The sequence below is a fragment of the Aquamicrobium sp. LC103 genome, from assembly GCF_001014615.2.
GTDB lineage: Bacteria > Pseudomonadota > Alphaproteobacteria > Rhizobiales > Rhizobiaceae > LBCQ02.
The window spans coordinates 221,673-279,343 of sequence record NZ_LBCQ02000006.1; the positions used below are offsets into that span (position 1 = coordinate 221,673).

At 64.3% G+C, this 57,671-nt stretch carries 44 protein-coding genes and 1 tRNA gene (2 of these 45 cut by a window edge); 25 read left to right on the forward strand and 20 right to left on the reverse strand.

Going from position 1 to position 57,671, the window contains the following annotated elements:
- A protein-coding gene (locus XW59_RS13730) for a rhodanese-related sulfurtransferase (protein ID WP_047145890.1) crosses the window boundary here: on the reverse strand, positions 1-677 show its 5' portion. It extends 253 nt beyond the left edge of the window; only the first 677 of its 930 coding nucleotides appear in the window; the start codon lies at positions 675-677; its stop codon lies beyond the left edge, outside the window.
- A gap of 157 nt (positions 678-834) precedes the next feature.
- Between XW59_RS13730 and XW59_RS13735 the strand changes: the two genes are divergently transcribed.
- Both XW59_RS13735 and XW59_RS13740 read left to right on the forward strand, forming a co-directional pair.
- Positions 835-1,731 (forward strand): N-acetylmuramidase domain-containing protein, encoded by an 897-nt coding sequence (locus tag XW59_RS13735; RefSeq protein ID WP_047145891.1) that lies wholly within the window; start codon positions 835-837, stop codon positions 1,729-1,731.
- Between the two features lie 80 nt (positions 1,732-1,811).
- The gene (locus XW59_RS13740; protein WP_136068250.1) at positions 1,812-2,453 is read left to right on the forward strand and encodes a 2-dehydro-3-deoxy-phosphogluconate aldolase; all 642 of its coding nucleotides are present in this window, start codon (positions 1,812-1,814) and stop codon (positions 2,451-2,453) included.
- Between the two features lie 14 nt (positions 2,454-2,467).
- Here XW59_RS13740 and XW59_RS13745 read toward each other — a convergent pair whose 3' ends face one another.
- Entirely contained in the window at positions 2,468-4,270 is a 1,803-nt protein-coding gene (locus XW59_RS13745) for a DUF882 domain-containing protein (protein ID WP_246666087.1), read from the reverse strand.
- 294 nt (positions 4,271-4,564) lie between these two features.
- The gene (locus XW59_RS13750; RefSeq protein WP_047145893.1) at positions 4,565-6,076 is read right to left on the reverse strand and encodes a sigma-54 dependent transcriptional regulator; all 1,512 of its coding nucleotides are present in this window, start codon (positions 6,074-6,076) and stop codon (positions 4,565-4,567) included.
- Positions 6,077-6,224: 148 nt separating this feature from the next.
- On the opposite strand from XW59_RS13750, the gene XW59_RS13755 reads away from it, so the two are divergent.
- The 4 genes from XW59_RS13755 to XW59_RS13770 are packed head-to-tail and all read left to right on the forward strand — an operon-like array spanning position 6,225 to position 10,830.
- Positions 6,225-8,087: a M3 family oligoendopeptidase gene (locus XW59_RS13755; protein WP_047145894.1), complete on the forward strand. Its 1,863-nt coding sequence runs from the start codon at positions 6,225-6,227 to the stop codon at positions 8,085-8,087.
- A gap of 26 nt (positions 8,088-8,113) precedes the next feature.
- The gene (locus tag XW59_RS13760; protein WP_047145895.1) at positions 8,114-9,274 is read left to right on the forward strand and encodes an aminodeoxychorismate synthase component I; all 1,161 of its coding nucleotides are present in this window, start codon (positions 8,114-8,116) and stop codon (positions 9,272-9,274) included.
- On the forward strand, positions 9,223-9,876 hold the full coding sequence (locus XW59_RS13765) for an aminotransferase class IV family protein (protein WP_047146055.1): 654 nt from the start codon (positions 9,223-9,225) through the stop codon (positions 9,874-9,876). The genes XW59_RS13760 and XW59_RS13765 overlap by 52 nt, the downstream gene beginning before the upstream one ends.
- 45 nt (positions 9,877-9,921) lie before the next feature.
- Positions 9,922-10,830 carry a DUF3445 domain-containing protein gene (locus tag XW59_RS13770; protein ID WP_047145896.1) on the forward strand — a complete coding sequence of 303 codons (909 nt, stop codon included), beginning with the start codon at positions 9,922-9,924 and terminating at the stop codon, positions 10,828-10,830.
- 12 nt (positions 10,831-10,842) lie between these two features.
- On the opposite strand, the gene ilvD is transcribed toward XW59_RS13770, so the two are convergent.
- A complete protein-coding gene (gene ilvD / locus XW59_RS13775) occupies positions 10,843-12,678 on the reverse strand; it encodes a dihydroxy-acid dehydratase (protein WP_047145897.1) in 1,836 nt (611 codons plus the stop codon).
- Positions 12,679-12,968: 290 nt separating this feature from the next.
- On the opposite strand from ilvD, the gene XW59_RS13780 reads away from it, so the two are divergent.
- The 7 genes from XW59_RS13780 to XW59_RS13810 all read left to right on the forward strand — a co-directional run bounded on the left by XW59_RS13780 (position 12,969) and on the right by XW59_RS13810 (position 20,683).
- Positions 12,969-14,414 (forward strand): homospermidine synthase, encoded by a 1,446-nt coding sequence (locus tag XW59_RS13780; RefSeq protein WP_047145898.1) that lies wholly within the window; start codon positions 12,969-12,971, stop codon positions 14,412-14,414.
- 83 nt (positions 14,415-14,497) lie between these two features.
- The gene (locus XW59_RS13785) at positions 14,498-14,896 is read left to right on the forward strand and encodes a hypothetical protein (protein WP_348639314.1); all 399 of its coding nucleotides are present in this window, start codon (positions 14,498-14,500) and stop codon (positions 14,894-14,896) included.
- Between the two features lie 32 nt (positions 14,897-14,928).
- Positions 14,929-15,609: a zinc metallopeptidase gene (locus XW59_RS13790; protein WP_170990153.1), complete on the forward strand. Its 681-nt coding sequence runs from the start codon at positions 14,929-14,931 to the stop codon at positions 15,607-15,609.
- 156 nt (positions 15,610-15,765) lie between these two features.
- Positions 15,766-17,883: a 5'-nucleotidase C-terminal domain-containing protein gene (locus XW59_RS13795; protein WP_047145900.1), complete on the forward strand. Its 2,118-nt coding sequence runs from the start codon at positions 15,766-15,768 to the stop codon at positions 17,881-17,883.
- A 135-nt stretch (positions 17,884-18,018) separates the two neighbouring features.
- Positions 18,019-19,083, forward strand: a complete 1,065-nt coding sequence (gene hemH / locus XW59_RS13800; protein WP_047145901.1) for a ferrochelatase — start codon at positions 18,019-18,021, stop codon at positions 19,081-19,083.
- 175 nt (positions 19,084-19,258) lie between these two features.
- Positions 19,259-20,206: an SPFH domain-containing protein gene (locus XW59_RS13805; protein ID WP_047145902.1), complete on the forward strand. Its 948-nt coding sequence runs from the start codon at positions 19,259-19,261 to the stop codon at positions 20,204-20,206.
- Positions 20,207-20,221: 15 nt separating this feature from the next.
- Positions 20,222-20,683 carry an NfeD family protein gene (locus XW59_RS13810; RefSeq protein ID WP_047145903.1) on the forward strand — a complete coding sequence of 154 codons (462 nt, stop codon included), beginning with the start codon at positions 20,222-20,224 and terminating at the stop codon, positions 20,681-20,683.
- A gap of 29 nt (positions 20,684-20,712) precedes the next feature.
- On the opposite strand, the gene XW59_RS13815 is transcribed toward XW59_RS13810, so the two are convergent.
- Positions 20,713-21,711, reverse strand: a complete 999-nt coding sequence (locus XW59_RS13815; protein ID WP_047145904.1) for a KpsF/GutQ family sugar-phosphate isomerase — start codon at positions 21,709-21,711, stop codon at positions 20,713-20,715.
- Between the two features lie 163 nt (positions 21,712-21,874).
- Here XW59_RS13815 and XW59_RS13820 point away from each other — a divergent pair, with 163 nt between their 5' ends.
- The gene (locus tag XW59_RS13820) at positions 21,875-23,536 is read left to right on the forward strand and encodes an outer membrane beta-barrel protein (protein WP_047145905.1); all 1,662 of its coding nucleotides are present in this window, start codon (positions 21,875-21,877) and stop codon (positions 23,534-23,536) included.
- A 13-nt stretch (positions 23,537-23,549) separates the two neighbouring features.
- Here the strand turns inward: XW59_RS13820 and galU are convergent, their stop codons facing one another.
- The gene (galU, locus tag XW59_RS13825; protein WP_047145906.1) at positions 23,550-24,428 is read right to left on the reverse strand and encodes a UTP--glucose-1-phosphate uridylyltransferase GalU; all 879 of its coding nucleotides are present in this window, start codon (positions 24,426-24,428) and stop codon (positions 23,550-23,552) included.
- Positions 24,429-24,617: 189 nt separating this feature from the next.
- On the opposite strand from galU, the gene XW59_RS13830 reads away from it, so the two are divergent.
- Both XW59_RS13830 and XW59_RS13835 read left to right on the forward strand, forming a co-directional pair.
- On the forward strand, positions 24,618-25,841 hold the full coding sequence (locus XW59_RS13830; protein ID WP_047145907.1) for a lytic murein transglycosylase: 1,224 nt from the start codon (positions 24,618-24,620) through the stop codon (positions 25,839-25,841).
- Positions 25,842-25,885: 44 nt separating this feature from the next.
- A complete protein-coding gene (locus XW59_RS13835; protein WP_246666088.1) occupies positions 25,886-27,112 on the forward strand; it encodes a DUF459 domain-containing protein in 1,227 nt (408 codons plus the stop codon).
- A gap of 40 nt (positions 27,113-27,152) precedes the next feature.
- On the opposite strand, the gene XW59_RS13840 is transcribed toward XW59_RS13835, so the two are convergent.
- Complete coding sequence (locus XW59_RS13840; RefSeq protein ID WP_047145909.1) at positions 27,153-28,607, reverse strand: glutamate synthase subunit beta; 1,455 nt, start codon at positions 28,605-28,607, stop codon at positions 27,153-27,155.
- 69 nt (positions 28,608-28,676) lie between these two features.
- A complete protein-coding gene (gene gltB / locus XW59_RS13845; RefSeq protein ID WP_047145910.1) occupies positions 28,677-33,398 on the reverse strand; it encodes a glutamate synthase large subunit in 4,722 nt (1,573 codons plus the stop codon).
- Between the two features lie 502 nt (positions 33,399-33,900).
- Here gltB and XW59_RS13850 point away from each other — a divergent pair.
- Positions 33,901-34,950, forward strand: a complete 1,050-nt coding sequence (locus tag XW59_RS13850) for a low specificity L-threonine aldolase (RefSeq protein WP_047145911.1) — start codon at positions 33,901-33,903, stop codon at positions 34,948-34,950.
- Between the two features lie 112 nt (positions 34,951-35,062).
- The gene (locus tag XW59_RS13855) at positions 35,063-35,458 is read left to right on the forward strand and encodes a nuclear transport factor 2 family protein (RefSeq protein ID WP_170990154.1); all 396 of its coding nucleotides are present in this window, start codon (positions 35,063-35,065) and stop codon (positions 35,456-35,458) included.
- Positions 35,459-35,514: 56 nt separating this feature from the next.
- On the opposite strand, the gene XW59_RS13860 is transcribed toward XW59_RS13855, so the two are convergent.
- Complete coding sequence (locus XW59_RS13860; RefSeq protein ID WP_047145912.1) at positions 35,515-35,979, reverse strand: Hsp20 family protein; 465 nt, start codon at positions 35,977-35,979, stop codon at positions 35,515-35,517.
- 425 nt (positions 35,980-36,404) lie between these two features.
- Between XW59_RS13860 and XW59_RS13865 the strand changes: the two genes are divergently transcribed.
- Complete coding sequence (locus XW59_RS13865) at positions 36,405-37,349, forward strand: alpha/beta hydrolase (RefSeq protein WP_047145913.1); 945 nt, start codon at positions 36,405-36,407, stop codon at positions 37,347-37,349.
- A gap of 21 nt (positions 37,350-37,370) precedes the next feature.
- Here XW59_RS13865 and hisN read toward each other — a convergent pair whose 3' ends face one another.
- Both hisN and XW59_RS13875 read right to left on the reverse strand, forming a co-directional pair.
- Complete coding sequence (hisN, locus tag XW59_RS13870) at positions 37,371-38,144, reverse strand: histidinol-phosphatase (protein WP_137327025.1); 774 nt, start codon at positions 38,142-38,144, stop codon at positions 37,371-37,373.
- Between the two features lie 202 nt (positions 38,145-38,346).
- Complete coding sequence (locus tag XW59_RS13875; RefSeq protein WP_047145915.1) at positions 38,347-39,237, reverse strand: N-formylglutamate amidohydrolase; 891 nt, start codon at positions 39,235-39,237, stop codon at positions 38,347-38,349.
- A gap of 222 nt (positions 39,238-39,459) precedes the next feature.
- Here XW59_RS13875 and XW59_RS13880 point away from each other — a divergent pair, with 222 nt between their 5' ends.
- From XW59_RS13880 to XW59_RS13890, 3 genes are all read left to right on the forward strand, one after another.
- A complete protein-coding gene (locus tag XW59_RS13880; protein ID WP_047145917.1) occupies positions 39,460-39,822 on the forward strand; it encodes a response regulator in 363 nt (120 codons plus the stop codon).
- Between the two features lie 105 nt (positions 39,823-39,927).
- Positions 39,928-40,002: transfer RNA gene (locus tag XW59_RS13885), tRNA-Val, on the forward strand.
- A gap of 154 nt (positions 40,003-40,156) precedes the next feature.
- Complete coding sequence (locus tag XW59_RS13890; RefSeq protein WP_281406230.1) at positions 40,157-40,951, forward strand: glycosyltransferase family 25 protein; 795 nt, start codon at positions 40,157-40,159, stop codon at positions 40,949-40,951.
- A 50-nt stretch (positions 40,952-41,001) separates the two neighbouring features.
- Here the strand turns inward: XW59_RS13890 and XW59_RS13895 are convergent, their stop codons facing one another.
- The 7 genes from XW59_RS13895 to XW59_RS13925 all read right to left on the reverse strand — a co-directional run bounded on the left by XW59_RS13895 (position 41,002) and on the right by XW59_RS13925 (position 49,366).
- On the reverse strand, positions 41,002-42,063 hold the full coding sequence (locus XW59_RS13895; RefSeq protein WP_047145919.1) for an ABC transporter ATP-binding protein: 1,062 nt from the start codon (positions 42,061-42,063) through the stop codon (positions 41,002-41,004).
- Between the two features lie 3 nt (positions 42,064-42,066).
- Positions 42,067-42,849, reverse strand: coding sequence for an ABC transporter permease (locus XW59_RS13900; RefSeq protein ID WP_047146058.1), 783 nt, complete (start codon positions 42,847-42,849; stop codon positions 42,067-42,069).
- 2 nt (positions 42,850-42,851) lie between these two features.
- On the reverse strand, positions 42,852-43,691 hold the full coding sequence (locus XW59_RS13905; RefSeq protein ID WP_206077713.1) for an ABC transporter permease subunit: 840 nt from the start codon (positions 43,689-43,691) through the stop codon (positions 42,852-42,854).
- Between the two features lie 137 nt (positions 43,692-43,828).
- Positions 43,829-44,935, reverse strand: coding sequence for an ABC transporter substrate-binding protein (locus XW59_RS13910; RefSeq protein WP_047145921.1), 1,107 nt, complete (start codon positions 44,933-44,935; stop codon positions 43,829-43,831).
- A gap of 215 nt (positions 44,936-45,150) precedes the next feature.
- Positions 45,151-46,323 (reverse strand): iron-containing alcohol dehydrogenase, encoded by a 1,173-nt coding sequence (locus tag XW59_RS13915; protein ID WP_047145922.1) that lies wholly within the window; start codon positions 46,321-46,323, stop codon positions 45,151-45,153.
- A 265-nt stretch (positions 46,324-46,588) separates the two neighbouring features.
- Positions 46,589-47,974, reverse strand: coding sequence for an aldehyde dehydrogenase family protein (locus tag XW59_RS13920; RefSeq protein ID WP_047145923.1), 1,386 nt, complete (start codon positions 47,972-47,974; stop codon positions 46,589-46,591).
- A gap of 21 nt (positions 47,975-47,995) precedes the next feature.
- Complete coding sequence (locus tag XW59_RS13925) at positions 47,996-49,366, reverse strand: glutamine synthetase family protein (RefSeq protein ID WP_047146059.1); 1,371 nt, start codon at positions 49,364-49,366, stop codon at positions 47,996-47,998.
- Between the two features lie 334 nt (positions 49,367-49,700).
- Here XW59_RS13925 and XW59_RS13930 point away from each other — a divergent pair, with 334 nt between their 5' ends.
- From XW59_RS13930 to XW59_RS13940, 3 genes are all read left to right on the forward strand, one after another.
- Positions 49,701-50,534: a MurR/RpiR family transcriptional regulator gene (locus XW59_RS13930; RefSeq protein ID WP_047145924.1), complete on the forward strand. Its 834-nt coding sequence runs from the start codon at positions 49,701-49,703 to the stop codon at positions 50,532-50,534.
- A 179-nt stretch (positions 50,535-50,713) separates the two neighbouring features.
- A complete protein-coding gene (locus XW59_RS13935) occupies positions 50,714-51,838 on the forward strand; it encodes an efflux RND transporter periplasmic adaptor subunit (protein ID WP_047145925.1) in 1,125 nt (374 codons plus the stop codon).
- Between the two features lie 63 nt (positions 51,839-51,901).
- On the forward strand, positions 51,902-55,030 hold the full coding sequence (locus tag XW59_RS13940) for an efflux RND transporter permease subunit (RefSeq protein WP_047145926.1): 3,129 nt from the start codon (positions 51,902-51,904) through the stop codon (positions 55,028-55,030).
- 76 nt (positions 55,031-55,106) lie between these two features.
- On the opposite strand, the gene XW59_RS13945 is transcribed toward XW59_RS13940, so the two are convergent.
- Positions 55,107-56,288, reverse strand: coding sequence for an ABC transporter substrate-binding protein (locus XW59_RS13945; RefSeq protein WP_047145927.1), 1,182 nt, complete (start codon positions 56,286-56,288; stop codon positions 55,107-55,109).
- Positions 56,289-56,326: 38 nt separating this feature from the next.
- Positions 56,327-57,671 carry the 3' portion of a long-chain fatty acid--CoA ligase gene (locus XW59_RS13950; RefSeq protein WP_047145928.1) on the reverse strand. 545 nt of this gene lie beyond the right edge of the window, so the window shows 1,345 of its 1,890 coding nt (coding positions 546-1,890); the start codon falls outside the window, past its right edge; its stop codon occupies positions 56,327-56,329.

The following is a 57,671-nucleotide window of genomic DNA, read 5'->3' on the forward strand; positions in this document are numbered from 1 at the left end:
TCCCAGAGGCTGTCCTGGGCAGGCACTTCCTCGAGATATTTCAGGATGCCGCCCTTGAGGTGGAAGACGTCGTCCACGCCGAGCGACTTCACATAGGCCGTGGCCTTCTCGCAGCGGATGCCCCCGGTGCAGAACATCGCCACCTTGCGCCCGGCAAGGTCGCCGCGATGCTGCTCGACCCACTCGGGAAACTCGCGAAAGCTTCTGGTTCCCGGATCGACGGCGTTGCGGAACGTGCCGATCGCCACTTCGTAGTCGTTGCGGGTGTCGATCAATATGGTGTCGGGATCGGCCAGAAGCGCGTTCCATTCGGACGGCGCCACATAGGTGCCCGCGCTTCGCTCGGGGTCGACATCCTCGACGCCCATGGTCACGATCTCCTTCTTGAGCCGCACCTTCATGCGGTGGAAGGGCATAGCCGCGGCGGCGCTGAACTTGACGTCCAGCTCGCCGAGTTCCGGCATCGAACGGAGATGGGCGACGAGTTCGTCGATCGCCTCCGGGGTGCCGGCGACGGTTCCGTTGATGCCCTCATGCGCAAGCAGCAGCGTTCCGCGGATGCCGAGCCGGTCGCACAACGCCAACAGCGGTTCGCGCAGCGCGCGCCACCGCTCCAGCCGAACGAATCGGTAGAGGGCAGCGACCCGGAACATGTTTGCGGACGTGGATGAATTCATGGCGCGGCATGTACGATCTTGCGCGAGATCGCGCAACCATCGGCAGATTCCCGAACGAAATCAACGGTGGCAACGCGAGCGTCGAGAATCTTCCCGACAAATTCGTCCACGGGTATGCCGGGCGCCACGACAATCGGCTTCCGAACGGAGGCTTCAGATGTTTTCACAGGCAGTTTTCAAGGAGATGGAAATCGCGGCGCGCCGGCTCGGCGTCGAACCGGCCGCGATCGCCGCCATTGCCCATGCCGAAACCGGTGGCAAGACACATGCGATCGTCAATGGCAGGGCCGAGCCGCTGATCAGGTTCGAGAGCCATTATTTCGATCGGCGGCTTTCCGGCGCCAGGCGCGACCGCGCGCGCCGCGAGGGCGTTTCCTCGCCCATCGCCGGAGCGATCGCAAATCCTCCGAGCCAAACGTCGCGGTGGCGATTGCTGCGGCTCGCCGCCGGGATCGACCATAAGGCCGCCCATGAATCCGTATCCTGGGGCATGGGGCAGGTGATGGGCGCACATTGGGCGTGGCTCGGCTACGGCAGCGTCGATCAACTGGTCGAAACCGCCCGTTCCGGCGTTGCCGGGCAGTTGGAGCTGATGGTGCGGTATATCGAAAAGGCCGGCCTTTCGCCTGCCCTGCGCGACAGGAACTGGACCGCCTTTGCCCGGCGCTACAATGGCCCCGACTACAGGAAGAATGCATATCACACCAAGCTTGCTCGCGCCTATGCGCGCTATGCGTCGGTGAGCGCGGCCTCGATCCCATCGCAGTCGCTGCGGCGCGGCGCGCGCGGCGACACGGTCAGCAAGCTGCAGGCGGCACTCGTCGCGAAGGGAGCCGAAATCACCGTCGACGGCATTTTCGGCCACGCGACCGCTGCGGCTGTGAAGGCGTTTCAGAGAGAAAACGGCCTGACGGAAGACGGAATTGCGGGCCCTCGGACCTTGTCGATCCTATATCGGGAAAACTCAGCCGAAGGCAGCCTTCCATCCTTTCTGGGCAGACTGCTTGCCCGGCTGACGCGGCGATGGTTTGATGGCGCGGCGCGCGTCTCCTGATGAGATGGACAGCAGCAGGCCGCTTTGATAGACGCAGGACTAAATCGATTAGATACCGGATGGAACGACCGATGACTACAATTGAGCAGAAGACCGAAAATCTCCTCGGGGTCCTGGAGGGGCAACCGGTCATCCCGGTGCTGAAGATTTCGCGCGTCGCGGACGCTGTCCCGCTCGCCCGGGCACTCGCCAGGGGCGGCCTTCCGGCGGTGGAGATCACCCTGCGTACGCCCGCCGCGCTCGAAGCGATAGAAGCGGTCGCTGCCGAGGTGCCCGAGGCGATCGTCGGAGCAGGCACGATCCTCAATGGTGCGCAGTTCGCTGAGGCAGCCGCCGCCAAGGCCCGCTTCATCGTCAGCCCCGGCTCGACGGCGGAACTCCTTGAGGCCGCGAGTTCCTCGGACATTCCGCTCCTGCCGGGCGCCATCACGCCGGGCGAGATCATGGCCGCGCAGGCAGCCGGCTATTCCGTGCTGAAATTCTTCCCTGCCGAGCAGGCCGGCGGCGCGGCTTTCCTGAAGTCTCTCGCCTCGCCCTTCGCCGGCGTGAAGTTCTGCCCCACCGGCGGGATCGGCCCCGCCAATGCGGGCGACTATCTTTCGCTCGGCAACGTGGTCTGCGTCGGAGGTTCGTGGGTCGCGCCGGACGATCTGATCGCGGCCGGCAGGTGGGACGAGATCGCCGAGCTTGCCCGCGGGGCAGCCGGCATGGCGCGCCGCTGACGCGGCACGCTTTCCTAGTTGAACTTCGCCACCGAGAGGAAGGTAACGGCCTTGCCGGTGAAGCGGTTCGCGTCGGCCGTGTTCGTCGCGCCCTGCTGGAAACCGGCCGTGTAGACTTCACGCGGCGCCGTGCGCACGATGTTGTAGGCCATCGCGGGCATCCTGGTGCCTTCGGACGCATTCGTCACGGATTCGGGCTGGAGAGCCCAGCGCGTAAGCTCGTGCTGCACCGGCACGACCATCGGCTTTGCCTCCGGTCGGGCCTGGTTGGCGCGCGGCTTGGCGGATTTCGCCGTGGTCCTGACGCCTGAATCGAGCGCGGCAACCGCATCCGAGCCGGCTTGACGGCCAAGCACCGCAACCCTGGGCGAAGCCTGCGAGGAAGCCTCGGCAAGCGCTCGTTCCTTCGCCGCGATGCTCGGCGCGACTTCGGACGTGGCGGCTGCACCGGCGCCGCTGGCTCCCACGATCTTGGCCGGAGAGGCATCGGGAAGCGACGCGAGAACGAAAACGTCCCCGTTCGAGGCATCGCTGCGCTCGGCATTCCGGCTTATCGCCGCGACCTCGACATTCTCGTCCGCGACATTCGCGGCCAGATCGACATTCGGGCGGGCTTCGGGCACCGGCGTGTTGTTGATCACGACGTCCGCCCTCGCTTCGGCCGCCGACATCGACAGGAGCTCGGTGATCGCCTCGGACGCGACCGGGCGGTCGCCGCCTCCGGCGATCGCCGCGAGCGCGACATTGTCGGTCCCGGCATTCGCGTTCGCCTGCGCAACATTCGCGTTCTCCGCCGCGGGAGGCGAATAGCTCGGCCGGCGGGTCGGCAGCGGCACGTTGAGGGCAACCTGCGTTTCGGCGGGAACGTTCGGCACCGCTTGTTGCGCGGCCGGCGCGGTGTCGAGCAAGATCGGTTCGCCGATCTCGACGCGCGGGCGGGGCGCCTCGCCCGGAACGGGAACCGCGCGGGCGGGAAGGGCCGCGATGATGGTTTCGGGCGTCTGCGGAGCCGGCGCCCGCTCGGGCGCGGCCACCGGAGCGGCGGGCGTGGGCACCGCGCGGGACGGAGCCGGCCGTGCCGACGCGGCCGCGACCTGCGGAGCGCTGTCCTCTTCCTCGTCGGCGCCGCCGCCGCGACCGAAGAGAGCCGCGAGAAGGCCGCTGCCGCCGCGCGAATTGGGCGCGCTGGCGACCTGTACGCTCGCACCGGTGCGCTTGCGCTGCTCATAGGCGGCAAGGGCCTGATTGAAGCCCGGCAGCGGCTTGCCGTCGCTGGGCACGTGGATCGTCTTGCCGTCCGGGAACAAGGCGAGCAGTTCGCTGCGGCTCATGCGCGGCCAGGAGCGTACGTTGCCGACATCGAGATGGACGAAGGGCGATCCGGATTTCGGGTAATAGCCGACGCCGCCGCCCTCGGCCCTGAAGGCCGCGGCGCGCAACCTCGAAAGCGGCACGCCGGGAATGTAGAAATCCATCGCCTTGCCAAGCGTGTGCTGGCTCTTCTCGGCCACGCCGGAACTGCGGCTGCGCAGCATCTTGTTGGTCGTCGGCGAGCGGTAGGCGGAAACGACGTGGATGTAGTCTCGCGCGCCGACCGAGCGATAGACCTCCCAGACGAGGTCGAGCAGCCGCGGATCCATCTTGGCCGGCTCGTTGCGGCGCCAGTCGCGCAGGAAGCGGTTGATCTTCTGGAGCCCCGCGGCGTCGTAGCGCCCGTTGCGCTTGTAGGTGATCTCGGCCCGCTCCTTCGTATGGATGAAGTAGAGCTTGAGGCTGCGGGTCTCCGCGCTCGCATGGGCGGTGGCGCAGAGGGTCAACAGGAAGGCGAAAAATGTGCCCCCTAGCGCGTTCCGCCAGGAGAATCCATTCTTGCGTCCCCCATTTTCGGTCCGGTCGAAAATGATCAAAACGAGTGGCCTTATCGGCTGTTGATTGCGTCCCCAGAACAGATGACTGGGCGTGATTTGCGCCCAATAATCGATCCTAATGGTTAATCACCTCTTATTGAAGTCGGAATGCGGTAGGACCGTGGCGATATCGTGGCGCTTGTCCACAAAGGATTGCATGGTAAACGGTTGCCTAACGCCCGAAGAGCGCAATCGAACTCGCCGTCAGGACACCAGCCGCTCGGGGCGCCCGGCTTCCGGATCGATCCCCATTTCCTTCAGCTTGCGGTAGAGCGTCGAGCGGCCGATGCCGAGGCGGCGGGCGACCTCGCTCATCTGGCCGTCGTAGTGATCGATGGCGAGCTGGATCATCTCGGTTTCCACATCCGCCAGCGGCCGCACATTGCCGCGATCGTCCAGTGCCTTCAAAATCCCGAAATGCGGACCGTGATCGCTTGCCACATTTGATGGGGCAACCGGCGAGGGAAAATGCGGCACGGCGCCATCGCTCGACGGCACTGCGCCGGCCGGCTCCCCACGGAATTCGGATATGCCTTCCACCTGCGCCCTGATCTGGGGGAACTCCTCGACCGTCAGCACATCGCCTTCGGCAAGCACGACGGCGCGAAAGATCGCGTTTTCGAGCTGCCGGATATTGCCCGGCCAATCATATGCCTTCAGGAGGTTCAGCGCCTCGGCGGTGATGCCGGCAACACGTCCCTCGGCGGGCGCGACGCGGGCGATGAAATGCTGCACCAGCCTCGCAATGTCCTCGCGCCGGTCACGCAGCGGCGGCACGTGGATCGGAAACACGTTGAGCCGGTAGAACAGATCCTCGCGGAAGAGCCCGTCCTTGACCCGCTGCAGCAGGTCGCGGTGGGTCGCCGATATCAGCCTGATGTCGACCTTGATCGTCGAGCGCGCGCCGACCGGATCGACCTCCCCCTCCTGAACCGCGCGCAGGAGCTTGACCTGCACGTCGAGCGGCAGGTCGCCGATCTCGTCGAGGAACAGCGTGCCGCCATTCGCCTCGACGAACTTGCCGGTGTGCTTTTCCGTGGCGCCCGTGAACGAGCCCTTCTCGTGGCCGAAAAGGATGCTTTCGACGAGGTTTTCCGGGATCGCACCGCAATTGACGGTGACGAAGGGCTTGCCGCGCCTGTCGCTTGAGCCCTGGATGGCGCGCGCCACCAGCTCCTTGCCGACACCGGATTCGCCCTCGATGAGGATCGGGATGTTGGATGCGGCCGCTTTCTTTCCGAGCCCGAGGACCCGTTCCATCGACTGGCTGCCGGTAATCATGTCCTTGAAGGTGAGGACGCCGCCACGGCTCTTGCGCGCGCGCCGGGCCTCGCCCTCGAAGGCCTCGACCTTCATCGCGTTGGAGATCGCCGTCTGCAGCCTGTCCGGGGACACCGGCTTGACCACGAAATCGAACGCGCCGGCACGCATCGCGGAAACGGCGGTGTCGATGCCGCCGGTGGCCGTCTGCACGATCACCGGAACGTCGATCCCGGCCTCGCGCATGCGTTTGAGCACGGCAAGCCCGTCGACTTTCGGCATGACGAGATCGAGAATCATCACCGCGATCTCGCCCGCGCGCGGTCCTTCCAGAAGCTTCAGCGCGGCTTCTCCCCCGTCGGCGGCGATCGCCTCGAAGCCGAACCTGGTGACGGCTGCGTCAAGAAGGCGCCGCTGCACCGGATCGTCATCGACAATGAGTATGGGTCGAGCCATGGAACTTTCAGAAAATCTCGTTACTGTGAGGTCGCGTCGGATTGGTTCATCGTGGCACAGCCTCCTAAACAAGGGTTCAAAAAACCCGGTGAACAAATCCTTATGGCCGCGCAGCCCATCGCGCGGAGGGAAATACGAGGGAATGTGAATGCCTTTCATCGACGACCGGCTCGCAGGGGGCGCGATTGCGCGTGTGGCGGCCGAGGCCGCACGCCAGTCCGGCGCGCAGGCCCTGGGCGAAGCGCTGCCGGAATGGAATCTCGGCGACCTCTATGCCGGCATGGAGGCTCCCGAGCTGAACGCCGACCTGAAGAAGGCGGCCAAGGACGCGCTCGCCTTCGAGGAGCGCTGGAAAGGCAAGCTCGCGAATGAAGCCGCCAAGGGCGCGACCGGCGGTCTCGGCGCTGCTCTGCGCGAATATGAGGCGCTCGAGGAGCTGATGGGCCGCATCGGCTCCTATGCCGGGCTGCTCTATGCCGGCGACACTTCCGATCCCAAGCGCGCCAAGCTCTATGGCGACGTGCAGGAGAAGCTGACGGACGCCAGCGCCCACCTTCTCTTCTTCACGCTGGAGCTCAACCAGATCGACGACGCGACGCTGCAGGACGCGCTCGACAAGGACACCTCCTTCGGCCATTACCGGCCGTGGGTGCTCGACCTCAGAAAGGACAAACCGTATCAGCTCGAAGACCGCGTCGAGCAGCTTTTCCATGAGAAATCCGTCACCGGGCGCGGCGCCTGGAACCGGCTCTTCGACGAGACGATGACTTCGCTGCGTTTCTCCGTCGGCGGCGAGGAACTGTCACTCGAGCCGACGCTCAACCGCCTGCAGGATCCGGATCCGAAGAAGCGCCAGGAAGCCGCCGAAGCTCTCGCCGAGACCTTCAAGACCAATCTGCGCACCTTCACCCTGATCACCAACACGCTGGCCAAGGACAAGGAGATATCGGACCGCTGGCGCGGCTTCGAGGACATCGCCGATTCGCGGCACCTGGCAAACCGCGTGGAGCGCGAGGTGGTCGACGCATTGGCCTCGGCGGTCCGCGACGCCTATCCGCGGCTTTCGCACCGCTACTATGCCATGAAGGCCAAGTGGCTTGGCATGGAGACGATGAACCACTGGGACCGCAACGCCCCCCTGCCCGAGACGCCGCAAGCGACGATCGGCTGGGACGAGGCCAGGAACACGGTGCTCTCGGCCTATAATTCCTTCGATCCGCAGATGGCCGAGATCGCGCGGCGCTTCTTCGACAAGGGCTGGATCGATGCGCCGGTGAGACCCGGCAAGACTCCCGGCGCATTCGCGCATCCGACGGTGCCCTCCGTCCACCCTTACGTGCTCCTGAATTATATGGGCAAGCCGCGTGACGTGATGACGCTCGCCCACGAACTCGGCCACGGCGTGCACCAGGTGCTCGCCGGCCCGCAAGGAGCGCTGATGGCTTCGACGCCGCTGACGCTCGCCGAAACGGCCTCCGTGTTCGGCGAGATGCTGACCTTCCGCTCGCTGATCGACCGGACCAGCGACAGGCGCGAGCGCAAGGCGATGCTGGCGCAGAAGGTGGAGGACATGATCAACACGGTCGTGCGCCAGATCGCCTTCTACGAGTTCGAGCGCAAGGTGCACACCGAGCGCCGCAACGGCGAGCTGACCTCCGACCAGCTCGGCCAGTTCTGGCTCGAGGTGCAGGCGGAAAGCCTCGGCCCGGCGATCAAGGCGCGGGAAGGCTACGAGACCTTCTGGGCCTATATCCCGCATTTCATCCATTCGCCCTTCTACGTCTACGCCTACGCTTTCGGCGACTGCCTGGTGAATTCGCTCTTCGCGGTCTACCAGAACGCCGAAAGCGGCTTCCAGGAGAAGTACTTCGAGATGCTGAAGGCAGGCGGAACGAAGCACCATTCCGAACTGCTGGCGCCGTTCGGACTCGACGCTTCCGATCCGGCCTTCTGGCAGAAGGGCCTGTCGGTCATCGACGGCCTGATCGACGAGCTTCAATCGCTGGACTGACGGCAGGCACGTTTCGGACCAAAGCCATGGTGGAGGCCGCCGCGCAACGCTTCGTGCTCTTCCGCAACGACCGGGAAGGGCGCGAGGTGCTCTTCTCCGACCCCGGCGACCTGATCGTCGCATGGGAACCGGATGAATTCCTGCCGGCGCTCCAGGCGGCCGAGGAGGCGCGACGGCGCGGCAAATGGCTCGCCGGCTATTTCTCCTACGAGGCAGGCTATCTGCTCGAGCCGAAACTGCGCCCGATACTGCCGGAGGGGCGCCGGGCGCCGCTGGTCTGCCTCGGCGTGTTCGACAGGCCGACCGATCTCGATACCTCCATGCCGAGTGTCGCGCTCGACAGCAATTCGCACCTCGCCGACCCTCGCGCGACCTGGAGCGCGGAAAAGTACCGCCGCCGCTTCGAGCGCCTGCACTGGCACATCCGAGCCGGCGATTGCTACCAGGCCAACCTCACCTTTCCCGTCCATGCGCGCTGGGACGGCGACCCGAGGGCGATCTTCGACGCGATGACGCGCCACCAGCCGGTGCGCTATGCCGCCTTCGTCAATCTCGCTGGCCCGGTGGTGCTCTCGCGCTCGCCGGAGCTATTCTTCAAGGTCTCCGAGGACCGCTGGATCGAGACCTTGCCGATGAAAGGCACCGCGCCGCGCGGCAAGACGCCCGAGGAGGACGAGCAGCTCAGATCCTTCCTGATGAACGATCCGAAGAACCAGGCCGAAAACAGGATGATCGTCGATCTGCTCCGCAACGACATCTCCCGCATCAGCGAGGTCGGCACGCTCGACGTGCCGGAGCTCTTCACGGTCGAAAGCTATCCGACGGTGCACCAGATGGTGAGCCGCGTGCGCGCCAGGTTGCTGCCCGGCCTTTCGATCGCCGACATCTTCGCCGCACTTTTTCCCTGCGGCTCGATCACCGGCGCGCCTAAAATCAGGGCCATGGAGATCCTGCGTGAGCTCGAGGAGACCCCGCGCGACGTCTATTGCGGTGCGATCGGCTGGATCGAGCCTGGCGGCCGGATGCGCTTCAACGTGGCGATCCGCACGATTTCGCTCTATCCGGAGGGCGAGGCCGTCTACAATGTCGGCGGGGGAATTGTTTTCGATTCAACGGCGGATGACGAGTATGCCGAATGTCTTTTGAAGGGACGCTTCGCGACCGGCAACCCGCCGGCTTCCACCTGATCGAGACGATGCGCTGGGAGCCCGGCGCGGGCTTCCTGCGAAGGGATAGACACCTTGCGCGGCTCGCGCATTCCGCAAGCGAACTGGGATTTCGTCTCGACCCTGAAGCGGTGGAGGACCGGCTTTCCTCGATCGAGGCCGAGACCGCGCAGCGCGTCCGCCTTGCGCTATATCGGGACGGACGCTGCGAAATTCTCACGCAGCCCTTCGCGCCGCTGCCTCCCGATACCGTATGGCGGGTCGGGATCGCCGCGACGCGCCTCGACGAGAACGATCCGCTCCTGCGCCACAAGACCTCGCGACGCGCCGTCTTCGAGGCCGCGCGCGCGGAATTCGCCGATGCGGTCGACGAGGTGATCCTCCTCAACGGCAGGGACGAGCTTTGCGAAGGCGGCTTCACCAGCCTTTTCCTCGACATGGGCGGCGGGCTGCTTTCGACGCCGCCGCTTTCGGCCGGCCTGCTCGCCGGGGTGCTGCGCGGGGAACTGCTCGACCAAAACCGGGCGAAGGAAGCCCCCCTGCGCCTCGCCGACCTCGAGGCGGCGAAAGCGATCCATGTCGGCAATTCGCTGCGCGGATTGATACGTTGCAGGATCGTCTGAAAGCGGCTTCACTGCGTCCGATCATTGCCAGCGACCCAGGGACGAATGCCCGCCTATACCCCCTACGACGGTTCGACGAAACCATTCACCATCGGCCTGAAGCCGCTCGCCTTGCCGGGCTGGATCGAGATCGACCGGCATTTCGACGCCTATCTCGCCGAGAAGAAGCGGCTTTACGCGAGCATCCCCGACAAGGTCTTCGTCGCCGAGGAAGATACGCGGGATGCGCAGGCGGAAGTCCTGGGCCTCGTCGAGGACCATCTCCTGGACCATCACGGCCCTGACTATCGGCGAACCGACGGCGGTGTGGAGAGGCTGGGCTCCGACCCGACCGATGCGGATGCGTCACCCTTGGTGCGCGCCTCCCTGCTCATCCAGGAAGACCTGATCGTGATGCGCAAGGGCGAGGACGGCTGGCGACTCGCGGCCGGCTCGCTCTGCTTTCCCTCCTCGTGGTCGCTGCGGGAGAAATTCGGCAGGCCCCTTCAGGACATCCACGATCCCGTGCCGGACTTCGGACCGGGAACGCGGATGGCGACGCTGATCGACCGTATGTTCGACAATCTGCAGGCGGCGCAGCCGGTCGAGCGTTTTAACTGGTCGATACAGGCGAATCCCGACCTCTATCATCCCCTGAGCGAAAACCAGCGGATCGATCGCGCATCGGCGAGATCCGCGCGTTTCGCGAACGAGAAACTTGCAGCCAACGCCTTCATTCGCGTCGAGCGCCAGACCTTGCGCAAGCTGCCGCTCTCGCGCGACATCCTCTTCACGATCAGGATTTATCTCGATCCGCTCGAGGTCCTTGCCCGCGACCCCGACGCTGCCCGCCTCGCGGGGTCTTTCGCCGGGCAACTGAACGCGCTCGACGAAGCCCAGCTCGACTACAAGGGCCTGACTGCCGACCGCGACCGGCTGGTCGCGGCGCTGGAGAGGATAGCGAAGGCCGGGTGAGCCGCCCTCGCCTTACTCCGGCAGGATGCGCACCGCGCCCTTGTCGGCGCTCGCGGCGAACGCGGCATAGGCCTTGAGCGCGGTGGTCACGTTGCGTTTGCGCGGCGCGGCCGGCTTCCAGCCCAGCTTGTCCTGCTCGGCCCGGCGCGCGGACAGTTCCGCGTCGGAGATGCGCAGGCTGATCGTGCGGCCCGGAATGTCGATGTCGATCACGTCGCCGTCGCGCACCAGCCCGATCGCGCCGCCCTGCGCCGCTTCCGGGGATGCATGGCCGATGGACAGGCCGGACGTGCCGCCCGAAAAGCGGCCGTCCGTCAGCAGCGCGCAGGCCTTCCCGAGCCCTTTCGACTTCAGGTAGCTGGTCGGATAGAGCATTTCCTGCATGCCCGGCCCGCCCTTGGGGCCTTCGTAGCGGATGACGACGACGTCGCCTGCCTTGACCTCGTTGCCGAGAATGCCCTTCACCGCCGCGTCCTGGCTCTCGAAGACCTTCGCCGGTCCGGTGAATTTCAGGATCGACTCGTCGACGCCGGCCGTCTTCACCACGCAGCCGTCGAGCGCGACATTGCCCTTCAGCACCGCGAGCCCGCCATCCTTCGAGAACGGATGCTCGACGGAGCGGATGACGCCTTTTTCGCCGTCGGTATCCAGATCATCCCAGCGTTCTTCCTGGCTGAACGCCGTCTGGGTGGGCACACCTCCGGGAGCCGCACGGAAGAAGGTCTTCACGGATTCGCTGTGCGTACGGGTGATGTCCCAGCGGTCGATGGCGTCGCCCAGGGTCGCTTCGTGAACCGTGGGGCTGTCCCGGTGGATGAGGCCGCCACGATCCAGTTCGCCGAGGATGCGCATGATGCCGCCAGCCCGGTGCACGTCCTCCATGTGCACGTCGTTTTTCGCCGGCGCCACCTTGGACAGGCACGGTACCTTGCGCGACAGCCGGTCGATGTCGTCCATGGTGAAGTCGATGCCGCCTTCATGCGCCGCCGCCAGGATGTGCAGAACCGTGTTGGTCGAGCCGCCCATCGCGATGTCGAGCGACATGGCGTTCTCGAAGGCGCGTTTGTTGGCGACGTTGCGCGGCAGCACGCTCTCGTCGTCCCGCTCGTAATAGCGCTGCGCGAGATCGACTATGAGGTGGCCGGCCTCGACGAACAGCCGCTTGCGGTCGGCATGGGTGGCGAGCGTCGAGCCGTTGCCCGGCAGCGAGAGCCCGAGCGCTTCCGTCAGGCAGTTCATCGAGTTGGCGGTGAACATGCCCGAGCAAGACCCGCAGGTCGGGCATGCCGAGCGCTCGATGACCTTCACGTCTTCGTCCGAGACGTTGTCGTCGGCCGCCGCGACCATGGCGTCCACGAGATCCAGCGCATGCTTCTTGCCGTGCAGCACGACCTTGCCCGCCTCCATCGGCCCGCCCGAAACGAAGACGACGGGAATGTTGAGGCGCATCGCGGCATTCAGCATTCCGGGCGTGATCTTGTCGCAATTGGAGATGCAGACCATGGCGTCCGCGCAATGCGCGTTGACCATATATTCGACGCTGTCGGCGATGATCTCGCGCGACGGCAGCGAATAGAGCATGCCGTCATGACCCATGGCAATGCCGTCATCGACCGCGATCGTGTTGAACTCCTTCGCCACGCCGCCGGCCGCCTCGATCTCGCGCGCGACGAGCTGGCCGAGATCCTTGAGATGCACGTGGCCGGGCACGAACTGGGTGAACGAATTCACCACCGCAATGATCGGCTTGCCGAAATCGCTGTCCTTCATGCCGGTTGCGCGCCAGAGTCCGCGGGCTCCGGCCATGTTGCGGCCATGGGTAGTTGTGCGCGAACGGTATTGCGGCATCGGAACTGTCCTGTTTCCTCGATTATCATTCTTGCGACGGCGGATAGAACGCCGTCGTTCGACACCGACCCCAAGCCGGCGAACCTACATAGCGCCGAATTCGGAGGGCCGAAACCCTTGGCGTGAGATTTGGCGATGCCTGCGCCAATCGAAAACCTCCTCCATGGGATCGACGATGGCCGATTCCGCCTTATTGTGAGATCGTTGTTTATTGTGACGTCGTATTATGGTTTAGCCGCCCTTCGGGTTCGCCGTTCAGGCAACCAGTCCAATCACGGGAGTTTCAGGAAATGGCGAACGCAAACTGGCCGGTCTACGGCGAGATTACGGGTCCTGTCGTGATGATCGGCTTCGGCTCCATCGGCCGGGGAACGCTGCCGCTCCTCGAGCGCCATTTCAAGTTCGACAAATCGCGCATGGTGGTGATCGACCCGCGGGACGCCGACAGGAAGCTCCTCGACGAGCGCGGCATCCGCTTCGTCCAGGAAGCGATCACCACGAAGAACTACAGGAAGGTGCTGAAGCCGCTGCTGACCGAGGGCGGCGGTCAGGGCTTCTGCGTGAATCTCTCCGTCGACACCGGCTCGCTCGACCTGATCAAGCTCTGCCGCGAACTCGGCGTGCTCTACATCGACACCGTGGTGGAGCCCTGGCTCGGCTTCTATTTCGACACCAAGGCCGACAACGCCTCGCGCACCAACTATGCGCTGCGCGAGGCCGTGCGCGAGGAAAAACGCGGCAATCCCGGCGGCACCACGGCGGTCTCCTGCTGCGGCGCCAATCCGGGCATGGTTTCGTGGTTCGTCAAGAAGGCGCTGCTCAACCTCGCCGACGACCTCGGCCTAAAATACAAGGAGCCTTCCACGGGCGGCCGCGAGGGCTGGGCGAAGCTGATGAAGAAGGCCGGCGTGAAGGGCATTCACATCGCCGAGCGCGACACCCAGCGCGCGAAGAACCCGAAGCCGCTGAACACCTTCTGGAACACCTGGTCGGTCGAAGGTTTCATTTCCGAGGGCCTGCAGCCGTCCGAACTCGGCTGGGGCACGCATGAGAAATGGATGCCCAGGAACGCGCGCAAGCACCGGAAAGGCTCGAAGGCGGCAATCTTCCTCGAACAGCCGGGCGCGAACACGCGCGTACTCACCTGGTGTCCGACGCCCGGAGAACAGTACGGCTTCCTCGTCACCCACAACGAGGCGATCTCGATCTCCGACTATTTCACCGTGCGCGACAAGGGCGGCGAGGTGACCTACCGCCCGACCTGCCACTATGCCTACCATCCGTGCAACGACGCGGTGCTCTCGCTGCACGAGATGTTCGGTGCGGCCGGAAAGGCGCAGCCGGTTCAGCATGTGCTCGACGAAAACGAGCTCGTCGATGGCGTAGACGAGCTCGGCGTGCTCCTCTACGGCCACAAGAAGAATGCCTACTGGTACGGTTCGCAGCTTTCGCTCGAGGAAGCGCGCAAGCTCGCGCCCTACCAGAACGCGACCGGTCTGCAGGTGACGTCGGCGGTGCTGGCCGGCATGGTCTGGGCGCTCGAAAACCCTAAGGCCGGCATCGTCGAGACGGACGAGATGGACCATCGCCGCTGCCTCGAAGTCCAGTCGCCCTATCTCGGCCCGGTCAAGGGCTACTACACCGATTGGACACCGCTGGAGGGTCGGCCCGGCCTCTTTCCCGAGGACATCGACAAGCGCGATCCATGGCAGTTCCGCAACATTCTCGTCCGGTAGATCTCTGAGCCGGCATCCTTGCTTTCGCCGGAAAAACAGGCGATTGAAGGGACAATCGTACCGAGGAGAGGAAAATCGGCATGATGAATGCGCGCAGATTCTACGCAGCGGCTCCCGTTGCGGCCCTGATGGCACTGGCGGGCTGCCAGGCAACGGACGTTCCGCCCATGAGCGGCGGCGGGCCGGTTGCTGCAGCTCCGCGTCCGAGCCCCGTCGACGGCGAATGGGCCGGCAGCGACGGCGCCTCCTATTCCCGCTTTTCCGGCGGCATCTTCCAGACGCTGGCGAACGATACCGGCAACACCCTCGCCGAGGGCCGCTTCGTGATGCGCGATCAGAACACGGTCCAGATCACCGGCACGTCGATGATCCGGCAGCAGCCGATCAGCTTCAATTGCCTCATGGTGTCGCCGACCCAGCTCAATTGCACCAGCTCGGGCGGCCAGCAATTCTCGCTCATGCGCCGGACCGGCGTTTCCTGACGCGGCATCCGCGATAGCCGGCGGAACGGTGGATGATCGTCGCAATTGCCGTTCTGCTGCTGCTCGCAATCATCGTTCTTCCACAGTTCTGGGTCAGATGGACGATAGACCGTCACGGCGCCGACAGGCCGGATTTTCCCGGCACCGGCGCCGAATTGGCGCGCCATCTCCTCGATCGTTTCGGACTTGATGCGGTTTCGGTCGAGAAGACCGAGCGCGGCGACCACTACGATCCCGAGGCGAGAACCGTCAGGCTCCTGCCCGCTCATGCCGACGGGCGCTCCCTGTCCGCCGTGGCGATCGCCGCCCATGAGGTCGGCCACGCCTTGCAGCACGCCAATGGCGAACGGCTTCTCGCCCTGCGCCAGGGGCTGGTGAAATTCGCGACATACACCGATCGCGCGGCAGCGTGGTTTTTCGTTGCCGCGCCCGTCCTCGGCGTGCTGGCGCGCACTCCGGCCGCCTTCGCCGCCCTTGTAGGCTTCGGCGTTGCCCTCCTTGCCGTGCGCGTGGTCGTGGACATCGTCACCTTGCCGGTCGAATTCGATGCAAGTTTTTCCAAGGCGCTGCCGATCCTCCGGGAGGGCGGATATCTCGCCGACCGGGACATGCCTGCAGCCCGAAGCGTTCTGCGCGCCGCCGCCCTCACCTATGTCGCGGCGGCGCTCATGACCCTTGTGAACCTGGCCCGCTGGATAAGGCTGCTGCGGTAGGGAAAACGCGATCATGCGGTATGACGTGCCGGCGTCGAAAGCGCTTGCGTCGGCCTTTGCGGAATGAAAACATGAAGAAAAAAGCGGCTGTGTAGAAAAACCGTCAGCAAACCAGGTCAGATAGACTTCTGCAGGGATCAATCGGGAGAACGCAACATGAAGAAGCTCACCCTTGTCGCGGCGATGTCAGCATCGGCGCTGGCCATGTCGGTATCGGCGTCCTTTGCCGACTACACGTTGAACATTCTTCATATCAATGACTGGCACAGCCGGATCGAGTCCAACAACAAATTCGAATCGACCTGTTCCTCCGAGGAGGAGGAAAAGGGCGAATGCATCGGCGGCGCGGCGCGCCTGGTCACCGCGATCGCCGACCGGCGCAAGGCGCTCGAAGGCGAGAACGTGCTGCTTCTCAACGGCGGCGACAATTTCCAGGGGTCGCTCTTCTATTCGACCTACAAGGGCGCGGTGGAGGCCGAATTCCTCAACCTGATGAAGTTCGACGCCATGACCGTCGGCAATCACGAATTCGACGACGGCGAGGACGCGCTGGTGCCGTTCCTGGAAAAGATCGAGTTTCCCGTTCTCAGCGCCAATGTGCATCCCGACGCGCAATCCAAGGTCGGCGACAGGATCAGGCCGTCGATCGTTCTCGAGGTCGGCGGGGAGAAGATCGGCATCATCGGCGCCGTTACCACGGACACGCCGGAGGTCGCTTCTCCGGGCCCGCACATCGCGATCGAGGATGACATCAAGAACATCACCGCAGAAGTGGAGAAGCTCACCGCCGAGGGCGTCAACAAGATCATCGCTCTGACCCATGTCGGCTATGTTCGCGACATGGAGATGATCGCCAAGATCCCGGGCGTGGACGTGGTGGTCGGCGGTCATTCCCATTCGCTCCTGTCGAACACCGACGACAAGGCCGAGGGGCCCTACCCGACGATGATCGACAACCCCGAAGGCTACAAGGTGCCGGTCACGCAGGCGGCCTCCTATTCGAAATATCTCGGCGAGTTCAAGGTGACCTTCGACGACGACGGCGTCGTCAAGGAGGCCAAGGGCGATCCGCTCTATCTCGACAATTCGATCGAACCCGACCCGGCGGTGCTTGCGCGCGTCGCCGAACTCGGCGCGCCGATCGAGGAGATGAAGAAGAAGGAAATCTCCGAGACGACCGCCGTGATCGACGGCAGCCGCGAAACCTGCCGCGCCAAGGAATGCGAGATGGGCAACCTCATCTCCGACGCGATCCTCGACCGCGTGAAGGGACAGGGCATCAGCATCGCCTTCCAGAACGGCGGCGGCATCCGCGCCTCGATCGACCAGGGCGTGATCATCATGGGCGAGGTGCTCACCGTCCTGCCGTTCCAGAACACGCTGGCCACGTTCCAGCTTTCGGGCAAGGACATCGTCGCCTCGATCGAGGCCGGACTCAGCGAGATAGAGGAAGGCAAGGGCAAGTTCCCGCAGGTCGCCGGCGTGAAATACACCTTCGACAAGTCGGTGGCTCCGAACCAGGGCCGGGTAAAGTCGGTGGAGGTCGAGGACAACGGCAATTGGGTGCCGATCGATCCGGAAAAGGTCTACGGCGTCGTGACCAACAATTTCGTGCGCGGCGGCGGCGACGGCTACGAAATCTTCGCGAACAACGCCCAGAACGCCTATGATTACGGTCCGGGACTGGAACAGGTCGTCGCCGACTATCTCGCGGCCAACCGCCCCTACACGCCCAAGCTCGACGGGCGCGTCACCGAGGTGAGCGCCGCTGCCGCCGCTGGCGAAGACAGCTCGCAACCGGTCCCGGCCGAGGCGCCGACGGGAGCGGCCCCGCAAGCCCCGGCAGCGGGTGCACCGGCCGCGGGTGCACCGACAGGTGGCGATGCCGCACAGCCTGCGGCCTCCCCAACGGGAACGGAGCCCGCCGAGGGCACGCCGGCCGAGGCGGCGACACAAGCTCCGGCTTCAACCGAACAACCCGCCGCGGGTGAAACAGCCCCGCCGGCTCCCGCTGGCGAAACCGCTCCCGCGCAAACCGAAGCGCCGGCCCAGCCGGCTCCGGCCGACACCCAGACCGCACAGTCCGAGCCAGCGGCAGATGCGGCGGGCGGCGAGCAGAGCCATGTGATCGCCCAGGGCGACACGCTCTGGGATCTGGCCGCGCGCTTCTACGGCGACGGCGCGAAATGGCGGACGATTTCCGAAGCCAATCCGGGACTGCGTCCGCGCCGCCTGCTGGTGGGTGAAACGCTGACCATCCCGCCGGCGAACTAGACCCCGCGCATCCGCGCCGACGATCCGCCCGGACACCACCCGGGCGGATTCGCTTTCAAACGGGTGCGGCAAGCAGGCATATTGAAAACGGTCGCCACGGCATTAGTTTCCGGCCACGCCAAGGAGTGGTGACACATGAATTTTCGGGCAGCACTGGATATGAAAACCGCCAAGGCAATCGGCCCCCTGCCGGACGGTCACCCCAAGGTCAAGCAGGACAGGATCGGCGTTCTCCTCGTCAATCTCGGCACGCCGGACGGCACGGACTACAAGTCCATGTGGCGCTATCTCCGCGAATTCCTTTCAGACCCGCGCGTCATCGAGATGAACAAGGTGCTCTGGTATCCGATCCTCTACGGTGCGGTGCTGACGACGCGACCTTCGAAATCGGGCGCGAACTACGCCAAGATCTGGAACCGCGAGAAGGACGAATCGCCCCTGCGCACGATCACGCGGGCCCAGGCGGAGAAGCTTGCCGCAGCGCTTGCCGACGATCATCGGCTCGTCGTGGAATGGGGAATGCGCTACGGCAATCCGTCGATCGCCGGCGCAGTCGACAGTCTCATGGCGCAAGGCTGCGATCGCATCGTCATGCTCCCGCTCTATCCGCAGTTTTCGGCGACGACGACGGCGACGGCGAACGACCAGCTCTATCGCGCACTGATGAAGATCAGAAACATGCCGACGGTGCGTTCGGTGCCGCCCTACTACGACGAGCCGGTCTATATCGACGCGCTCGCGCGCTCGATCGAGACGCATCTTTCCAAGCTCGACTTCGAGCCCGAAGTGGTCATCGCCTCCTATCACGGCATTCCCAAGGTCTATTTCGAGCGCGGCGACCCCTATCACTGCCATTGCCAGAAGACGACGCGGCTGCTGCGCGAACGCCTCGGCTGGGACGAGAACAAGCTGATCACCTGTTTCCAATCGCGCTTCGGCGCGCAGGAATGGCTTCAGCCTTACGCCGACAAGACGGTCGAAAAGCTCGCCAGGGAAGGCGTGAAGTCGATCGCGGTGCTCAATCCGGGCTTTTCCGCCGACTGCATCGAGACGCTCGAGGAGATCGCCCAGGAGGCGGCCGAGATTTTCAAGCATGCCGGCGGCGAGAATTTCGCGCATATCCCCTGCCTGAACGACAGCGAGGACGGCATGCTCGTCATCGAAACGCTGGTGCGTCGGGAACTCTCCGGCTGGATCTGAGCGGTGCGTGTGCAAGCCGCGTCACCGTTTTCAACCGAGCCAACGGTTGATTACCGGTAGTTGCATGCTTCTCGGCAATTGCGCGCGGCGGCGATCGACCTTAAGTCTTTTGTGGCAGCTTGCGCCGGATCTTCGGCCGCGGGCACCATCCAAACGCGGGTCCTAGGAGCAAGCCATGCCGTTTTCCGGTTTCGACATCCTCATCCTGGTGCTGGTCGTCTTTGTCCTGCTCCTCATCTTCGCGGGCATCAAAACGATACCCCAGGGCTTCAACTACACCGTCGAGCGGTTCGGCAAATACACCCGCACGCTCAGCCCCGGCCTGAACCTCATCATCCCGTTCATCGACCGCATCGGCGCGCGGATGAACATGATGGAACAGGTGCTCGACGTGCCGACCCAGGAAGTCATCACGCGCGACAACGCCATCGTCGCCGTCGACGGCGTCGCCTTCTACCAGGTGCTCAATGCGCCGCAGGCCGCTTACCAGGTTTCCGGACTGCAGAACGCCATCCTCAACCTGACCATGACCAACATTCGCTCCGTCATGGGCTCCATGGACCTCGACGAGCTTCTTTCAAACCGCGACGCGATCAACGACCGGCTGCTCCGGATCGTCGACGAAGCGGCGAGCCCCTGGGGCATCAAGATGACGCGCGTTGAGATCAAGGACATCAATCCGCCGGCGAACCTGGTGGAATCCATGGCCCGCCAGATGATGGCCGAACGCAACAAGCGCGCGCAGATCCTCGAGGCCGAAGGGCTCAAGCAGGCCCAGGTGCTGGAGGCGGAGGGCCGCAGGGAAGCCGCCTTCCGCGACGCTGAGGCGCGCGAGCGCGCCGCCGAAGCCGAAGCGCGCGCCACCCAGGTCGTGTCCGAGGCGATCGCCAAGGGCGACGTGCAGGCAATCAATTACTTCGTGGCGCAGAAATACACGGAAGCCATGGCCAAGATCGGTTCCGCCAACAACAGCAAGGTCGTTCTGATGCCCATAGAGGCGTCCTCGCTGATCGGCTCGCTCGGCGGCATCGGCGCGATCGCGAAGGAAGTGTTCAATGGCGAGCAGCCGGCACCGGCGCAGCGACGCTCCACTTCCCGTCCGCCGGTCACGCGCTCCGAATGATCGCGAGGTGACGTCATGATCGCCAACCTCATCGCGGAACTCGGCCCCTGGAACTGGATGGTTCTGGGCTTCGTGCTTCTCGCGCTGGAAATCCTGGCGCCGGGCGTGTTCCTCTTGTGGATCGGCATCGCCGCGGTCCTCACCGGCACATTGTCGCTGCAGCTCTGGGACGCCGGCTTCTGGACGTGGCAGGTCCAGGTGCTCGTCTTCCTCGCCCTTTCGCTGGTCTCCGTCGTGGTGGGCAAGAGGCTGATCGGCAACAGCCGGAACGAAAACAGCGACGAACCCCTCCTTAACCGCCGCGGCCAGCAATTGATCGGCCGCACGGCGACGCTCGAGGAAGCGATCCGCGACGGACACGGGCGCATCCGCGTCGGCGATACGCTGTGGCGCGTCACCGGTCCCGACCTGCCCACCGGCGCGCGCGTGCGCGTGGTCGAGGCGAAGGGCGGCGATCTGACGGTGGAGCCCCTATGAAGGGTTCATCGAAGGGTACGGCCTGAGGCTCAGGCCGCGCCGATCCGCAGCAGATCGTGCAGATGGACGATACCGACGGGCTTGCCGCCTTCCACCACCATCAAGGTGGTGATCGAGGACGAGTTGATCATCTGCAGCACCGCAGCGGCCAGCGTGTCCGGCTGCACGGCCTTCGGACCCTTCGTCATCACCTCATCGACCGTCATCGAGAGTATGTCGGCATCCATGTGCCGGCGCAGGTCGCCATCGGTGATGATCCCGACCAGCGCGCCGTCCTCATCGGTGATGCCGACGCAACCGAAGCCCTTGCGCGAGATTTCGAGGATCGCCTGACGCATGCCGGTCCCGGTCGTAACCAGCGGCATCCGCTCGCCGGCATGCATGATCTCGCTTACCTTGACGAGGCTGGCGCCCAGCTTCCCGCCCGGATGAAAAACGCGGAAATGATCGCGCGTGAAGCCGCGCGCTTCCAGAAGCGCGATAGCCAGCGCGTCGCCGAGCACGAGCTGCATCAGCGTCGAGGTGGTGGGCGCCAGCCCGTGCGGGCAGGCTTCCTGCGCCTTGGGCAGTCCGAGCACGACCGTCGCCTCGCGGGCGAGCGCCGATTCCACCCCGGACGTGATGGCGATCAGCGGAATGGCAAAACGCCGCGCATAGTTGACGATGCCCTTCAGCTCCGAGGTCTCGCCCGACCATGAGAGCGCTATCACGATGTCGTCGCGGGCGATCATGCCGAGATCGCCGTGAACGGCCTCGGCGGGATGCACGAAGAAGGCCGGCGTGCCGGTCGACGCCAGCGTCGCGGCGATCTTGGTGCCGATATGTCCACTCTTGCCGACGCCGGTGACGATCGCGCGCCCCGAAAGATCGGCGAGCAAGGCGACCGCGTCGGCGAACGGCGCCGCCAGGCCGTCCTCGAGCGCGCCTGTCAGCGCCGCCAGCCCGGCCATTTCGGTGTTGAGCGTTCTCAGACCCGAGGCTATCGCAGCCTTCCTGTCCAGCGGCTTCATCTTGGTCCTTTCGAGCATGCGGAAGCGATTACCCCTTATCGCCCGCCCTGTCCAATATTGAGTAGCCACATTTCGTGCCTGCGAGCAGGATCGCGCCAATTGCTCAACCATCCGTTAACCATCGCGATTTACGGTTCGGTAGGGTTTTGCGCGCTTCGCGCATTTCTTCGATTGGGCGGCGATGTCAACTTTCAGGCTGCAAGGAAAAATCCTGTCGCGCGGGGCAAGCGTGCTCGCCGTGCTGGCATACGCCGGCTCGGCATGGCTTTTGTCGGGTACGCCAGTGGCTGCCCAACAAGTCGGCGGATTGCGCGGCGAGGTCCGCGAGGAGAGCGTCAACGGCGCGCTGCTCGGGGAAGGCCGGGCGGCGGGCGCGGCGCAGGCACAGCCTGATGCGGGGTTCGATCCGCCTCCTTACGTTCCCGACGTCGGCGACGCCGAAACGATGGCCGATTCCGGACTTTCGGAGGACGGCATCGTGCCGCCGATCCCCTCGCCTTCCGCGGCCGCGCGCACGGAGGAGCGTCGCCGCGACCTCCAGCGGCCGGATCGCAGTGCTGCTCGACGCGTCCCGTCCGACGAGGATGTGACGACCGCCACGGTCCCCGAACCCAGGGTGGACAGTCTCGACGAGAACAGAAACCGCCGCGCCCCACCCGAAAACGACCGTGTCTCCGCGATCGAGGCCCTCCCCCGCACGCGTGAGGAGAACCCTTACGCGCCGCTCGGCCTGCGCCTGGGCAGCTTCATCGTCACCACGAGGGCGGACCAGGGTCTCGGCTGGACCTCGAACGCCAATTCCAGCCCGAACGGCGATTCCGCCGTCTTCTCGGAGACCGGCCTGCGGCTCAACGCCGTCTCCGACTGGTCACGCCATGCCGCCACGCTCGACGCCTACGGCACGTTCCGCAAATCGATTTCCGGCGGCGATATCCGCGAGCCGGAAGGCGGCATAAGCGGCAATCTCAGGCTGGACCTCGTCGACGGCTACTCGGCCACCGCCGCCGCCGGCTACCTCGTGCGCCCGGAATCGGCCTCCTCGCCCTTCTTCATCGAGGACACGGTCTCGCGTCCGGACCGCCATACGTTGACCGGCAGCCTCGGATTGGCAAAGGACGCCGGCAAGCTTCGCCTGGCAGCCACCGGCGACGTGGTGCGCGACATCTATGGCGACGCCGAACTTTCCGGGGGCGGGCATCTGCCGCAGGACGACCGCAACTCCACGCTCGCCACGGTGAAGCTTCGCGGCGGCTACAACATCTCCCCCGCCCTCACGCCGTTCCTGGAAGGCGAGGTCGGACGGCGCATCTATGACGAGGAATTCGACCAGGCAGGCTATGAGCGCTCGGCGGACAGGCTGGGCTTGCGCGCCGGCCTCGAATTCGACCGCACGGAAAAGTTCCGGGGCGAGATTTCCGCCGGCTGGCTGAGCGAAAGCCCTGACGACGATCGGCTGGAAACGATCTCCGGGCTTTCAGTGGCCGGCAACGTCTCCTGGTCGCCGGTGCGCGGAACAACCGTCGCGCTTTCCGGCGCCACCTATATCGAGGGCTCCGGCACCCCGGGCGAATCCGGCTCCATCCTCTACTCCGCCAATCTGGCGTTGACGCGCGAGCTGCGGGCCAACCTGACCGGAACCGCGCTGCTCGGCCTCGACTGGCGTGATTACTCCAGCTCGGACATTGAGGAACTCACGATCCGCAGCGAAGCCAGCCTGACATGGTGGCTGAACCGCTACGCCGGAATAACCGGCAGGGCACGCTATGAAACCCTGCGCAGCGACCTGCCCGATCGCGAATACGATGCCGGCAGCGTCTATCTCGGGATGACGCTGCAGCGATAACAGCGTTTCGCCTTCAGCCCGGACGGCTGAGCAGCCTGTCGATGACGCCGATGACAGTCTTTCTCATGTCCGGGCGGTCGAGCGCGAAGGAGAGGTTCGCTTCGACGAAGCCTTCCGGCGAACCGCAATCGTAGGTCTCGCCGCGGAAGTGATAGCCATAGAGGTCCTGCTCCTTGCCGAGCTTGATCATCGCGTCGGTAAGCTGGATCTCGTTGCCCGCACCGCGCTCCTGGTTTTCGAGGATCGCGAATATTTCCGGCTGCAGGATATAGCGGCCGTTTATGTAGAAGTTGGAAGGTGCCGTGCCCTTGGCCGGCTTTTCCACCATCTGCGTGATCTCGAAACCGGTGTGGGTGTCCGCGCCCTTGCCGACGATGCCGTATTTGTGCGCCTCCTCGGGCGCGCACTCCTGCACCGCGATGATGTTGTTGCCGGTGTGCTCGTAGAGCTCGACCATGCCCGCCAGGCAGCTTTTCCAGGAACGCATGATCATGTCCGGCAGAAGCAGCGCGAAGGGTTCGTCGCCGACCAGGTCGCGCGCGCACCAAACCGCATGGCCCAGCCCGAGCGGCACCTGCTGGCGCGTGAAGCTCGTCTGCCCCGGCGCCGGCTGCATGCCGACCAGCCGGTCGAGCTGCTCCTTCTTGCCGCGCTGCGAGAGCGTGTCGTAGAGCTCGAACTGAACGTCGAAATGATCCTCGATCACCGCCTTGTTGCGGCCGGTGACGAAGATGAAATGCTCTATGCCGGCCTCCCGCGCCTCGTCGACGACATACTGGATGACCGGCCTGTCCACCACGGTCAGCATCTCCTTGGGGATCGCCTTGGTGGCGGGCAGGAAGCGTGTGCCGAGACCGGCAACGGGAAATACGGCTTTGCGAACTTTTCTCATTTTCAGGTCACGATCCGAAAAATCAGGAAGCGGAAATCCACCGGATATAGGCCGGGCGGCGTTGAGGAAGTTTAAATCACCCGGTGGCCGGTTCCCCTTCTATGTTTTTTTGCCATGGCGAAGTCTATGGTAAACTTTTTCCTAACCGCAATCATGGATGCTGGTTCCCGGTAAGGAAAGGAGGCAACGATGTTTGTTGGCGATACCGCGAGGCGCATCTTCGGGTTCCTGAGGGTTGCGGGACTGTCACTGGCCATGGCGCTGCCCGCGACGTCGGCACTGGCCGATGCCGGTTTCCAGCGCTGGGTTTCGGAATTCAGGGGCGTTGCCGCGCAGAGTGGCATTTCCCGCGCCACCTTCGACCGGGCATTCAGGAACGTGACCGCGCCGGATCCGGAAGTGCTTGAAAAAGCACGTTATCAGCCGGAGTTCACGGCGCCTGTCTGGGACTATTTCGACAACCGGGTCAACGAACATTCGATTGCGGTCGGGCGCCAGATGGCGCGCCAGTGGAAGCCGTGGCTCGACAGGATCGAGCGCGCCTATGGCGTCGACCGGCATATCCTGCTCGCCATCTGGTCGATGGAATCGAACTACGGCGAGGTCCTGAAGAATCAGGACATCATGCGCAATGTCGTGCGCTCGCTCGCCACGCTCGCCTATGCTGATTCGCGCCGGGCCAAGTTCGGCCGCCAGCAACTGCTCGCCGCGTTGAAGATCCTGCAGAGCGGCGACATCGACGAATCCCACCTCACCGGCTCCTGGGCCGGCGCCATGGGCCACACCCAGTTCATTCCGACGAGCTATCTCGCCTACGCCGTCGATGCCGACGGCAACGGCAGGCGCGACATCTGGAACTCGGTGCCCGACGCCCTGGCGACGGCCGCCAATCTCCTGCGCAAGAATGGCTGGCAGTCAGGCCGCACCTGGGGCTACGAAGTGTCGCTGCCGGCGGGACGCAAATTCCCCGGCGGCTCGATGTCGCTCGGCAAATGGCAATCGATCGGCGTGGTCCGCGCGCGCAACAAGCCCTTCCCGTCGAACGACAATGCCGAATTGAAGGTTCTCGACGGGCGCGAGGGACCGGCATTCCTGATGACGAAGAATTTCTTCGTGCTCAAGCGCTACAACAATTCGGACCGCTACGCGCTCGCCGTCGGCCTGCTTGCCGACGAAATCGCCGGCCATGGCGGCCTGGTGCGGGACTGGAACCGGCCGTTCACGCGACTTTCCTTCCAGGAGACCCAGGAACTGCAGCAGCGGCTTACTGCTCATGGCTATTATGACGGGAAAATTGATGGCAAGATCGGACAAGGGTCGCGGGCTGCCATCAAGGCGTTCCAGGCCCGGGCGGGCATCGCGCAGGATGGGCATCCGAGCAGGGAGGTATTGAACGTCCTGCGCGGCCGCTGAGATTCGCGGGTCTCGCCGATTGTGTTTGAGTTCGGGAGGCAATGGTGTTCGGCGCTCGAAAGCTGGCTGGGATTGCGGTCATTCTGATCGCCGTGGGGTTTGTTCTCCCGACGGCGTCCCCTCTCGTCACGACGGCGCATGCGCAGGAAGTTCGTCGTTCCGGCGGCGGCGGCCTGCTGCGCTTTCTCTTCAGACGCGCCGAGCCGCAGCCGCCACCGGTGCAGCGCCAGCCCCAACGGGTGGCGCCACGCCGCGCTCAGCCCCAGGCCAAGCGCCAGCGGCCCGCCGCTCCGCCACCGGTCATCGCGAAGCCGGCGATAGAGAAGAACGAGGACGCCAAGCGCGTTCTCGTCGTGGGCGATTTTCTTGCCGGGGGAATGGCCGAGGGTCTGGAAGCAGCCTTTGCGGAAAACGCCGACATCCTGGTCGTCAACCGTTCCAGCGGCTCGTCCGGCTTCGTCCGCGACGACTACTACAACTGGCCGGGCGAGATCGCGGGCATGCTGGACAAGGAGAAGCCCGCCGCCGTCGTCGTGATGATCGGCTCCAACGACCGCCAGCAGCTCGTCGTCGCCGGCAACCGCGAGCAGCCGCGCACGGACCCCTGGCTCAAGGAATACGAGGCTCGCGCGACCGCTTTCGCCAAGATCATCGACGGGAAGGACGTACCGCTTCTCTGGGTCAGCGCGATTCCCTTCAAATCCGGTTCGATGACCTCTGACATGCTGGCCTTCAACGACATCTACCGCCGTGTGGCGGAGAGCGTCGACGGCGAATTCGTCGATGTCTGGGACGGCTTTGCCGACGAGAACGGTGCCTTTGTCGCCAACGGGCCGGACATGAACGGTCAGCCGGCGCAGCTTCGCTCCGGCGACGGAATCAACATCACCCGCGCGGGCCGGCGCAAGATCGCCTTCTTCGCGGAAAAGCCGCTCAATCGCATTCTCGGCGGAAACGCCGTTCCGGGCGCGCCCAGCCTGGAAGCCGCGCCTCTCGGCGCGGTGCCCGGCGAGGCGCCGAAGGAAATCGAGCGCACGCAGCCCATTTCCCTCGGCGATCCGGAACTGGATGGGGCGAGCGAGTTGCTCGGCTCCCTCGTCGCGCCACGGAATGGCGAACCGCGCAATGCGGGCGAGCGCTTCCTGCGCAAGGGGCTCTCGCTCGAGGCCAAGCCCGGGAGAGCCGACGATTTCCTGCCGCACCGGGCAAAGCCGGATGCCGACACGGCGGCCAGAACCGATCCCGACAACACCGGCGCCCTGCGGCGCTGAAAGATCGAAGGGCGCCCGACGGCGCCCTTTTTGCTTTCGTTCAGCGCGGGAGCACGGTCGTTCCCATCAGGAACTTGTCGATCGCATGCGCTGCCTGCCTGCCCTCGCGGATGGCCCACACGACGAGCGACTGGCCGCGACGCACGTCGCCGGCGGTGAAAAGCCGATCGATGTTCGTGCTGTAGTCGCGATCGTTGGCGACCACATTGGTCGAGCGGCGGCTGTCGACCCTGACGTTCAGTCCATCGCCGAGCTCGGCGAGCACGCCGGACGAGATCGGGCCGGCGAACCCGATCGCGATGAAGGCGAGATCGGCGCGGATGACGAATTCGGTCCCTTCGATCGGCTTGCGCTTCTCGTCGACCTCACAGCAGCGGACGCCGGTGAGCACGCCATCCTCGCCAACGAATTCCAGCGTGGCGACCTGAAACTCGCGCTCCGCGCCCTCCGCCTGGCTGGACGAGGTGCGCATCTTGGTCGCCCAGTAGGGCCAGACCGTCAGCTTGTCTTCCTTCTCCGGCGGCTGGGGGCGGATGTCGAGCTGCGTGACACGAACCGCGCCCTGGCGGAAGGCCGTTCCTACGCAGTCCGACGCCGTATCGCCGCCGCCGACTACCACGACGTGCTTGCCGCCGGCGAGGATCGGCTCCGAAGGCCAGGCAACCGACTGGATGTCCTCGCCGCCGACGCGGCGGTTCTGCTGGACGAGATAGGGCATCGCATCATGCACGCCAGTGAAATCCGTGCCCGGGATGCCGGCCGGGCGCGGGGTCTCCGAGCCGCCGCAATAGAGCACCGCATCATGCTCGGCGAGCAGCTCCGACACCTTCTTGTCGACACCGATATTGATGCCGCAGTGGAAGGTCACGCCCTCGCCCTGCATCTGCTCGACGCGCGCATCGATGTAGTGCTTCTCGATCTTGAAGTCGGGAATGCCGTAGCGCATCAGCCCGCCCGGCTTGGATTCGCGCTCGTAGACATGCACGTCGTGACCGACGCGGCCGAGCTGCTGGGCGGCCGCCATTCCGGCCGGTCCCGAGCCGATGACCGCGACTTTCTTGCCGGTCCTGGCATCGGCCGGCATCGGCTTGATGTGGCCGGTCTCGTATGCCTTGTCGGCTATCGCCTGCTCGATCGTCTTGATGGCGACCGGGATGTCCTCGAGATTGAGGGTGCAGGCTTCCTCGCACGGCGCGGGGCAGATGCGGCCCGTCCATTCGGGGAAATTGTTGGTCGAATGCAGGTTGCGGATCGCATTGTCCCAATCGCCATTGTAGACGAGGTCGTTCCAGTCCGGGATCTGGTTGTGGACCGGGCAGCCCGTCGGGCCATGGCAGTAGGGAATGCCGCAATCCATGCAGCGAGCGGCCTGCTTCTCGACCTCCTGGTCCGACATCGGCAGCGTGAATTCCTTGAAATGCCGAATGCGGTCGGAAGCCGGCTGGTACTTGTGCACCTGCCGGTCGATCTCGAGAAAACCTGTAACCTTGCCCATCAGTGTACCTCCAAGCGACAGGCGCGCCCGCTCTTGCCGGCGGCGCAGCCGTGTCGTTCGCAATTGACGTTATTCGGCGGCGACGCCCATCCTCATGCGCTCCATCTCGATGAGCGCGCGGCGATATTCGACCGGCATGACTTTCCGGAATTTCGGCCGGTAGTCCGCCCAGTTGTCGAGTATCTCCTTGGCGCGCGTCGAGCCGGTGTAATGCATGTGGTTCGAGATGAGCTGCACGAGGCGTTCCTCGTCGTGACGAGTCATGTCTTCCGACACGTCGACACGGCCCTTGTGCGCGATGTCGCCGCCATGGTGGTGCAGTTTCTCGAGCATGTCGTCCTCTTCCGGAACCGGCTCGAGCTCGACCATCGCCATGTTGCAGCGCTCGGCGAAGTCGCCCTGCTCGTCCAGCACGTAGGCGACGCCGCCCGACATGCCGGCCGCGAAGTTGCGCCCGGTCTGGCCGATGACCACGACGACGCCGCCGGTCATGTACTCGCACCCATGATCGCCGACGCCCTCGACCACCGCCGCCGCGCCGGAGTTGCGCACGGCGAAGCGTTCGCCGGCGACGCCGCGGAAGTAGCATTCGCCCTCGATCGCGCCATAGAGCACGGTATTGCCGACGATGATCGACTCTTCCGGCACCACCCTGGAATTTTCAGGCGGACGGATGACGATGCGGCCGCCCGAGAGGCCCTTGCCGACATAGTCGTTGCCGTCGCCGACGAGCTCGAAGGAGACGCCGCGCGCCAGGAAGGCGCCGAAGGACTGCCCGGCCGTGCCGGTGAGCCGCACGGCGATCGTGTCTTCCTTCAGCCCCTTGTGGCCGTAGCGCTTCGCGACCTCGCCCGACAGCATGGCGCCCGCGGAGCGGTCGACGTTGCGGATCGGCAGCTCGATCTTCACCGGCTGCTTCGCCTCGAGCGCCGGCTTGGCCTGCTCTATCAGCTTTCGGTCGAGCACGTCGTCGATCGGGTGCTGCTGGCGCGACGTCCAGTAGGTCTCTTCCTTCGGCGCGTCGGGCTTGAAGAAGACGCGGCCGAAATCCAGCCCCTTCGCCTTCCAGTGCTCGATCATCGCCTGCTTTTCGAGAAGCTCGGTCTCGCCGATTATCTCGTCGAGCTTGCGGTAGCCCATGCCGGCCAGCAGCTCGCGCACCTCGTCCGCGACGTAGAAGAAGTAGTTGATGACGTGCTCGGGCGTGCCCTTGAAGCGCTTGCGCAGGACCGGATCCTGCGTCGCCACGCCCACCGGGCAGGTGTTGAGGTGGCACTTGCGCATCATGATGCAGCCCGCCGCGATGAGCGGCGCGGTCGAGAAGCCGAATTCGTCGGCTCCGAGCAGCGCGCCGACGATCACGTCGCGACCGGTGCGCAGGCCGCCGTCGACCTGCAGCGCGACGCGCGAGCGCAGGCCGTTCAGCACCAGGGTCTGATGCGTCTCCGCAAGACCCATCTCCCACGGGCTTCCGGCATGCTTGAGCGAGGTGAGCGGCGATGCGCCCGTCCCGCCGTCATAGCCGGAAATGGTGATGTGATCGGCGCGCGCCTTGGCGACACCGGCCGCGACCGTGCCGACGCCGACCTCGGAGACGAGCTTGACCGACACGTCGGCCGCCGGGTTCACGTTCTTCAGGTCGAAAATGAGCTGGGCCAGGTCCTCGATCGAATAGATGTCGTGATGCGGCGGCGGCGAGATCAGGCCGACGCCGGGCGTCGAATGCCTGGTCTTCGCGATCGTCGCGTCGACCTTGTGGCCGGGCAACTGCCCGCCCTCGCCCGGCTTCGCGCCCTGCGCCACCTTGATCTGCATCATGTCGGAATTGACGAGATACTCGGTGGTCACGCCGAACCGGCCGGAAGCGATCTGCTTGATGGCCGAACGCTCGGGATTTGCCTTGCCGCCGGGCAGCGGCAGGTAGCGGTCCGGCTCCTCGCCGCCCTCGCCCGTGTTCGACTTGCCGCCGATGGCGTTCATCGCGCGGGCCAGCGTGGTGTGCGCCTCGCGGCTGATCGAGCCGAACGACATCGCACCGGTCGAGAACCGCTTCACGATCTCGGAGGCGGGCTCCACTTCCTCGATCGGCACCGGCTTGCGGCCGACGTCCTCGGCGGACTTGACGCGGAACAGCCCACGGATGCTCTTGGCGCGGGCGGCCGCGCTGTCGACCTGCTCGGAAAACTCCTTGAAGGTTTCCCAGGAGCCCTTGCGGACGGCGTGCTGAAGCGTCGCGACGGCGTCCGGAGACCACATATGCGCTTCACCGCGCATGCGGAACATATACTCACCGCCGACTTCCAGCGCGTTGCGCAGCACCGGGTCGCTGCTGAACGCATCCTGGTGGCGGCTGACCGTTTCGGCCGAAACCTCCTCCAGCCCGATGCCCTCGATGGTCGTGGCGGTGCCGGTGAAGTACTTTTCGACGAAGGTCGAGCTCAGGCCCACCGCGTCGAAGATCTGCGCGCCGCAATAGGACTGGTAGGTCGAAATGCCCATCTTGGACATGACCTTGAGGATACCCTTGCCGATCGACTTGATGTAGCGCGAGACGACTTCGTAGGCGTCCACCTCCTGCGGGAACTCGCCGCGCTTGTGCATGTCGAGCAGCGTATCGAAGGCGAGATAGGGATTGATCGCCTCGGCGCCGTAGCCAGCCAGGCAGCAGAAATGATGCACCTCGCGCGGCTCGCCCGATTCCACCACCAGGCCGACCGAAGTCCGCAGGCCCTTGCGGATGAGGTGATGGTGGACCGCGGCCGTCGCCAGCAGCGCCGGAATCGCGATGCGGTCCGGCCCCACCTGCCGGTCGGACAGGATGATGATGTTGTAGCCGCCGGCGACCGCCGCCTCGGCACGCTCGCAAAGGCGGTCGACCGCGCCGGGCATGCCCGCCACGCCCTCACCCGCCGAATAGGTGATGTCGATCGTCTTCGTGTCGAAACGGTCCTCGGTGTGACCGATCGACCTGATCTTCTCCAGATCGCCATTGGTAAGGATCGGCTGGCGCACCTCCAGCCGCTTGCGGCGGGAGGAACCGATCAGGTCGAAGATGTTCGGCCGCGGCCCGATGAAGGAGACGAGGCTCATGACGAGCTCCTCGCGGATCGGATCGATCGGCGGGTTCGTCACCTGCGCGAAGTTCTGCTTGAAATAGGTGTAGAGCAGCTTCGACTTGTCGGACATCGCCGAGATCGGCGTGTCGGTGCCCATCGAGCCGATCGCTTCCTGACCCGTCGTCGCCATCGGCGACATCAGGATCTTGGTGTCTTCCTGCGTGTAGCCGAAAGCCTGCTGGCGGTCGAGCAGCGAGACGTCCTTGCGAAGCGCCCGCGGTTCCACCGGCTTCAGCTCCTCCAGGATGAGCTGGGTGTTGCCGAGCCACTGGCGGTAGGGATGCTTGGTCGAGATTTCCGACTTGATCTCGTCGTCGGAGATGATGCGTCCCTTCTCCAGATCGATCAGCAGCATGCGGCCGGGCTGCAGCCGCCACTTCTTCAGGATATTCTCTTCCGGCACGGGCAACACGCCGGCTTCCGACGCCATGATGACGCGGTCGTCATCGGTGACCACGTAGCGGGCGGGACGCAGGCCGTTGCGATCGAGCGTCGCACCGATCTGACGGCCGTCGGTGAAGGCGACGGCGGCAGGGCCGTCCCACGGTTCCATCAGCGCGGCGTGATACTCGTAGAACGCCTTGCGGTCGCCATCCATCAGCTTGTTGCCGGCCCACGCCTCGGGGATGAGCATCATCATCGCATGGGCGAGCGAGTAGCCGCCCATGGTCAGGAATTCGAGCGCGTTGTCGAAACAGGCAGTATCCGACTGCCCCTCATAGGAGATCGGCCAGAGCTTGGAGATGTCGTTGCCGAACAGCTCCGAATCGACCGAAGCCTGACGCGCCGCCATCCAGTTGACGTTGCCGCGCAGCGTGTTGATCTCGCCGTTGTGGGCGACCATGCGGTAGGGATGCGCCAGCTTCCAGGACGGAAAGGTGTTGGTCGAGAAGCGCTGGTGAACGAGAACCAGCGCGCTCTCGAAACGCGGATCAGACAGATCCTTGTAGTAGGCGCCCACCTGGTAGGCAAGAAACATGCCCTTGTAGACGATGGTGCGCGATGACAACGACACAGTATAGGCACCGTTGTCCCGGCCCTCGGTCTCCGCATAGATGCGCGCCGAGACGACCTTGCGCAGGATGTAGAGCCGCCGCTCATACTCGTCGTCGCTTTCGATCGCGGGATTGCGGCCGATGAAGACCTGCCGGTGCACCGGCTCGGAAGCTGCGATGTCCGGCGCCTTGGAAAGCGAGGAATTGTCGACCGGCACGTCGCGGAAACCGAGGATCGGCTGGCCCTCGAGCTGCGCGACCTCGGCGATGATGCTTTCGATATGTGCCTGCAGTTCCGCATCGCGCGGCATGAAGAGGTGCCCGACGGCGTACTGTCCCGGCGCGGGCAGTTCCACGCCCTGCTTGGCCATCTCCTCGCGGAAGAAACGGTCCGGAATCTGCACGAGCACGCCGGCGCCGTCGCCCATCAGCGGATCCGCGCCCACCGCGCCGCGATGCGTCAGGTTCTCCAGCATGAACAGGCCGTCCTTGACGATCTGATGCGACTTCTCGCCCTTCATGTTGGCGATGAAGCCGACGCCGCAGGCGTCATGCTCGTTGCGGGGATCGTAAAGTCCTCGCGCCGCAGGCAGAGTTCGGGGCGTGCGTTTGACGGCGTCGGCTTTCGTCTGAGCGGCCGACATAAGTTCGGTCGTTACAGATGGCGTCAGTTCCGTCATCGCCTCATCCTCCGTTCGAGCCCACAAAATCGGGCGGTTGATTTCATTCCGGCAGGCACACGTCAGGAGCGCACTTCCGGCATTTTGGCGGCATATCTTTCGAAAGGCCGTGAAGCGGACGCATTGCGTTTCACCGTCATGCGTCCAGTTGGAGATGCGGAAACGGCTTACGCCCGTCACCGGTCTCCCATGCCCGCGTCTAAGGCCGGATAGGCGGAATATCATACGCCAAATCCGGATGTCCACGCGCGCGTTAAATAAGACAGCAATGCTGTCCTAAATTTTGTATGCCAGAAAAGCCGAAATCGCACAAGACGGAAATGCAAAAAAATCAGGCGACGTGCGTAATTTTATTGCGCCCGATGCAGGCGAACTGAACTATTCGCCTCGTCGGCGCTCGTGCATGAACCTGCCGAACGGCGAAAACGCGCTGCCCTCTTGCCCTGACCCGCCAAGCTCGCCAGACTTGCAGGCCTCACCATCAGTTCCGGATATTCCTTCGATGCATTTTGCCTCCGACAACTGGGCCGGCGCCCACCCCGCGATCGCCGAAAGCCTTTCCCTCCATGCGAAGGGTTTCGCCGCCGCCTACGGCGCGAGCGATCTCGACAAGCAGGTGGAACGAAAATTCAGCGAGATTTTCGAGCGCGATGTCGCGGTCTTCTTCGTCAGCACCGGCACGGCCGCGAATTCGCTCGCCATGACGGCGGTCAACCGTGTCGGCGGCGTCTCGTTCTGCCATCGTGAGGCACACATGACCGCCGACGAATGCGGCGCGCCGGAATATTTCATGGGCGGTTCGCGGCTGCACGCCGTCGACGGAGTTCTCGGACGAATCGACCCCGGTAACCTCGAGGCGGCGATCGCGCATTTCCCGCCGGAGTTCGTCCATGCGGGGCGCCCGGCCGCCGTTTCCATCACACAGGCGACCGAGATCGGCACCATCTATTCGCTCGAGCAAATCCGCGCGATCTCCGACATCTGCCGCAAGCACGGCCTGCCCCTGCACATGGACGGCGCCCGCTTCGCCAATGCGCTGGTGTCGCTCGACGTCTCCCCGGCCGAGATGACCTGGAGGCAGGGCGTCGACATCGTCTCTTTCGGCGGCACCAAGAACGGCTGCTGGTGCGCGGAGGCCGTCGTCTTCCTCGACCCGGCCATGGCGGCTGACTTCGCCTTCGTCCGCAAGCGGGGAGCCCAGCTCTTTTCCAAGTCGCGCTTCGTCGCCGCGCAGTTCGATGCCTATTTCCGCGACGACCTCTGGCTTCGGATGGCGCGCCATTCGAACGCGATGACTGAACGGCTGGCCGGCCATATCGAAAGCGCGACAGGCGCGCGCCTCGGCTGGGAGCCGCAGGCGAACGAGCTTTTCCCGATCGTCGGCCGATCCAAGGTGGAAGAGCTGAAATCCGCCGGCGCCGTTTTCTACCCGTGGCATCCGCCGCATGGCTTCGCGGGCGGCATCGACGAGGCTGAAACCATGTGCCGGCTGGTGACCAGCTTCGCCACGACCCAGGACGAAGTGGACCGCTTCGGCGAGTTGCTCGGCTGACGAAAGCGCAAGGCTGCTGACAGGACTGTCAGCAGCCCGTCCGGAACGAATTGAACATCGACCTCTTTCGCGAATTGGTACTTCGTCCGAATGCCATATGAGGAAAGAAACGATGTCCGGATTCAGCGAGTTCATGAAGATCCGCGAGGCGGCCGCAGAAGCGTTTACCCGCGGCAAGACCGGCGAGGTCGTCGCACTCAGCACCTCCCAGGAGCCGGCCAGCTTCTTCGGCCCGGACGGCAATATCCTGCGCGGAGCGGCAGGCGTCAGGAGCGCCTATGACGAAGGCGGCTCGCAATTCGGCGCGGGCGGCGACAGCCGGTTCGAGATCGTCCACGCCGCGGAAGGCGGCGACATCGCCTATTGGGCGGGCGTGCAGGAGGCGGTCGTGGAAATCGGCGGCCGCAGGGTTGCGATGTCGCTCCGCGTCACCGAGCTTTTCCGCCGCGAAAACGGTGAATGGAAGCTCGTCCACCGGCATGCCGATGCCTTGCGGACGGACGAATAGAAAAAGCAGGAGCGGCGCCGGGGCGCCGCTCCGTGTCCCGTAAGGGGATATTCCGATTATTTGGAAGCCTGGGCTTCGATCTGCTTCGCCTTGACCGGCGCAGCGGTGATCGCGATCTTGCGAGGCTTCATCTCTTCGGGAATGTTCCGCTTCAGATCGATGTGAAGCAGGCCGTTCTTGAGCTGGGCCCCGGTTACTTCGACATGGTCGGCAAGCTGGAAGCGGCGCTCGAAAGTGCGCGCTGCGATGCCGCGGTAGAGAAGCTCGGAACCCTCGTTCTGCTCGTCGGTCTTTTCACCCTTGATCGTCAGCACGTTGCGGTGCGCTTCGATCGAAATTTCGGTGTCCGAGAAGCCCGCGACGGCCATCGAGATGCGATAGGCATCCTCGCCGGTACGCTCGATGTTGTAGGGCGGATAGCTCTGGCCGCTATCGGGCTGGGCAAGCGAATCCAGCATGGTGAAAAGCCTGTCGAAGCCGACTGTGGAACGATAGAGCGGCGAAAAATCAACGTGACGCATTTGTATGTTCTCCTGTTGAGCAACAAGTTTCGCGTTTGACCGTCACTCGGAAAACCGCATCGGCTTTTCCCGACGGCCAGCGGTCCCATTCCATGGCGACCGCGAAACTGATCTGGGAATTGGCGGCGGCGATTTCAAGATTTCGCGCGGCTGCTTTTATGAACGCCAGATGAACCGCGCCTTCGGATCACGTTCAGGCGACAACGAATACCTTCATGCCCAACGAAGCGAACAGACGGCGGAAAGATTGCCGTCAACGATGCCGAGCCGGGTGTATCGTCCCTTCCTCCCGGATCGTCAGAAGGCCGGAAGCAGCCGAAAAGCCGCTTCCGGCCTTCAAATCTTCAACCTTCCTGCTATCGATAGGCACGTGCTTCGCCTTTTCATCAGCGTGGCTCACCCACTCGCTTCATCATCAGGGATCCATGTCGGCACAACTCTTCGAAACACCCGGCAACCCTATACCCGAGGGCGCCCGTGTCGACATGCTGGCGATGAGCGACGGCAAGCGGCTGCGCTACGCCCGCTTTCCCGCACTCGCACAGCCGCTGAAGGGAACGGTGGTCATCATCCACGGCCGCAACGAGTACATCGAGAAATATTTCGAGACGATCGGCGACCTCGCGCGCCGCGGTTTCGAGGTCGCGGCTTTCGACCTTCGCGGCCAGGGCGGCTCGGATCGCCTGCTGCGCGATCCCTGGCGCGGCCATGCGACGAGCTTCACCCATCACGTGTCGGACCTGGAACGGTTTCTTGCCGAGATCGTGCTGCCCGACTGCCGCGGCCCCTACTATGTTCTGGCGCATTCGACCGGCGCGCTGGTCGCGCTGATGGCCATGCCGATGCTGGTCAACCAGGTCCAGCGCATGGTGCTGAACACACCGCTCCTGTCATTTGCGAGACAGGGGCTTTCGATGAACACGGCGCGTCGCGTATCGGGCGCCATGTCCTTCATCGGGCTTGGCCGATCCTATATGGGGCGCGGTGCGCCTGGGAAACTGGCGCCTTTCGCGACGAACAAAGTCACCGGCGACGAGGCGCGATACGAACGCAATTGCGAAATCTACAGGCAGCATCCGGAACTCGGCGTCGGCGGCCCGACCGCGGCCTGGGTCCATGCCGTCTGCAAGGCGATCGACCAAGTCAAGGAGCCCGACTTCGTCGGCGGGATCAGGCTTCCCACGCTCTTCATCGCAGCCGGGGCGGACACGGTCGTCTCGACCCAGGAAATCGAAGCATACTCGCGACGCGTGCGCTCGGGCGCGCTGCTGACGATCGACGGCGCCCGCCACGAAATCCTGCAAGAGAGAGACCTCTATCGCGAGCAGTTCCTCGCCGCCTTCGACGCTTTCATCCCGGGAAGCGAATAGGCACTTCCGCGTCGGCTCGGCTCAGCCGTTCAGGATTTCGAGCGCGGCTGCGTGGAGTTCCGGAGTCGCCGCCGCCACGATGTCGCCGGCGCTCTCGGCCGGACCGCCGTCCCAGGTGGTTATCTTGCCGCCCGCCCGCTCGATGATAGGTACCAGCGCGACGATGTCGTAGGGCTGCAGGCCCGTTTCCACCACAAGGTCGATCTGCCCCGCCGCGACCATCGCATAGGCGTAGCAATCCGTGCCGTAACGCGCCAGCCGGGCGGCCGCCTCGAGCCGGTCGTAGCAGGCCCTCTTCCCGTCGCGGAACAGGGCCGGCGTGGTCGTGCAGATCGTCGCCTCGGCGACGTCGCGCGTGGGGCGTGTCCGCAGCCGCCGCGGACCTCCCGGCCCCTCGTAATGCGCGCCCTCGCCGTCGGCCCAGAAAAGCTCTCCCGTGAAGGGTTGCGACATCATGCCGGCCACGGCGTCGCCGCCATCGGTGAGGCCGACCAGCGTTCCCCACAGCGGCAGGCCCGAAATGAAGGCGCGCGTGCCGTCGATCGGGTCGATCACCCAGACATGCCGTTTGTCGGCATTCTCGGCGCCGAACTCCTCGCCCAATATGCCGTGATCGGGAAATTCCGCGGTGATCAGCGCGCGGATCGCGCGCTCGGCCTCGCGATCGGCTTCGGTAACCGGATCGAACCCGCCTTCCAGCTTGTTGGTGACAGCGCCCGCCTGCCGAAATCGCGGCAGCGTCTGCTCGGCCGCCGCCGCCGCCAGGCGCCGCATGAACTCGACCGAAACGGTCATCTTAACCTCCGAACCCAAGGGGACGTCTCGCCGATCTCTCTAACCTACAGAAAAGATTTGGAAAGCCTTGACTTTTGTGCAACGCAACATAAACTCTGAATCGGACAGGGTTTCCTGTCTATGCCCTCCTTGGGCGTTTCCTCCCTAGACTTCGACCGCGTCGTGCGAACGATGCGGTCTTTTTTTGAAATCGCGGGAGCGCCTATTCCGCGGCGAGCGGCATGCCGTGGAAGCTGTAGTCGGGCAGCGCCATGATGTCGGCGGTGAACCGGGCGAGGTCGGTCGCAAGCGCCCCGAAGCCACTGGTCTTCTCGAACGTCTTCTCGTTCATGTAGAGGCCGCGATTCACCTCGATCTGCAGCGCGTGGAGCCCCTTGGCCGGGCGGCCGTAATGCTCGGTGATGAAGCCGCCCGCGTAGGGCTTGTTGTGCGCCACCGTGTAGCCCATCGCGGTGAGCAACCCGATCGCCGCGTCCGAAAGCGCCGACGAGCAGGCGACGCCGAACCTGTCGCCGATGATGAAGTCCGGCCTGATGCCGCTGTCGCCGAGCCGCACGCTCGCCGGCATGGAATGGCAGTCGATGAGCACCGCATAGCCGAAAGCCGCATGCGTCTCGGCCAGCAGGTGCTTCAGGCATTCGTGATAGGGCTTGTAGACCACTTCGACCCGGCACATCGCCTCGCTGAGGCTCAGCTTGCCGGAATAGATCTCCTGGCCTTCGCCGACGAGGCGCGGCACCGTGCCGAGCCCGCCGGCAACGCGGGCGGAACGTGTGTTCGCGTAAGGCGGAACCGGCTCCGCGAACATGCGGGGATCGAGTTCCCACGGCTCCCGGTTCACGTCGAGATAGGCGCGCGGAAAATTCGCCGCGAGCATGGGCGCCCCCAGCGCCACGGCGCCCGCGAACAATTCGTCGACGTAGCAATCCTCCGACCGGCGGATGCCGTTCGCGTCGAGGCGCGTCATGGCCAGGAAGCGCTCGGGATAGAACCTGCCGCTGTGCGGGGAATTGAAAACGAAGGGCACGCGCTGCTCGGCGGCGCATCGGGTGGCGAATGGCGGCGTTGCCGCGAAATCGGAGGCTGCCGTCATTGATGCATGAAAACCCGTACTTCGTTGTCCTGACCCTGGAAAACTGCCATCTGGCGTGGCCCATGTCCAGAGCGCCGAGCAGTCAAATACTTGTGCTGGAGCCGCTGTCGCCCGACTTTCCACGGGTCCGCATTCACTTGATGTTTACCATCGGCTTCTCATATAGCGGGATGGTTAACGGGGCCCGGTCGCGGGCCTCATGATTTGATTCGGACGGAGCCGATGGCAAGAATTCTGCTGGCTGAAGACGACGAGGACATGCGCCGGTTCCTGGTCAAGGCGCTGGAGCGGGCCGGTTATGACGTAAGCGATTTCGACAATGGCGCGAGTGCCTATGAGCGCCTGCGCGAGGAGCCCTTCTCGCTGCTTCTCACCGACATCGTCATGCCGGAGATGGACGGCATCGAGCTGGCGCGCCGTGCGACCGAGATCGATCCCGACCTGAAGGTGATGTTCATCACCGGCTTCGCCGCCGTCGCGCTGAACCCGGATTCCAAGGCTCCCAAGGACGCAAAGGTGCTTTCCAAGCCGTTCCACCTGCGCGAGCTGGTGAGCGAGGTGGAGAAGCTGCTGCACGCGGCCTGAGAGGTTTTCCGCCTTTCTTCCCCACGGTTGTTTCATACGAGGGAAAACAGGCGGATTTCGCTATTGACGCCGGCGCATGTTCTGTGGTGTATGCGCGGCGCGGATGGGCGTGTAGCTCAGCGGGAGAGCACTACGTTGACATCGTAGGGGTCACAGGTTCAATCCCTGTCACGCCCACCATCCGAACTCCCTGGAATTTCAAGGCGTTAGACCACGCCGGACAAGCGGCTATTTCGACCGACATACACGGTTCGGGCGCATACGCACTCCGCCGAACGGAGCATTGAATTGCACGCTCCACCATGGCGCAAGCTTCGACGTGTATCTCGCGTCCATGCGTACCTTGCTCATAAATCTGGATGCATCTATCGAACGCTTGCGCCGTATGGAGGAAGCCCTCGGCGCGGCCGGCATCACCTTCGAAAGGGTTTCCGCCGTCGATGCGCGGCAATGGCCGCGCGAGGACATGGATGTATGGATCGGCGCGAACTGCCCGCGGTATCCGATGGGCGGCGAACTCGGTTGCTATCTCAGCCACCGAAGATGCTGGGAGTTCATCGCAGAGGGGGAGGACGAATTCGCGCTCGTTCTCGAGGACGATGTCGTTCTCAGTGCGTTGGCCGGCGCCGTGCTAAGGGACCCTCGCCTGCTGATCCCTGGCGCCGACCTTATCCGCCTCGAATCCTGGTCCATGAAGGTCTGGGTCGACCGTCGGGACGGCATCAAACTGGCGAGCGGCCACGAAGTCAAACGCTTGCGTTCGGGCATAATCGGCGCGGCTGCCTATGTGCTTTCCCGGAGAGGCGCCCAAAAGCTGCTCGAACTGTCTCCGAGATATTCGCATCCCGTCGATCTTCTGATCTATTTCGAGCTGGTCGAGCGCTGCAACATGTGGACGCTGGTTCCCAGCGTTTTCACCCAGCTTCGACATATCGACGACGCGATATCGGCAGGCCCTTTCGTAAGCACCATCAGCCCGACCTTTCACAAGGAACGCAAATCCTTGAAGCAAAGGGTCGCAAGCGAGTGCCGCAACCTCTATCGCCGGCTGGTGAGAACGGCGATGGGGCAGCAGCGGGCGCGGGGCGACGCTGAGATTTTCGTCGAAGCAAATCGCGAAACCGCGTAGTCGTGCGGACGGAATGCAGGCCGCACCGTTGTCGCTCTCGCAGGATACCCTCACGCGTCGAGGATGAGCACGTCCTCCGGCGCGAAATTGACCGCTGCCGTCTCGCCAACGACGGGCGGCGGCGTCGAGGGCGTGTTGAACGTGTCGAGCGAAATGCGGTCGCCGCCGACGTCGACGTTCACGCGGATCACCGAGCCGAGGAAGCTCACGTCGCGGACCTTGCCCTCGAGCCGCGCGGAACGGCCGTCGGCCGCCGCGAGCGAGACCGCTTCGGGCCGCAGCGCAACCGAGATCGGGTCGCCCGCCTTGCGCTCGGGCAATTGCCGGCCGAGGTCGATCTTCGCTCGGCCGATCTCGACCATGCCGTGCGTCGGGTCGGCGACGACGGCGCGCAACAGGTTCAACGTGCCGACGAAGGAGGCGACGAAGCGCGTCGCCGGCCGGTTGTAGATGTCGAACGGCGCTCCGATCTGCTCGGCCCTCCCCTCGTTCATCACCACGATGCGGTCCGACATGGAGAGCGCTTCCTCCTGGTCGTGCGTTACATAGATGGTGGTGATGCCGAGCTTGTTCTGGATGGCGCGGATCTCCTCGCGCAGCGAGACGCGGATCTTCGCATCGAGCGCGGAAAGCGGCTCGTCGAGAAGCAGCACCTTCGGCTTGATCGCCAGCGCGCGCGCCAGAGCGACACGCTGCTGCTGGCCGCCGGAAAGCTGGAACGGATAGCGCGAGCCGAGGTGGTCGAGCTTGATGAGGCCGAGCATCTCCTTGACCGTGGCGTCGATCTCCGCTTTCGGGCGGCCCGCCACCTTCAGCCCGAACGCCACGTTCTGGTCCACCGTCATGTTGGGAAACAGCGCATAGGCCTGGAACACCATGCCGATGTTGCGCTGGTTCGGCTTCAGGTCGACCACGTCCCTGCCGTCGATGCGGATCATGCCGGACGACGGCGCCTCGAAGCCGGCGATCATGCGCAGCGTCGTCGTCTTGCCGCAGCCGCTCGGGCCGAGGAACGAGATGAACTCGCCGCGTTCGACCGAAAGGTTGAAGTTCTTCACCACGCGAAGCCCGGCGAAGTCCTTCTGCAAATCGTTGATTTCGAGATAGGCCATGGCTCAGCGCTTTGCGAAGGTGTGTTTCTGGAAACGTGTGACGAGCTGGATCAGACCCATGCAGACCCAGGTGATGGAGAACGCGATGACCGCGAGCGCCGCCGGCTCGTATGCGCGGTTGGCGCCGACGAGCTGCAGGTATGGCCCGAAGGCCGGCCGGTTGAGGAGAGCGGCAAGCACGAATTCGCCGATGACGATCGCGAAGGTCAGGAACGCGCCGGACAGGACCGCGACCAGCACGTTGGGCAGGATTACGCGCGTCATGATCGTCAGCCAGCCGGCGCCGAGGCTCTCGGCCGCCTCCGTCAGCGTGCGCACGTCGATCGCCCTGAGGCCGGTATCGACCGCGCGATACATGTAGGGCAGCGCCAGCACGACGTAACCGAACATCAGGAGAAGGTTGGTGCCCCAGGCCGAGCCGGTGAGCGGCAGGAACGACGAGGTGTTGTAGAGCCGGATATAGCCGAACACGATGACGATCGGCGGAATGACCAGCGGCAGCAGCGTGATGAACTCGATGATCGGCCGCCAGCGGCGAAGCTTGAGCTGCACCCAGTAGGCGGTCGGCACCACGAGCAGCACGCCGACGATGATCGTGGCGACCGCCATTGCCACGGAATAGCTGAAGGTCGCCTGGAAGCGCGGATCGCCCAGCACGACGCGGTATGCGTCGAGGCTGTATTCGCCGCGGCGCATGCGCAGCGAGAATTCCAGCGTGCCGATCAGCGGCAGCGCGAAATAGAGAATGCCGAAGAAGAGCGCGAGCCAGGACCAGAAACGGTTGATCTTCATTTGATCCACCGTTCGCTGCGGGTACGCATCCAGATATAGAGGCCGTTGGCGATGCCGGTCACCACGATCATGCCGAAGGCGAGCGCGTAGCCGAGATGCGGATCCTGCAGCACGTCGCCGCGTATCTGCGCGAAGAGCAGGATCGGAACGATCGACAGCGAGCTGCCGGTGAGCGCATAGGCGGTGGCCACCGCGCCGAAGGAATTGGCGAAGAGCAGCGCCAGCGTGCCGAGCAGCGTCGGCCACAGGATGGGCAGTGCCACCATGCGCCAATATTGGAAACTCGAGGCGCCGAGGATCGACGCCGCCTCGCGCCATTCCCGCTTCAGCCCGTCGAGCGCCGGGGTGACGATCAGGATCATCAGCGGGATCTGGAAGAAGAGATAGGTGATCGTCAGACCCCAGAACGAAAGCAGGTTGAAGCCCATCGCATAGATGTTGACGCCGAACCATTCGCGCAGCAGCACGGTAACGAGCCCGAGCCGCCCGAGCGTCGCCAGGAAGGCGAAGGCAAGCGGCACGCCGGCAAAGTTCGAGGCGACGCCGGAAAAGGTCAGAAGCGGCGCGCGTATCCAGGCGGGCAGCCCGCCAAGAACCACCGACGCCGCTATCAGGAAGCCGATCAGGCAGCCGAGAAAGGCCGAGGCGAGACTGATGCGGATCGATATCCAGTAGGCCGACAGGATCGACGGCTGAAACAGGTTGAAGATGTTCTGAAGCGTGAACTCGCCGGTGCGCGTCTGAAACGCGCCGATGACGATGTTGAGCGTGGGCAGCAGCAGGAAAAGCAGGGCGAAGAGCATGAACGGCAGGATGCCGAGCCATGCGAACGTCATCCGCTGCCGGCCTGACGCGCCGAGCGCCGTTGCCGCCGTGGTAGTGTCCGCCATCGCGGCCCGTACCCCTCAGTGTCGTTTTCGTTGTTATTGGGAAGCGCCCGCCGCACGGACGGGCGCTTCCGCTTCGCGCGTCTTTACTGGACGTTCGCGCCGACGACGCTGTCCCATTTCGACGTGATCACGCCCTTGGCCGATTCCTGCTGTTCGAGCGTCGGGAAAACCGCCTTCTCATAGGATTCGGCGGGCGGCAGCTTGTCGAGCAGATCCTGCGGCACCTTGCCGTTCTTCACCAGATCGTTGAAGCGGATCGGATGACAGTAGCCCTTGAGCCAGCCGAGCTGACCCTCGTCGGAGTAGAGGTACTCCATCCACAGCTTGGCCGCGTTCGGATGCGGCGCATGGGCGCTGATCGCCTGGACATAGACGCCGGCGACCACGCCGCTCTTCGGCACCACCACCTCGACCGGCGGATTGCCGGCCAGCGTGTCGCGGCCGGTGAGCGCATTGTAGTCCCAGTTGATGACGATCGGCGTCGCTCCCTGCGCGAGCGTGCCCGTCTTGCCGATCACCGGCACGAAATTGCCCGCCTTGTTCATCTCAGCGAAATAGTTGAGCCCGGCGTCGGCGGCGGCCTCGCCCGCGGCGGCACCGGTCGAGAGACCCGCGGCCTGCACCGCCAGGATCGCCTGGTTCGAAGCACGCGGATCGCCAGCCAGCGCGACGCTGTTGGCGTATTCCGGCTTCAGCAGGTCGGCCCAGTCCTGCGGCACGTTCTCGACGAGGTCGGTGTTCACCGCGAACGAAAGGACGCCGTAGTAGTCGCCATACCAGTGACCTTCCGCATCCTTGGCATCGTCCGGGATCGTGTCCCAGGTCGAGACCTTGTAGGGCTGGGTAAGGCCTTCATCCTTGGCCGCCGGACCGAACGCGAAGCCGACGTCGATGACGTCGGGAGCCTGCGGGCCCTTGTTGTCCTTGTTGGCCTTGATCGCCTCCAGCTCGTCCTGCGAACCGGCATCCGGGTTGAGCTCGTTGACGGTGATTTCGGGATATTTCGCCTTGAAGCCGGCGATGACATCGCCGTAGCCGCACCAGTCGTGCGGCAACGCGATCGTCGTGAGCATGCCTTCGGCCTTCGCCGCCGCTTCCAGTTCCGCGATGTCCTGCGCGGACGAGAGGGCCGTCGAAACCATCAGCGCTGCTGCCGTGATCGACAGCGCGGTTCCGGTGCGTTTGAGCATTTTGTCTCTCCGTTTAACTGACGCCAAATGACGCCTGCGATGCGGTTAGCGATGTCATGTGACAGGTAGATGAATACTCGACCCGCAACGCCCGCGGCCCGAAAAGTTAACTACGTTTGTCTGACTTCGGCAATCTGCCCAAGTTGTTTTCCGGCTAATAATTTAGGCGCATCTCCTTTCTTCTTCACCCTTGCAAGACAAGGCCCGAAACCCCGTCAGGAAGTGCCTTCCAGCGCCTGGTCCAGCAAAGCGAGCGCCGCCTTCTTGGTCAGTTTCACCGGATTGCCGCCGGCCGTCGGATCGACGATCGCCATCTCGGCGATCAGCGTCTTCCGTTTCTTGTCCATTTCCAGCCCCTTGATCAGGCCGGGAAGCGTGTTCGGCACCTTCAGCTCCTTCCTGAGCTTCAGGATCGCCTTCATGAAACCGTCGAAGCCGCCCTTGATGCCGCAATAGGCGGCAAGCCGCGCGATCCGCTCCTCGACCGCCTCGCGATTGAACGCCAGCACATAGGGCATGAAGACGGCATTGGTCATGCCGTGATGCGTGTCGTAGAGCGAGCCGATCGGGTGCGACAGCGAGTGGATGGCGCCGAGGCCCTTCTGGAAGGCGGTGGCGCCCATCGCGGCAGCCGACATCATGTTCGCCCGCGCCGTCAGATCCTTTCCATCGGCGTAGGCTTTCGGCAGGTTCTCGAAGACGAGCCGGATGCCTTCCACGGAGATGCCGTCGGCCATCGGATGGTAGCCCGGCGCGCAATAGGCTTCCAGGCAATGCGCCAGCGCGTCCATGCCGGTGCCGGCGGTGATGAAGGGCGGCATGCCGACGGTCAGTTCCGGATCCGCGATCACGATCGCCGGCAGCATCCTAGGGTGGAAGATAACCTTCTTGGTGTGGCTCGCCTCATGGGTGATGACGCCCGCGCGTCCCACTTCCGAGCCGGTGCCGGCCGTGGTCGGCACGGCGACGATCGGCACGATGGCGTCGGCATTGGCTCGCGTCCACCAGTCGCCGACGTCCTCGAAATCCCACACCGGCCGCTTCTGCTGAGCCTGGAAAGCGATCAGCTTGCCGAGGTCGAGCGCCGAGCCGCCGCCGAAGGCGATGACGCCGTCATGCTTGCCCTTCCTGAAGACTTCTATGCCGGCGATGAGGTTCGTTTCCACCGGATTGGGCTGGACGTCGGAGAAGACGCCGTAGGCGATCTTCGCATCGTCGAGCAGCTTCAGCGTCTTCGCGGTGACCGGAAGCTTGGCGAGACCAGGATCGGTGACGAAGAGCGGCTTCTTGATGCCGGTGGCGGCAAGCGTGTCCGGCAGTTCCGAGATGCGGCCCGCGCCGAAGCGGACTGTGGTGGGATAGTTCCATTTGGAGATGAGTTTGGACATGGGAGAGTCTTTCGAAAGCGAGAACTTGTTGTAGCAAGACGGAAAACAACAGCGTCATCCCGGAAACCGGAGCGAAGCGGAGATTATCCGGGATCTATCGAGCAGCGCGGCCGGCTCGCGGATACATGCGACGCTTCTGACACACGCAATGTTGAGGACCGGGCCACGCTTGTCGATTTTCGGACCAATGGGTCCCTGATAACCTTCGCTTCGCTTCGGTTTCCGGGATGACGGCCCTCAACAACATAGCGGCTCATCTCGACCTCTAAATCTGCTCGCGCAGATGGTAGCTCTTCGGCCGCGTAAGGTTGTCGTAGCCGATCTGCGACAGGCCGGCGCCCTTGCCGGTGTCCTTGACGCCGGTCCACACCAGCGCCGGGTCGAGATAGTCGCAGCGGTTCATGAAAACGGTGCCGGTCTCGACGCGGTCGCCGATCGCGACCGCATGCTCGATGTCGCTGGTCCAGACCGACGCCGTCAGCCCGTAGGGGCTGTCGTTCATCAGCGCGATCGCCTCCTCGTCGTTGCGCACCTTCATTATGCCGACGATCGGACCGAAACTCTCCTCGCGCATGACGCTCATCTGATGATCGACGTCGGTCAGCACCTCGGGCGCGAGATAGGGCGAGCCGGCCTTGTCCTGGTCGACCTTCATGTTGACATGCGCGGTCGCGCCCTTGCGCAGCGCCTCGGCCTTCTGCTCGCGGACGAGGTCGGCGAAGCGCGCCTGCGCCATCGGCCCCATCGTCGTCGCCTGATCGAGCGGATTGCCGACGACATAGTTCTTGGTCTCGGCGATGAAGCCCTCGACGAACTCGTCATAGACCTTCTCATGGACATAGACCCGCTCGATGCCACAGCAGCATTGACCGGAATTATAGAAGGCGCCGTCGACGAGATTCGCCACCGCATGGTCGAGCTTGGCGTCCGGCAGCACATAGGCCGGATCCTTGCCGCCGAGCTCCAGGCCGAGCGTCATGAACGTGCCGGCGGCCGCCTTTTCGATCGCGCGCCCGCCGGCGACCGACCCGGTGAAGTTCACATGGTCGATCTTGCCCGAGCCGAGCAGCTTCTCGGTCTGGGCGTGGTTCAGCACGATGTTCTGGAACACGCCCTTCGGCAGGCCCGCCTTGTCGAAGGCCTGTTGGAAACGTTCGCCGACGAGCAGCGTCTGCGCGGCATGCTTGAGGATCACGGTCGAACCCGCCATCAGCGCCGGAACGATGGTGTTGACCGCGGTGAGGTAAGGATAGTTCCATGGCGCGATCACCAGAACCACACCCAGCGGCTCCTTCTTCACATAGCGGCGGAAACCGTCTTTCGGGTTCGACGCCATCACCGGCTTCAGCGCGGCTTCAGCGATCTCGACCATGTAGCTGGTACGTTCCTTGACGCCGCCGAACTCGCCGCCGTAGCGCACCGGGCGGCCCATCTGCCAGGCGATCTCGGGCACGATCTCGTCGCTCATCGCAACCAGCGCCTCCAGCATCGCCAGCATGCAGCGGCCGCGCTCGGCGATCGAGGTCTTCGCCCATTCCACCTGAGCGGCCCTGGCGCGCTCGACCGCCGCGTTCACGGCCTGGTCCGTCGCGATCGGCCGTTCGGCATAGATCGAGCCGTCGACGGGAGATTTGAGTTTCACGGTTTCCATCTGGAATCTCCGGTGGTGTTTCTAATAGCGCTCGAACCCCCTGTGCAGCTCCCAGTCGGTCACGCGGCGGTCATATTCGAGCTGCTCCCAGCGCGCGGTATGGACATAGTGCTCGATCACGTCCTCGCCGAGCGCCTGCTTCAACATCTTGGACTTCGCCATCGTCTCCGTCGCCTCGCGTAGCGTCTTCGGGATTTCCGGCAGGCGGCTGGCCTGGTAGGCGTCGCCGACGAAGGGCTTCTGCAGTTCGAGCTTCTCGTCGATGCCGGCAAGCCCTGCCGCGATCAGCGCCGCGAAGGCGAGATAGGGATTGAGATCCGCGCCTCCGATACGGCACTCCATGCGGATGCCCTTGGTGCCCTCGCCGCAGAGCCGGAAACCGGCGGTGCGGTTGTCCTCGCTCCACATGATCTTGGTCGGCGCGAAGGTGCCCGCCTGGAAGCGCTTGTAGGAATTGATGTAGGGCGCCAGGAACCAGGTGAATTCCTTGGCATATTTGAGCTGGCCGGCCGCCCATTGCCGACCGAGCTCGCTCAGCGTCCACTCGGACTTCTTGTCGTAGAAGAGCGGCGTCTTGCCGTCGGCGCTCCACAGCGAATTGTGGATGTGGCTGGAATTGCCGGCGAGACCGTAATTGTACTTCGCCATGAACGAGATCGCCTTGCCCATCTGGTCGGCGATCTCCTTCGCGCCGTTCTTCAGGACGACGTGGCGGTCGGCCATGTCGAGCACCTCGGCGTAGCGCACGTTGATCTCTTCCTGACCCGGCCCCCACTCGCCCTTCGAGTTCTCGATCGGAATGCCGGCCGCCTCCATCTCGTTTCGCAGGCGGCGCATCACGCCTTCTTCCTTGGTCGTGATGCCGATCAGGTAATCGCCGATATAGGGAGATGCCGTCTCGAGATTCTGCCAATGCTTGGCCCGGGCGGAATCGTAGCTTTCGCTGAAGAGGTAGAACTCCAGCTCCGACGCGAAATAGGCGAGGTAGCCGCGCTCCTTCAGCCGCGCCACCTGACGTTTGAGGATGCCGCGCGGCGAGTGCGGCAGGTCGGAATGGTCATGATGGTCGAGCACGTCGCACAATACGAGCGCGGTCTTTTCGAGCCAGGGCACGAAACGGATCGTGGAAAGATCCGGCTTCATGACGAAATCGCCATAGCCCTTCGACCAGCTCGCCGCCTTGTAGCCGGGCACCGGCTCCATATCGATGTCGTTGGCCAGCAGGTAGTTGCAGCCATGCGTCTCTTCATAGGCGGATTCCACGAAATATTTCGCCAGGAACCTCTTTCCGATCAGCCGGCCCTGCATATCGACGGCGCATGCGAGCACCGTATCGATATCGCCGGCCGAAACCGCTTTCTTCAACTGATCGAAGGTTGGAACTCCCGCCATCATATGCTCCGCGCTGGAATGTGCCGTTTCGTGAAGATCGCCGCAGAATTCAGGATGATGACGGAGGTCCCGCCGGTCCCGTGAAAAGCCGCGCGTCGCGACGCCCGATCGCGCGCGGCATCACCTGCCCGCGAGCGGCCGAAACATCTTGGTCCGGACGGATTTCCATCATCCCCCATTCCCCTGCAGCGCGTAATGAATGTTACGTATTTACTGTTATTGCGCTTCGATGGATGATTTCATACACAATGATGCAGTTTGTCAAACCGGTTTCCGCACGGCGAAGTAGGAAATTTCGCCGCCGGAAACAGCAAGGGGAGCAAGGATCCTGCCAATGGGAGCGAGCGTCGCCGAACGGATAGCCGAGCGGCTGGAGGCGATGCCGGCGGGCGAGCGCCGCGCCGCTCAGGTGCTGGTCGCCAACTATCCGCTCCTGGGGCTGAAGACGGTGGCCGAGTTCTCGCTTCAGGCCGGCGTCAGCTCGCCGACCATACTGCGTTTCGTCTCCCGGCTCGGCTTTCAGAACTATCCCGAGTTCCAGTCCGCGCTCCAGGAGGAGCTGGCCGCTCAGTTGCAGTCGCCGCTTTCGCGCGCCACCGATGCCGCCGGCGAGCGGCAGGACGACGGCACGCCGATGGTGGCGACGACGATCGACAATATTCGCGAGACCTTCCGCCATCTGCCGCAGAGCCAGTTGCAGGCGGTGTTGACGAGCCTTTGCAATCCCAAGGTCCGCGTCTTTCTCCTCGGCGGCCGCTTCAGCGACCCGATCGCCGCCTATCTGGCCGCGCATCTCACCGTCATTCGCTCCAACGTCGTCCATCTCGCGGGCCAGGAAAGCAACTGGCGCGACCGGCTGATCGATATGGGGAAACAGGACATCGTGCTTCTTTTCGACATTCGGCGCTACCAGGAAAGTCTCATGCGCTTCGCCGAGAAGGCGCATGGACGCGGCGCTCAGATAATCCTGTTCACCGATCAATGGCTGTCGCCCATCGCCCGCTTTTCCCAGCACGTGATCGCCGGCCGCACGGCCGTCCCTTCCACCTGGGATTCTTCCGCCGCGCTCTTCGTGGTCGCCGAGACGCTCGTGGCCGAGACGACCCGCAGGCTGGGCGAGGATGCCGCGCGGCGCATCCGCGAGATGGAGCTGCTGCGCCAGGCCTGATGGCGCCGTAGTCAAATTACCGATATTTAATGATAAAGCTGGTGCAAGGACGCTGCAGAATTGGCATAAAGCTTGCCACGCAATGCCGCGCTGCGAGGCGCAGCACGCAAATTGCATGAGAATTGAGGTCCGGCTTTGCCGGGAACGGTGATTTTCTCGCCGCAAAACCGGGGTGCTTGATGTCCTTCTGGAAGCAGTTGCTGATGTGCGCGGTGGCGCTGGTGGTCGCAGCCGGCGTTTGGATGCGTTTCTTCTCAGGTTCTCCCGAAGACGGCCCCGCCGCCGATGGCGGCATGCGCGGTCCGGCTGGGGGCGCGGCGTCCGGCGTCGTCGTCACCGCCCCGGTCGAGACGGCGACCATCAACGACCGGCTTACGGCGATAGGCTCCGGCCGCGCGCTGAGATCGGTCTCGGTGACCCCGTTCACCGCAGGCCGGCTGACGGAAATCCTCGTCGAGTCGGGCTCCCGCGTCGAGGCCGGCAGCGTCATAGCGCGGATCGATTCCGATACCGAGGAAATCGCGCTCGACCGCGCCAACTTCGCGCTGGAGGACGCCACGGCGCGCCTCGCGCGGATCAGGGCGCTGCGCACCTCGAACACGGCGACGCAGGTGCAGCTCACCGAGACCGAGCTTGAGCTCAGCAATGCCCGCCTCGGGCTTCGCGAGGCGCAGCTGGCGTTGGAGCGCCGCTCCGTAACGGCGCCGATCTCCGGAATCGTCGGCATATTGCCGGTGTCCGCCGGCAATTACGTCACCTCGCAGACCGAGGTCGCCACCATCGACGACCGTTCCGAGATCGTCATCGAATTCTGGATACCCGAGCGCTTTGCCGGCATGGTCGACATCGGCCAGGCGGTTTCCGCGACGTCCGTTGCGCGTCCGACCGAACAGTTCAGCGGCGAGATCAGCGCCATGGACAACCGCATCGATCCCCAGAGCCGGACGCTGCGCGTCCAGGCCCGTATTTTGAACGCCGACGACGCGCTGCGGGCCGGCATGTCGTTTCAGGTGACGATGCGATTCCCGGGCGACACCTACCCGTCGATCGACCCGCTGGCGATCCAGTGGGGTACCGACGGCGCCTTCGTCTGGGTGGTGGATGCCGGCCGCGCCAAGCGCGTACCGGTCCAGATCATCCAGCGCAACACCAACAATGTGCTGGTTTCCGGCGATCTCGGCCTCGATGCCACCGTCGTCACCGAGGGCATCCACAACGTCCGCGACGGCGTCGAGGTGCGCATCGCCAACCAGCAGCTCGACCCCGCATCCGAATTGCAGCAGACCCAGCGCACTGGCTCGTGAGTTTCGGCCCCCGGGGCGGCGTGAAGACGTGCGGCGTGAAGACGTGAAGGACAGAGGCAGGCTGTGAGCGAGAACGTCCCATCATCGACAGAAAACGGCATCACGGCGCTTTTCGTGCGTCGGCCGGTGCTGGCCTTCGTCATCAACACGCTCATCGCGGTTGCCGGCCTCGCCGCCTTCTTCGGCATCGAAATCCGCGAACTGCCCGATGTCGATCGCCCGGTGATCACGGTGACGACGACATTTACCGGCGCATCCGCGGAATCGATAGATCGGGAACTCACCGCCATCGTCGAAAGCGCGGTCGCGCGCGTTTCGGGCGTGAAGTCGATCTCGTCGAGCTCGTCCTTCGGGCGCAGCCAGGTCACCGTGGAGTTCGACGACGGCGTCGACCTCGACACGGCGGCTTCCGACATGCGCGACGCGGTCGCCCGCGTGCAGAACCAGCTTCCCGACGACGCCGACCCGCCCCGCATCGTCAAGGCCGACGCGAACGCGCAAGCCATCGTACGCCTGGCGATCACCTCCGACACCATGTCCGTGCACGACATGACGGTTCTGGTGGAGGACCAGATCGTCGACAGCTTCGCCTCCATTCCCGGCGTCGCCGACGTGCAGCTTTTCGGCGACCGCGACAAGATCTTCCGCATCGACATCAACCAGTCCATGCTCGCGAGCCTGGGCCTCACCGTCGCCGACGTGCGTAGCGCGCTCGACTCGATGGCCTTCGACACACCCGCCGGCTCACTGACCAGCAACACCCAGGATCTCATCGTCCGTGCCACCGCGCCCGTGGTCACGCCGGAGGATTTCGAGGCCATACTGATCAACAGCACGACGCGGCTGGGCGATGTCGCCAGGGTGACGCTGGGCGGGGACATCGGCGAATCCCAGCTTCGCGCCAACGGCAAGATCGGCATCGGCATGGGCATCGTGCGCCAGGCCAATTCCAACACGCTGGAGATTTCCGAAGGCGTCAAGGAGGCGGTCGAACGGGTCAGGCCGACGCTTCCCGAGGGCATGGACATATTCGTCACCAGCGACGACGCCGTCTTCATCCAGGGCGCCATCCACGAGGTCGAGATCGCGCTCGGCCTCGCGGTCACCGTCGTGCTTCTGATCATCTATCTGTTCCTGTGGGATTTCCGGGCGACCCTGATCCCCGGCCTCGCGATCCCCGTCGCTCTCATCGGCAGCATGGCGGCGATCTATCTCGCCGGCTTCTCGATCAACATCCTGACCTTGCTGGCGCTGGTTCTGGCCACGGGCCTCGTCGTCGACGACGCGATCGTGGTGCTGGAAAACATCGTGCGCAGGCGCAACCAGGGGATGGGGCCGCGCGCGGCCGCGGTTCTCGGAACCAAGGAGGTGTTCTTCGCCGTCGTGGCGACGACCGCCACGCTGATCGCCGTGTTCGTGCCGCTCTCCTTCCTGCCGGGCCAGACCGGCCGCCTCTTCCGCGAGTTCGGCTTCGTGCTCGCGATCGCGGTGTTCCTGTCCTCGATCGTCGCGCTTTCGCTCTGTCCGATGCTGGCCTCGCGCATGCTCAAGGGTGGGCACAATCTCGAGGAGACGCCGGGCGTCGCCGGCCGCGTCGGAGGATATCTCGGAGCCTTCTACCGCCGCACGCTGCATGCCTGTCTCGGCGCGCCCTTCGTCGTCGTGGTGGTCGCGGCACTTTTCGCCGCGCTGGCAGCGGTTTTGTTCCCGACGATACGATCCGAGCTGACGCCGTCGGAGGACCGTTCCTCCGCCTTCATCCGCATATCGGCCCCGCAAGGCGTGAGTCTCGACTATCTGGCGCAACAGATGAACCAGATAGAACGCTTGATCCAGCCGTTGCGGGATTCCGGCGAGATCGCCAGCACCTTCTCGATCGCCGGCCAGGGCAATTCCCAGAACAGCGGTTTCATGGTGATGTCGCTCGCACCGTGGGATCAGCGCAGCCGCACGCAGCAGGAAATCCTCAACGACATCATCTCGCGCGTCCAGGACGTGCCGGGCGTGCGCGCCTTCGCCTTCCAGCCCAACAGCCTTGGCATCCGCGGCGCCGGCAGCGGCCTGCAATTCGCCATCGTGGGCAACAGCTACGCGCAGCTCAACACGGCAGCGCAGGCGATCGTCGGCGAAATGGAGACGGATCCGCGCTTCCGCCAGGCGCGTCTTTCGACCGAACTGACCCAGCCGCAGCTTTCCGTCGAGATCAACCGCGACCGGGCATCCGACCTCGGCATCCCGATCACCGGCCTTTCGGACACGATCCAGGCGATGCTCGACGGGCGCGAAATCGGCTCGGTCTTCATCGACGACCGCTCCTACGACGTGAAGCTCGTCTCCACCACCAATCCGATCAACGACCCGACGGACCTCGAAAGCATCTACCTCAAGACGCAGGACGGTCGCTTCGTGCCGATGTCGACGATCGCAACGATCCGCGAAAACGCCGTCGCGCCTTCGCTCGCCCGCGAGGAGCAGATGCGCTCGGTCGCCATCACCTCGGCCCTGGCGGACGATTTCGCGCTCGGTTCGGCGCTGGAGCGCGCCCAGGAGATCGCCGGGCCTCTTCTTCCGCCGGGCAGCCGCATCGTGCCTCTGGCGGAGGCCGCGACGCTGGGCGAGACCTCCGGCGGCATGGCCATCATCTTCGGCTTCGCGGTGGTGATCATCCTGCTCGTGCTCGCGGCGCAGTTCGAGAGCTTCGTCAGCGCCTTCATCATCATGTCGACCGTGCCGCTCGGTCTCGCCTGCGCGGTCTTCGCGCTGCTTCTCACCGGCACGAGCCTCAACGTCTACAGCCAGATCGGCCTCGTCCTGCTCGTCGGCATCATGGCGAAGAACGGCATCCTCATCGTCGAGTTCGCCAACCAGCTCCGCGACCGCGGCCTCGGCGTGCGCGAGGCGATCGAGGAGGCATCCAACATACGCCTGCGGCCGGTGATGATGACCATGATCTGTACCGTCGTAGGTGGCGTGCCGTTGGTGCTCGCCAGCGGCGCAGGTGCCGAGGCGCGCATCGCGCTCGGCTGGGTCATCGTCGGCGGCCTCGGCCTATCCACCATCTCCACGCTCTATCTCACGCCCGTCGCCTATCTGCTGATCGGCAGGTTCGTGACGCCGACCGTCGAGGAGGAGAAGCGGCTTCACCGGGAACTCGAGGAAGCGATGTCGCCCAAGCTCGAGCCCGGCGAGTAGATTCGCATCGAACGTGCAATGAAAAGCGCCGCGCGAGACCTCTCGCGCGGCGCTTTCCTCTTTCTGGATGAGGCTTCTACTGCGACTTGGTCGGGTCGACGCGGCCGACCTCGACCCACTTGCCGCCCTCGATCTTCGAGATGATGATGAGGTCGCCACCCTGATGATCGTCGGGGCCGTATTTAACCGGAACGTTGCCCGCGATCACGTCCTCGTATTCGAGGCTTTCCATCGCTGTCCGGAAGCTCTCGGCCGTGAGCTCGGGACCGGCAGCCTCGAGCGCCTTGACCAGCGTGTCGGCCGCGCCATGGCCGAGAAGCGCTGCCGTGTCGGCGGGCGTGCCGGCGGCGGCGGCATATGCTTCCGCCCACGCCTTCACTTCCGGATTGTCCATGCGCGCCTCGTGATCCGACCAGCCGGCGGCTGCGTAATACCCTTCGGTCACGCCCTCCGGCACCTTGGCGACGGCCGTGTTGAAGCCCGCCGACGAGCCGATGAAGGCGACATCCGTCCAGCCGAGTTTCTTCGCCGTCCCGTAGGCGACGATGGTCTGGCGAACGCCGAGGCCGGTCGCCACGATATCGCAGCCGGCGTCGCGCAGCTTCTGGATCGAGCCGACGAAATCCTGCTCGTCCGGCTTGTGGGTCGTTTCGGAGACATAGTTGATGCCCTGTGCCTGCGCCTCGTCCCGCGCCGCCTCGAAAACCTCGAGGCCGAAATCCGACGGGATGTACATGGCGCAGATTTCCTTGGCGTCGTTCTGCTCCTTCAGCATCCGCACGCCGGCACGCACCTGGTCGTAATAGGACGAGAAGCCGGTGTATTTGTAGCTGATGTCGCCCTCGAGCATCTGCCGTGCGGCCGTCAGCGGCGCGATGTTGGCCACCTGCTTCGGCTCCATGATCTGGAAGCCGGCGATGTTGTGAGGCGTCCCGAGGTTGAGGATCATCGCGAAGACCTGATCCGAATTCACCAGCTTGTTGAAGTTCTGCACGGCCTTCGGCACCTGGTAGCCGTGGTCCTCCACCACGAAGCGGATCTTGCGGCCATGGATGCCGCCATCCGCGTTGACCTTCTCGAATATCTGCTGAGCGGCCTTGATGGCGCCGACGTTGAACGCGGCGAAGATGCCGGAGAGGTCGCCATTCGAGCCGATGACGATCTCGGTGTCGGAGACGCCCTGCGTGGCGAAGGCGGTGGAGGTCATGCCCGCGGCAAGCCCCAACGCCACTATCGATTTTGCTAGCATGCTTTTCATTTCACTCCTCCTGGTTGCCTCACTCGCCCCATGACCGTCTAACCGTACATTTCGTCGATCAGCTTCTTGTGTTTTTGTTCAACGAAGCTGCGTTTCAACTTCATCGTGGCCGTGAGTTCTTCATCTTCCTCCGTCAGAAGCACATCGATCAAGCGGAAATCCTTTATCTGCTCGACGCGGGCGAACTCCCGGTTCGTGTCCTCGACGACGCTGCCGATCAGGTCGCGAACCTCCTGCGCGGCGCAGAGCGATTTGAAATTGTTGAACGGGACCTTCCCGTCCTGCGCGAACTTCTCGACGTTCTCCTGGTCGATCATGACAAGGCAGGTCAGGAACTTGCGCTTGTCGCCGATGACCACCGCGTCGGAGATGTAGGGCGAGAACTTCAGGCGGTTCTCTATCTCGGCCGGCGTGATGTTCTTGCCGCCGGCGGTGATGATGATGTCCTTCACCCGGCCGGTGATGAACAGGAAGCCTTCATTGTCGAGCCGGCCCACGTCGCCGGTCCTGAGCCAGCCGTCCTCGGTGAAGGTCTCGGCGGTCTTCTCCGGCTTGCGCCAGTAGCCCTTGAAGACGTTCGGCCCCCTGTACTGGATTTCCCCATCGGGAGCGATACGCGCCTCGCTGCCGGGGACAACGGGGCCGATGCTGCCTATCTTGCTGCGATCTAGCAGATTGACCGAGATGACGCCGGAACTCTCCGTCATGCCGTAGCCTTCGAGCACGGTGATGCCGATCGCCGCATACCACTTCAAGAGGTCGGGTGAGATGGGCGCGGCGCCCGTCGTTCCGCGCCGAAGCCGGTCGAAGCCGAGCATGCGGCGCAGGTTGGAAAGCACCATGAAATCCCAGAAGGCGTAGGCGAGCCGCGTCGTCAGGGGAACGGGATCGCCGTTCTCGATCGCCTCCGCGCGCGCCATCCCCGTCTTTACCGCCTGGCGGTAGGCCCATTTGCCGAGAGGCGTCGCCTCGTTCGCCAGGATGGTGACGCGGCTGTAGATTTTCTCCCAGACGCGCGGCACACCGGTGAAAGCATGCGGGCTCACCTCGCGCACGTTGTCGAAGACCGTCTCCGGGCTTTCGGCGAAGTTGACGGTCGATTTCAGGCCGATGGGGGTGAACACCGAAATCAGGCGCTCCAGGATGTGGCAGAGCGGCAGGAAGCAGACCTGCTCGTCCGTCTCCTCCACCGGCAAGGTCAGCACCGAGCCGATCACCGAGGCGATGATGTTCTCATGCGTGATCATCGCGCCCTTCGGCGGCCCGGTCGTGCCCGACGTGTAGACCAGGATCGCCGTGTCGCCCGGCTGCGACTTCGCGATCTCCTCGTCGAAGCGATCGGGATTGTCCTTCAGGAATTCACGGCCGAGCCGGTAAAGGTCG

Excerpts from the sequence above, each read along its gene's own strand:
- XW59_RS13735 (WP_047145891.1), top strand. The coding sequence starts at position 835 with ATGTTTTCACAGGCAGTTTTCAAGGAGATGGAAATCGCGGCGCGCCGG.
- XW59_RS13750 (WP_047145893.1), bottom strand. The coding sequence starts at position 6,076 with ATGGCTCGACCCATACTCATTGTCGATGACGATCCGGTGCAGCGGCGC.
- XW59_RS13755 (WP_047145894.1), top strand. The coding sequence starts at position 6,225 with ATGCCTTTCATCGACGACCGGCTCGCAGGGGGCGCGATTGCGCGTGTG.
- XW59_RS13760 (WP_047145895.1), top strand. The coding sequence starts at position 8,114 with ATGGTGGAGGCCGCCGCGCAACGCTTCGTGCTCTTCCGCAACGACCGG.
- XW59_RS13765 (WP_047146055.1), top strand. The coding sequence starts at position 9,223 with ATGTCTTTTGAAGGGACGCTTCGCGACCGGCAACCCGCCGGCTTCCAC.
- XW59_RS13770 (WP_047145896.1), top strand. The coding sequence starts at position 9,922 with ATGCCCGCCTATACCCCCTACGACGGTTCGACGAAACCATTCACCATC.
- ilvD (WP_047145897.1), bottom strand. The coding sequence starts at position 12,678 with ATGCCGCAATACCGTTCGCGCACAACTACCCATGGCCGCAACATGGCC.
- XW59_RS13780 (WP_047145898.1), top strand. The coding sequence starts at position 12,969 with ATGGCGAACGCAAACTGGCCGGTCTACGGCGAGATTACGGGTCCTGTC.
- XW59_RS13785 (WP_348639314.1), top strand. The coding sequence starts at position 14,498 with ATGAATGCGCGCAGATTCTACGCAGCGGCTCCCGTTGCGGCCCTGATG.
- XW59_RS13790 (WP_170990153.1), top strand. The coding sequence starts at position 14,929 with ATGATCGTCGCAATTGCCGTTCTGCTGCTGCTCGCAATCATCGTTCTT.
- XW59_RS13795 (WP_047145900.1), top strand. The coding sequence starts at position 15,766 with ATGAAGAAGCTCACCCTTGTCGCGGCGATGTCAGCATCGGCGCTGGCC.
- hemH (WP_047145901.1), top strand. The coding sequence starts at position 18,019 with ATGAATTTTCGGGCAGCACTGGATATGAAAACCGCCAAGGCAATCGGC.
- XW59_RS13805 (WP_047145902.1), top strand. The coding sequence starts at position 19,259 with ATGCCGTTTTCCGGTTTCGACATCCTCATCCTGGTGCTGGTCGTCTTT.
- XW59_RS13810 (WP_047145903.1), top strand. The coding sequence starts at position 20,222 with ATGATCGCCAACCTCATCGCGGAACTCGGCCCCTGGAACTGGATGGTT.
- XW59_RS13815 (WP_047145904.1), bottom strand. The coding sequence starts at position 21,711 with ATGCTCGAAAGGACCAAGATGAAGCCGCTGGACAGGAAGGCTGCGATA.
- XW59_RS13820 (WP_047145905.1), top strand. The coding sequence starts at position 21,875 with ATGTCAACTTTCAGGCTGCAAGGAAAAATCCTGTCGCGCGGGGCAAGC.
- galU (WP_047145906.1), bottom strand. The coding sequence starts at position 24,428 with ATGAGAAAAGTTCGCAAAGCCGTATTTCCCGTTGCCGGTCTCGGCACA.
- XW59_RS13830 (WP_047145907.1), top strand. The coding sequence starts at position 24,618 with ATGTTTGTTGGCGATACCGCGAGGCGCATCTTCGGGTTCCTGAGGGTT.
- XW59_RS13840 (WP_047145909.1), bottom strand. The coding sequence starts at position 28,607 with ATGGGCAAGGTTACAGGTTTTCTCGAGATCGACCGGCAGGTGCACAAG.
- gltB (WP_047145910.1), bottom strand. The coding sequence starts at position 33,398 with ATGACGGAACTGACGCCATCTGTAACGACCGAACTTATGTCGGCCGCT.
- XW59_RS13850 (WP_047145911.1), top strand. The coding sequence starts at position 33,901 with ATGCATTTTGCCTCCGACAACTGGGCCGGCGCCCACCCCGCGATCGCC.
- XW59_RS13855 (WP_170990154.1), top strand. The coding sequence starts at position 35,063 with ATGTCCGGATTCAGCGAGTTCATGAAGATCCGCGAGGCGGCCGCAGAA.
- XW59_RS13860 (WP_047145912.1), bottom strand. The coding sequence starts at position 35,979 with ATGCGTCACGTTGATTTTTCGCCGCTCTATCGTTCCACAGTCGGCTTC.
- XW59_RS13865 (WP_047145913.1), top strand. The coding sequence starts at position 36,405 with ATGTCGGCACAACTCTTCGAAACACCCGGCAACCCTATACCCGAGGGC.
- hisN (WP_137327025.1), bottom strand. The coding sequence starts at position 38,144 with ATGACCGTTTCGGTCGAGTTCATGCGGCGCCTGGCGGCGGCGGCGGCC.
- XW59_RS13875 (WP_047145915.1), bottom strand. The coding sequence starts at position 39,237 with ATGACGGCAGCCTCCGATTTCGCGGCAACGCCGCCATTCGCCACCCGA.
- XW59_RS13880 (WP_047145917.1), top strand. The coding sequence starts at position 39,460 with ATGGCAAGAATTCTGCTGGCTGAAGACGACGAGGACATGCGCCGGTTC.
- XW59_RS13890 (WP_281406230.1), top strand. The coding sequence starts at position 40,157 with ATGCGTACCTTGCTCATAAATCTGGATGCATCTATCGAACGCTTGCGC.
- XW59_RS13895 (WP_047145919.1), bottom strand. The coding sequence starts at position 42,063 with ATGGCCTATCTCGAAATCAACGATTTGCAGAAGGACTTCGCCGGGCTT.
- XW59_RS13905 (WP_206077713.1), bottom strand. The coding sequence starts at position 43,691 with ATGACGTTCGCATGGCTCGGCATCCTGCCGTTCATGCTCTTCGCCCTG.
- XW59_RS13910 (WP_047145921.1), bottom strand. The coding sequence starts at position 44,935 with ATGCTCAAACGCACCGGAACCGCGCTGTCGATCACGGCAGCAGCGCTG.
- XW59_RS13915 (WP_047145922.1), bottom strand. The coding sequence starts at position 46,323 with ATGTCCAAACTCATCTCCAAATGGAACTATCCCACCACAGTCCGCTTC.
- XW59_RS13920 (WP_047145923.1), bottom strand. The coding sequence starts at position 47,974 with ATGGAAACCGTGAAACTCAAATCTCCCGTCGACGGCTCGATCTATGCC.
- XW59_RS13925 (WP_047146059.1), bottom strand. The coding sequence starts at position 49,366 with ATGGCGGGAGTTCCAACCTTCGATCAGTTGAAGAAAGCGGTTTCGGCC.
- XW59_RS13930 (WP_047145924.1), top strand. The coding sequence starts at position 49,701 with ATGGGAGCGAGCGTCGCCGAACGGATAGCCGAGCGGCTGGAGGCGATG.
- XW59_RS13935 (WP_047145925.1), top strand. The coding sequence starts at position 50,714 with ATGTCCTTCTGGAAGCAGTTGCTGATGTGCGCGGTGGCGCTGGTGGTC.
- XW59_RS13945 (WP_047145927.1), bottom strand. The coding sequence starts at position 56,288 with ATGAAAAGCATGCTAGCAAAATCGATAGTGGCGTTGGGGCTTGCCGCG.